The sequence below is a fragment of the Sphingobacterium sp. NGMCC 1.201703 genome, from assembly GCF_047784615.1.
Lineage (GTDB): Bacteria > Bacteroidota > Bacteroidia > Sphingobacteriales > Sphingobacteriaceae > Sphingobacterium.
Genome location: NZ_JBLOHD010000001.1, coordinates 749,731 through 807,401, shown reverse-complemented (window position 1 = coordinate 807,401; position 57,671 = coordinate 749,731). Strand labels below are relative to the sequence as shown.

The window sequence follows — 57,671 nt, the reverse complement described above, 5'->3', positions numbered from 1 at the left end:
GAAACGTGGGTAGCAACAAACTATCCACGTTTTTTTAAATAATAACCTTCAATCTCTGCACATGAATTTTGTCATTATCGTTGCCGCCGGAACGGGAAGTCGTATGAATAGCGATCTACCAAAGCAATTTCTAGATTTAAACGGCTTACCGGTAATTATGCACACTATCAACCATTTTCAAAAGTCATCAGATATTTCAGAAATCATCTTGGTTATCAGCAAAGAAATGGAAAAATTCTGGATGGAATTATGCGCAAAACTGAACTATAATACAGCGGTACATTTAACGTATGGAGGCAGTACTCGTTTTCAGAGTGTAAAGAATGGCATTAAATATATCCAGGAAAATTTTAAAATAGAAACCAACGATTATATTGCTGTCCATGATGGCGCCCGTCCCATCGTGTCCGCTTCATTAATCAACAGGGCATTCCGAGGAGCCTATCAACATCAAGCAATAGTATTGGCACAAAAAAGTGTCGAATCCATACGAATTGGCAACACGATTTCAAATCATGCAACCGACCGGAACCAGATCTGGTTAATCCAGACTCCACAGGTCTTTCAGGCGGAATTATTAATAAGGGCTTACAATCAAAAAGAAGATCCCCTATTTACAGATGATGCATCGGTCGTCGAAAAAATAGGCAATCGCATTTCTATTGTAGAAGGAGATTCCAAAAATATAAAAATCACCTATCCGCAGGATCTACAAATTGCCCATTTTTATCTGAATTTAATGTAATAGTGGATGGATTAGGCGTTACCACGGATTACGCGCAATAACACGACGATAATTGCAATCACCAATAGGATGTGAATGATATTCCCTCCTGCATAACCTCCAAAAAAGCTGATCGCCCAAATGATCACTAAAATAACGGCGATGATGTACAATAAATTTCCCATTTCTTTATAATTTAATAAGTTGTTCTATTTGTGTATAAGTATAACAACGAGAAATGGACTATAGTTTTATATTAAATAGAATTGTCAAGATTGATCTGCAGTCTATCGTACGCTAAATATATGTTTGGAGGTAATTCTTCTGAGACTTCAGCATGTAAGCCCATCCGATGTCCAATATGAGTAAAATAGGTCTTTTCCGCTTGAATATCTTGCGCAAATTCAATGGCTTCCTGCAATGTCAAATGAGAAATATGGGATTCTTTTTGCAAGGCATTGACCACAAGAACTTTAACACCTTCCAGTAATTTCCTCGATTCTGCTGAAATAAACTTAGCATCTGTAATATAAGCAAAATCGTCTATCCGAAATCCAAGCACGGGCATTTTATAATGCAACACTTCAATGGGGATAATCTCCTTCCCAAACAAGAGCAATGGTTCGCCAGCTTTTATTTCCTCAAGATCTAATCGAGGAGCTCCTGGATATTTAATTTCTGTAAATGCATAATAAAATTCGCGCTTTAAAGCTTCGTGAAGCGCATTTGTTCCATAAATCGAGATCGATGAATGCTGTTGGTAATTAAATGCTCTAACATCATCCAAACCGGCTATATGATCTTTATGAGAATGCGTCATTAATACAGCATCAAGGTGCATTACTTTCTCCCGCAGCATCTGATAGCGAAAATCAGGACCTGTATCAATGACGAGCGTGTGATTATTATATTCAACAAGAATGGAAGAACGCAACCGTTTATCACGTTTGTCCTGAGATAGACAGACTTGACATTGGCACGCAATAACTGGCACCCCCTGTGATGTTCCTGTTCCTAAAAATGTTACTCTCAAACTGCTGTTTTTGATTTCAATACCTCTTCATAAATCGGAAGTAGTTTTTCTGAAATAGTTGTTGCATCAATCTCGACATCCAATAGAATATTCCATAAAGACTGGATTTTTATCTCCAGATTCGAAAACTTATTCACAACTACAACCTTTGTTGCCTGTAACATACAGGCCCCGGTACGAAATGAGCCCTTTTCATACCTAACTTTATAGCCTTGTTCTTTAAAAAATTCCTCTATCTTTACTAAACTACTCTGTGTAAACGGCAACAAAATCTCTCCTCCTTTTTAATTTCTTCCTCGGTATTCCAAACTTAGATAAATTTGCTTTTATATACAAATAAAATCACTTTCATACATGATCCCTCTTAACCAAAATCAATCAATCAATCAATCAATCAATCAATCAATCAATCAATCAATCAATCAATCAATAAGCTTAAGAAGTTCATTACAAAAGGTATCCCAACTATATTTTTTCTTCTCATCAATAATATTTGTTCTGAATTGTTTCTCTTTATCATGGTGATAGAAAGACGCAATTCCCGTCGCGATACTATCAACATCGGGGCCTACAACATAGCCCACATAACCATCTTGTACCAGTTCAGGTAGTCCCCCCACATTACTAACAATCATGGGCAAATCAAAGTGATAGGCCACCTGAGTAATACCACTTTGTGTCGCGCTGCGATAGGGCAATACGACGCAGTCAGCTGCCGAAAAATAACGACCAACCTCTTGATTCGGAATAAAATCGGTATGCATATAGATCGACTCCTCCAAATGATATTTTTTAATAAGCGCAAAATAGGGTGCTGGGTCGCCGTAGAACTCTCCCGCCAACAATAGTTTGATATTTAAATCCCGGAGCCTCGCATCTGCTAAGGCCTCCAACAGCATATCCAAACCTTTATATTGTCTGATAAATCCAAAAAATAAAATTACCTTGTCTTTCTGATCAATATGGAGCAATTTACGTGCTTCAGGTTTGCTCAAATGAGCCCCATAATTATCATAAAGGGGATGGGGAGTATAGACTGAAGGCATCTGCGGACTCAGCATTTTTAATTCCGCTAGCACACTTTTACTCATCGTAACGCAGGCATCAACCGATTTTAAGAAATACCGGATTAGCAACTTGTCTCCGAATCTTTGTTCATGAGGAATGATATTATCCGCAATGCAGACAATTTTAGTATGTTTATTTTTTCGTACCTGTCGTTGAATAGTGCCTAAACAAGGACCAAAAAAGGGCATCCAAAAACGAACGATAAGTAGATCGTATCGCGCATTCCGAAGTTCCCTTCCAACCCTAAGCCAATTCAGCGGATTGATCGAATTGACCTTAGTCTTAATATTCAGCCCAGTAGGAGCCGGCTCATCTGAGTATTGGGATTTACCCGGAAAGAGAAAGTTGGGATACTGCAAAGTAAACGAGTAAATATCCACCTCATGCCCCAATTCTTGGAAGTGAGCTGCCAATCGTTCGTTGAAAGAAGCAATTCCCCCACCCCTTAGAGGGTAAGCAGAGCCCAGAATCACAATGCGCATAGTGAATTAAATGACTTTTTCAATTTGATAATCATTTCGCTCCGAACTACTTCTTGAAACCAGTTCAGCTAAAAATCCTGTCAAAAATAATTGGGTCCCTAGAATGATCGCTGTCAATGCAAAGAAAAATAATGGTTGATCAGTGATATCCCTAAATGGAGTACCACTGGCAATACTCATTAGTTTGTGACAGATTAAATAGATGGAGATAAATAAACCGGCCAAAAAGCTAATCACGCCCATGACACCAAAGAAATGCATTGGTCGCTTAGCGAATTTCCCAACAAAAAATATAGACAGCAAGTCTAAAAAACCTTTAACAAAACGTCCCGGTCCAAATTTCGTTGTTCCGTATTTACGCGGATAATGTTGAACAATTTGTTCCTGAATATTTGTAAATCCGGCCCATTTTGCAATCACGGGAATATAGCGGTGCATCTCGCCATAGACCTCTATATTCTTTACTACTTCTTTTTTATAGGCTTTTAGACCGCAGTTAAAATCATGTAAATTATGAATCCCTGACATGGACCGCGTCACACCATTGAATAATTTGGTCGGAATTGTTTTTGTTAATGGATCATAGCGTTTTTGTTTCCAACCCGAGACTAGGTCGGCACCTTTGTTCATAATTCGGTCATATAGTTCCGGGATCTCGTCTGGACTATCCTGCAAATCTGCATCCATTGTGATGACCACATCGCCCTGAGCTGCCGCAAATCCAACATTTAATGCAGCGGATTTCCCATAGTTACGTCTGAATTTGATGGCCGAAATATTGCCATTTTGCAATTTTAATTCTTCAATGATCTTCCAGGAGTTGTCTTTACTCCCATCATCAACCAGAATAATTTCATAAGAGAAATGATTGGCCGTCATTACCCGGTCAATCCAGGCAGTCAATTCGGGTAAAGATTCTTCTTCGTTAAATAACGGAACAACAACAGAAATATCCATGTGAATGTTAATCATGCTAAAAATGTACTATTTTAATACAAACAAAGGTATTACTTTTCTTAGCAATACCTTATGCGCTATACTTTATTTTATAAAAATCTACTTAGTAGGCTGCACTAATACAGGCTTTTCTCTTTTTGAAAGCGCAGATAATAACAATGCAAACACAAATTGGAACAACAATGTAATCGCAAGACCTTTAAAAATCTGGCCCAAAGTTATCTTTCCAATCGCCTCAACCTGTTTTTCTAATTCAGCAATTTTTGAATCAATGACTTCGTCAGGTACATTATTCTTTTCCATATATTCAATGGTCACATTAATAGTATGGGTCACAACTTTCTCTTGCAGAGCAGGATTCACAAAATTAACATACACCTGTGTTCCAATGGTCGAAATAATCGTCGAAATAGCCAACATCATAAAAATGGATTTAAGCGCTATGGAAAAACTCCAGTAGCCTCCATTCGCTTTTCTAAGAGAAAAGGAAAACAATGCAGATATAATAACAAATATACCCGTATTGACAATAAATGACATAGACATAACTCCCCAGAAGGAATTCAGGTCTTTAACGACGAACAAAACGACTAATCCAAGAATAAAAGAAATTATGCCCAGAATGATGCCATAGATAATACTCTTTTTCTTGTCAATTACCGCATCGAATCCGGCATTGCTGGGGTTAATTGAATCTGTCATATTTATTTATTGTAATAAGTACTAAGAACTTTATAGAGAGCCAAATCAAACGCTTTATTGTTTGACGCCGCAGCATACTCCTCAAATTGTTTATCACTAGGTCTCAATTCACTAAAGAAACTCATTACAGGATAAAACAATTCATATACTTCGCTTCTAGGATTAACACTTTTCGCTACTTTGGCTATTTCAGCATATGGACTATCCACTAGAATCTGATTGGCGATAATATCTTCATAGATTTCATGCTCATCCTGAAATTCATCTTCATCAACCAATAAAAACTCCTTTAGGAAATCATCTAATTCCGGCTCTATCTCATCATCTTTACATTCACCTAAGTAAAGGAAAATGTTCAACAATTCAGTCCCACGATCTATCGTCTCATCTTCAATTGCTTCCCATTCTTCCGAATCCAGGTAATCATCTTCAAGCTTGAGCACGTCATTAGAAAAGAAATTCATTAACAGCAAGTCAACATAAACTTCGCGAAGTTCGTCAAACAAAGGATAATCGTCAAAAGACTGATCCAAAAGATCCAACTTCTCCAAATAAGTGGCTTCAGTATTGAATACTTGAATGATTTTTGCCAGAAATTCTGGGGCTGTATCAATCTCGTCAACTTTTCCATAATTTAAAATACCTGCTTCAACAGCAGCTTTTATGTTTGCTTCCATGCTTTAATCGTTTTTAATGATTTGATTATTATTGATGACCAATTCGACAGCCCCCTTTAGTGCCTGTCCGAATAGTGGAGAGTTTTTTGATTTTGATTTATTTGTCTTTTCATCGAAATTCCAGGATTTCGCAAGATCGAACAATACAAGATTTGCCATTGCTCCTATTTTAATTTCCGGAACCGGCAAACCAAGAATTTGTCTTGGTCTAACCGAAAGACTGTTTACAATTTGCTCTTCGTTTAATCCAGCACGAACCAACAAAGGTAATACGGTTTGTAATCCTATAATACCATTTTTTGCGATATGAAATTCAACATTTTTAAATTCTATCTCCTGTGGCGTATGTTGCGATACTACCGCATCTATTACACCATCCTTTACGCCTTTTATAAGCGCTTTGGCATCAGATTTAGTTCTTAACGGCGGGCTAACTTTATAGTTGCTATCAAAACCTAGGATATCTTCATCCGTAAAAACCAACTGATGAGCCGCCACATCACAAGTTACCCGAAGCCCTTTTGCTTTTGCCTTCTTGATTAGATCAACAGCTTCAGGTGTACTGATTGAAGCAAAATGTATTGGAGCTTCCGTGTATTCAGCAAGATATAGATCACGGGACACCATTAATGATTCTGCGAGATTGGGAATTCCTTTCATTCCTAAATAGGTGCTCATCGTTCCCTCATTCATTTTATTTCCGCCTGCCATAGACTCGTCTTCGGCATGTGAAAAGATCAGTCCTTCAAATCCTTTGGCATACAACAACGCTCGGCTCATTAAGCCCGCTTGTTGCACACTTTTATTTCCATCACTGAAAGCTACGGCACCATTCTGTTTCATATCATAGAGCTCGGCCATTTCTTTACCTTCCCGCTTCTTGCTAATTGCACCAATAGGATGTACATCGACAATATTTCCTTTTGCCGCATTGACGACAAGCGCAACTTCAGACCGGCTCTGAATTGCCGGTTCGGTATTAGGCATCACCGCAACGGCAGTAAAACCACCAGCAGCAGCGGCAGCTGTCCCAGTTTGGATATCTTCTTTTGTCTCTAAACCCGGCTCCCCAAAATTGGCATGTAAATCGAAAAATCCGGGCGATAACAGCTTACCCGTTCCATCGATGGTCTCTACGTTTTTATCAGCTACTTTGATGATATTTCCAATCTGTGCAATCTTTCCTTTTTCGATGAATATGTCAACAGTCTGCTGATGATGTTCGTTACCAGGCAAAATTACTTTAACAGAAGTAATCAATAAGCTTTTCATATATGAATGTGATTGAAATTAATAGGATACAAATTGTCTGTTGAAGCATATAGGGTGTTTTGTAATGGCAAACAAAAAAAAGATTTATCACTATAGATTGTATAGCTATAAACAGAGTTTTCGCGTGATGCCTTTGATTGCTTCATTTCGAGAAACAAAGTTACAAAATACAATTTTATTATAGAACACTAAAAATAGATTTCAGCAAACATTCACTAGGAGTTTTCTCCCCATTGATAATGTTTAAAATCAAATCCGGCCAAACTCAAAATTCGATCGACCACTGTCTCAGCCAACTCCTCCAATGTTTTGGGTAAGCTATAGAATGACGGAGAAGCTGGACAAATGACCCCTCCCGCCTCAGTGACAAGTTTCATATTCTGAATATGGATAATACTTAAAGGCGTCTCACGTGTAACCAAAATAAGCTTTCGCCTCTCCTTCAACATGACATCCGCTGCTCGGGTAGTCAGATCTGACGAAGTTCCATAGGCAATTCTTGATAAGGTTCCCATAGAACAGGGACAAACTATCATTGTATCGAAACGCGCTGAACCTGATGCAAAGGGAGCAAAAAAATCATTTTTATCATAGAATTTAAAAGGTACATCCTGATAGCTCTCATCACCCAATTCGGCTCGCCATACATCCTTCGCATTATTTGACATCACAATACCAACCTCTGCGATCTGCGATCTTAGCGAATTCAGTTTTTCCAGCAACAACTTCGCATATATAGAGCCACTCGCTCCAGTAATAGCAACAACAATCTTTCTTTTGGACATTTCTTTTAAATATAAAACAAAGCTATAAAAAAAGGGTCGAAGTGAGAAACACCCGACCCTACATCTACCTATGAAAAACATGCCCTTGGGAGGGGCTTAACAAAAGTACATCTACTTTTTAATTTTCAAAAATAATATATGAATTACTACACATTTGTGTATATAAATTTTAAAAAAATGCCTATTTCAGCAGGATTCGCATGTTGATTATTATTCAATTTTATATCCTCGATACTTTTCCGCCATTCTTTGACCTCCAAATTCAGTAAATAAATTCCTTATCCAAACGATTATTTTTCATTAATAAAACTTATTTTAGTGGAAGAGTTACGCAATTATATTTGAAAAATGAGCCTTTCTGTTTTAGAGCAATATATCGAAGAGGGTAAAAGTCATGACATCGATCTATTATTGATTAAAAACCCCGAATTATTACAAGAGACGACCAGTCATGATATTTCCCCCCTATTATTAGCATGTTATTATAACAAACCACAAATTGTCCGAATCCTGCTACAGCATACCAAAACAATGACTATCCATGAGGCTTGTGCTGCAGGGTTAACGTCATATGTAGAAGCTATTATCCATCAAGCTCCATCCGTTGTCAACGAATGGTCGTCCCATGGTTTTACGCCTTTGTTACTGGCAACTTATTTCAACAAAGCTGATATCGTCCGTCTATTACTGTCCAAAAAAGTAAACCCGAATATAGCCAGTAGAAACGAACAGCTCACCTATCCCTTGCATATTGCCGCATCCAATAATAACGAGGAAATCGGCAAAATGCTTATTGAAGCCGATGCTGATGTCAATGCTATCCAGGCAACAGGTGAAACGGCTTTACATTTTGCCGCCCAGCACGGAAATATTGATTTCATTGTAGCCTTATTGGAATTTGGCGCGGATACCAAAATTGTCAACCTGACAGGACTGGCTCCGGCGGATCTCGCTTCTGAAAAAGGGTATAAAGAAATCGCAGAAATACTGGCGAACTAACCACTTCTCAAAATTTCGGCACCAATCCTACAATGAAGGCATTGCTTCTTGTCGCAATATAATTTCTTCAACTGCAATATAGCCTGGCTTTGAGAAGCATTTTCTGCAACCCATTCAAATGCTTCAAAACGTTTTATGATTGTATTTTTTTCGGCTGGTAGACTCTCCATAAAGTAGATAGCTCTGTCGATATATTTCTCTATCCCATAATACTTCCCATAAGCAAAAAGAAAGAGCACAACTACGTTAATAAGGAGGACATCAATGGTACCTTTTCCTATTTTCCCTGAATGTTCAATGGACGCCTTTCCTCCTAATGAAAAACGATACTTCCAGTATTCATTTAACGGTCCTATACCAAACAACAATCGTGCATCCTCCAAATTCTCCAAACATAAAATCGTTGAAAGACTCAATGATTTCTGACTAAACAATGCGACCAACTGCGCGATGCGAATCTCAGGAAAATTATAAGGTCTCATTCTCAACTTTTTCCATCCTCCATTTACCACGGCAATTTCATGAACACGCTGCTGATAAATAAACTCTCTATAGCGTAAATTCACATATTCGTCATCTCCTTCACCGGGTAAAAACCCCGCCGTTCCAAAAAAAATCGCCTCGATCTTCAATATATCCGAACGATATTTATGTAATAAGGGCAATGGAAGCTTCTCCCCTAGCTCATGAAATGTCTCTGTATTCACCTTTAGGCCCATGCACCTACACATCCAGATCCAGAAAACCTTCTCCCAATCATTTCCATAGTCAGCCAACAAGCCAAAGATCGCCTGAACTTTCATTTCCAAACGCTCATAAGATAAGGCATCCAACCACATCGTTTTCTTTACCGAATCAACGGAACTAAGCTGCGGCTGACAAGGAATCCAGCTGTTGGTATTCATCATCATCGAATACTTATCAAGTAAATGGGGATCTACATATTCCGAAAGCAGCATGGTTGGAATAACAGTTCCATCACTGCGCTGTATGACTTTATCATTTACCCAAACAACATGAAGTATGACATTATTATAAGCAGTATCATCTTGATGATGATGCCGATCCCAGTCCGACGAACGAATATGAATTTCAATATTTCCATACCATACCCTATCTCCCAGTATGATATGAGACATTAAAAAATCAGGTCCTGCATTCAGGTTATGCTGACCAAGGTTTATCACGGTCAACGGCTCTCCATCACTAGATCGCAATCCTATTGGATTGAATAGCCGTAGTTTCCAGATAAACTGCATTAAGTTTTCTGTAACCACCATAGATTGTATACTAAAAAATTAGATCCTGTAGATCAAAGGTTTATAATTTCCTAAATATACAATTTATCGGAATCATTTCACATAAACCACAAGCAAATCATTGGAAATCATCTTTTTTTCAAGAACTCTTGCATTCAATTTTGGAGCTGGTACACCAGTATGCAATTCTGACTCAGATTGAAATACCCGCGCTTCATCCCAGAGACCGGCATCAATAAATGTTTGTAAAGTTTTAGCTCCTCCCTCAATGATAATAGACTGCACATCCATCAGATACAATTGATAAAGGATGCTCTGTGGTAAATATAGGCCATAGTTTTCAAGCTCAATATGCTTAATACGGCCTTGCCAATCTGTTTTTGTACCATTAAACACAATGGTATCGGCTTGTTCATCAAAAATTTTAGCCTCCGGTGAAATGACCAGATCTCGATCTATCAACACACGGATTGGATGTTTACCTTTCCAATGCCTAACGGTCAAACTGGGATTGTCAATCCGGGCAGTATTTGTCCCCACTAAAATTGCATCCTCTTCTGCGCGCCAACGATGAGTCAGTTGCTGACTAGCGGCGTTACTAATCCAAACCTGCTTATCCTCTTGGCCTATTAAGCCATCTTTAGATTGGGCCCATTTTAAAATAACATAGGGGCGGTGTTGGCTAATTCGTGTAAAAAAACGGCGGTTGAGCCAGATCGCCTCTTTCTCCAAAAGCCCAATTTCAACTTCAATACCAGCCTCTTTTAATATTTCAATACCTTTCCCATTGACCTTCGCATAAGGATCCAAACAAGCTACAAAAACTTTCTTTGGTTTTAGATCAGCAATCATATTCGCACAAGGTGGAGTTTTACCATAATGTGCACAGGGCTCAAGGCTCACATAAAATGTACTTGCAGCCAATAATTCCTTTGCCCTATCACCATACCTGTCCAACACCTGACTTACGGCGTTAACTTCAGCATGCGGACCGCCGTAAGGAGAAGTATATCCCTCGCCTAAAATTTGGTCATCATGAACGATAACTGCACCCACCATGGGGTTTGGACTGACAGATCCTGCTCCTAGCTGAGCGAGATCCAAACAGCGTTGCATATATTGCCTGTGCATATTCATAATGCAAATCTATGAAAATCGTACCTTTGACGCATGAGAATACTTCAAGATTTCGAATTATCGTTTCAGCGTGAATTAAAGTCCATATATGACAATGACGAAATAAAATCTATATTTCTACTTGTCGTGGAAGAACTATTGGGTATAAAAAGAATAGCTTACCAGCTGAATAAAGGCGATTCAGTCTCAGAAACGGATTCTGTTCGCTTTCTGGATATTCTACAGGATCTCAAAAAAAGCAGGCCCATACAATATATCTTAAATAGAGCAGATTTTTATGGTGAGTTATTTGAAGTCAATGAATCGGTTTTGATACCAAGACAAGAAACAGAGGAATTAGTTGATTTAATTATAAAAACACATACCGATTCATCTGGGTTGAAGGTTATTGATATCGGAACAGGTTCAGGTTGCATTCCTATTATCCTATCAAAATACTTGAATGAGGCAAAGGTGACCACAGTGGATATTTCCAAAGAAGCCATTCATACGGCTCAAAAAAACGCCCAGCGGCTAGGGCAACCTGTACATTTCATAAATGCAGATATTTTAGAGTGGGATTACATATTTTCAGACCAACAATACGATATTATTGTTTCTAATCCCCCTTATATCACCCCAAAAGAAAAACAGCAGATGCAGCAAAATGTATTAGATTACGAACCTGAACTCGCTTTGTTCATTGAAGAAAGTGCACCATTGATCTTTTATGACGTGATTTCATCTTTTGCATTAAAACATTTAGTCCCTGATGGCGATCTCTATTTCGAAATTAATCAATATTTAGGTTTCGAAACGAAGGATCTTATCGAGAAAAAAGGCTTCCAACAAGTACAACTGATTAAAGATATCCATGGTGCTGACCGGATAATCCATGCGAAGAAAAAAGCCTAAAAAAATTAATCTTTTTATTTATTAGACAGTTAAGATCAATTAAGCAAATTTAAAAGCCAATTATTTGGAGTGTATCGAAAGAAATTCTACCTTTGCATCACTTTCAAAAACAGAAAGGATTCCGTAGCTCAGCTGGTAGAGCAATACACTTTTAATGTATGGGTCCTGGGTTCGAATCCCAGCGGGATCACAAAAGAAAAGCTAATCAAACGATTAGCTTTTCTTGTTTACAACCTCAAAACCTAATTTTACCAGCCCGGATTTTGTAAAAGCTTCCCATTATATAAAGCAACCTCCCTGGTTGGCAAAGGCCGTAAATAATGTTTATCAGGATCAAATTTTCTTGCCGAAGCAGGTTGAACGATCAGAAAACCATTCGCATCAGTTCTGGCTTGAAAGCCTGCGCCATTATATGGCGCAATATTCTGCCATGCCGAGCCTTTGATCTTTATCCCTTTAATATCCTGAATCATTTCACTTTCAGCTGTTTTCCAACGCCTGATATCATCATAGCGAAAGCCCTCTAGCGCGAACTCCACATTCCGCTCCCTTCTTATCTCTGTTCTCATATCCAACCCATTGGCAGTTAAAAATTCATTTTTCAATGCTGGCATGCCCGCTCTGGCACGCAACAGGTTTACTGTTTTGTCAAGTTCAGCATCAGACAGCTTACCATTCTTTTCATATAGCGCCTCTGCATAGCTCAGCAATACTTCCGCATATCGGATAATATGACAGTCATAACCGAAATTATCCCCATTGTTAGTATTCCCATATACATTTTCTGAAAGGTATTTGTAGGTGATGTAACCAGTATTGGCATTACGCTGTGGTGAATTAGGCCAGTTTACAACAGGAACGACCGGGTTGAAAACTTCGATAATAGGAGTACCGGGAATCAGTAAAGTCATGGTCATTCTTGGATCCCGGTTATCAAACTCGGAACTGACCGTCTGGTAGCCGTTAAACTGACCGGATTTTGTTATCGGCAGTCCGTCTTTACACAAATACATATCCGCCAGCTTCTTAGTCGCCAGGTAGCAAACTGTACCTACCACAGAATAAGGATATTGCTGTCCAGAAATATTGACTTCATATCGGCGATCCAATATGCTTTCCTTTGAATCGTCCCCTTCCTCAATAAAAAGATACCGGTAACTCTGGGCTCCTTTACCAGTAAACAATGCATATTCACCACTATTGATGACATGCTCCGCCGCAGTAATAGCCATATTTAGATAATCAAGACCATTACCATTCCTGAATTTCTGCCATGTACCTTCAAATAAAGCAATCCTTGCTTTTAAGGATTCTGCGGTACCTTTAGTAATTCGTCCCACATCCGATACCGAAAGTGCACTCTTGACAGGCAGGTCTGCTACTGCATCGCTAAGATCCTTCAATATAAAATCTACCGTTTCCTTTCGTTCGGATCTTGCAGTATACAGATCGGGATCATTCACATCAAGCACTTTGGTAATCAATGGTACACCGCCATATAGACGAAATAAGAGCCAATAATTGTAAGCCCGAAAAAACTTGGCTTCTGCAACATAGTTTTTAATGCCAGGATCAGTCAATCCTTCACCTTTGGCAATAATATTATTGGCGTTGCGGATATAATAATAAGCATTCGTCCAAGTCGAAGATACATCTGGAGGCAAATAATCACCATCACTGATGGCATTCGCCACATTGAAAGCAATATCAGATTCTGTATCGCTGAAATTAAAACCAACAAGCGAATTGTACAGGCCATTGGCTCCTAGTTTAAAATCTGCGGCAGTTTTATAGAAAGTGACATCGGAAAGCGTGTCCTTTGGCTTTAAGTCCAGTGTCTTTTTACAACTGGTCATGAGCAGGCCACATAGTAATAGTATAGAAAAATGTTTCATGACAATATCTTTTTGAATAGATTCTTAAAATTTAATATTCAGGCCCACAGAACTCACCCTTGTAAAAGGATAAGTTACCTCGTTTGAGTTCTGATAGCCCTCTTCCGGATCAAAAGAACGCCCCCAAGTACCTTTAGAGAAGGTAAACAGATCTTGGCCGCTAACATATAAACGGATACCATTCAGGCGTAGACGTCTACAGAAAACTTCAGGAACGTTATACCCTAGTGTAATCACCTTGACTCTAAGATAAGAGAGGGCATTTACCCGCATGGAAGAGTATTGCCAGTTGTAATTCAGCAAATTGTCAAAACCTACTGAACCCGGAATCAAACGGGGATACTTGGCATCTGTATGCTCTGGGGTCCATGATTTATTATAGAAATATTCCAAAGGTTGAAAGTAAATTGCACTCATAGGAACCGCAAAAGAACCATCCCTTATATTCACCTGTTTCCCAACACCTTGCAGCATCAACGATAGATCAAAATTGGAATAGGCCAGATTAAAATTTAGAGAGAAAGTATATCTTGGCAAAATACTACCTAGATTTACCATATCCCCTTTCGAACCCTTGACCGGATCACCATAAGCAGTGATCTTTCCATCTCCATCCACGTCTTTATACATCATATCGCCCAGTCCAATATTAGAGGGAATACCTCCTAGTTTCTTATATTCAGCCAATTGTTCCGCATTCTGAATAATGCCCACAGCTTCATATCCAAAATAACTATTCAAGGAATAACCCTGGTGCGCAAAGTTCAACCCCTGCTTTAACACGTCATTTCCTTTTAGCTCCACAAGTTTGTTCTTACTATCATTGAGGATACCGGTCACGCTATATCTAAATTTACCGACTTGGTCCTTCCAGCCAAGTGAAAGGTCAAAACCTCGCGTAACCAAGTGCCCAAGATTTTGGCTAGGGGGTGTTCCACCGAGGGTAACCGGCACCTGTACATTCACCAACATATTCCTGTTCTGTTTATCGTAAACATCGAAACTTCCAGTCAAACGGTTATCCATAAAACCAAAATCAAGTCCGAAGTTGGTGGTTTCAATCGTTTCCCATGTCCTGGTCGTTGACGCAATTCCAGAAACTGCCCCTGGTAATTTGGCATTTGGAAGCCCAAGAGGATAGCCCCCGCTAATGGTAACAAGGGGAATATAACCATAGTTCCCAAAAGCACCGATCTCCTGATTACCTGCTTTACCCCAAGATGCCCTGAATTTCAGGTTATCTATAAAACTTAATGACTTAATGAATTTTTCCTGACCTAGATTATAAGCGGCCGAAACGGCCGGAAATACTGCGCTCCATCGCTGGTCTGGTGCGAACTTAGAACTTCCGTCTATGCGGAGAGTAGCATCCAGAAACAATTTATTTTTGAACGTATAACTCAACCTACTGAAATAAGAGTCTAATGCCCTATCGGTATCATAACCACTTAGGCTTGTATAATCAGCTTTGGTTTGATCGGCCAGTCCGAGGGTAAAGATTTCATTTCCTGGAAAGTTGGATGCGCTCACTGACTGGCCTAGATCGGTATACTTTTCAAAAGAAGTACCAGCCATCAAATTGAAATTATGCTCGCCGAAAGTCCTGGCATATTCCAGAAAACCAGTATAAGATCTATAAATATTTCTGTTACTGGTGTAATAGGCTGAATTTAGCGGGTTCCTATACCCCTGCAAACCTCCTTCATAATTGTACTCAGTAAAAGTTCTATAATTGCCATTATCATAGTAATTATTATTGGTCACTCCCACCTGACCCGTCAGCCTCAATCCTTTTAACAGCTCTACATCAGCCTTCACATTAAAAGCAAACCCAGAAGAATTTGTCTGTCGCTTACCGCCTTCTTCTAATTCCTGTGCAGGATTTACATACCCCTGATAAGTATAATACTGTCCAAGAGGATTTCTTAAGGGCACAAAATTGAAAATCCGTGGTATATTATGCATTACATCCGCAATCGAAGAAGGCTCATGGATAATATCATTACTGTAACTGTTTCTGGTCTGTACATTGATTTTGTCCAACAGCTTAAAGTCGTAGTTCATGCGAAGGTTATAACGGTTGGTATAGTTTTTTCCGTAATTGAACACTCCGTTGTCATTCGTATAACCAGCAGAAAACAAATAAGAACTGTTTTCACCTCCTCCGTTCACACTCAGATTATGGTTCTGCTGTATGGCATTTCCATAGACAATTTTATTCCAGTCATTATCTGTATAAAATCCTGGATAGTCCTGTAGGTAAGTTACCCAACCTGTTTTGGGATCAGGGGCCGCACCTTGTTTAATCTTATCCATTACTCCGGCAGGCAGACCGTCTAGTCCCACATTCTTCAGGGATTCATCCGTCATTTCGGCAAACTGTAGGGTTGATGTTACTTTCTTGAGAAAGTCCGGTGTTTTAATTCCAAAATTTCCGGAATAACTCACCTGCGGAATACCTTTTGCGCCTTTTTTCGTAGTAATTAGCACCACTCCATCAGCTGCCCGCGCACCGTAAATAGATGCGGCAGCATCTTTTAATACGGTAACACTTGCGATATCATTTGGGTTCAGACTATAAATATCCCCATTCACCCCATCGATCAGTACCAATGGCTTATTTCCGTTCACAGAAGAAAAACCTCTAATCTGCAGATCGTAACCTTGCCGCCCTGGCTGTCCGCTGCTCCGCACCACAGTTAAACCCGAAATGGCTCCTTGTAGAGCACTAGAGGCATTCACCAAGGGCCGGGACTCAAACGCTTTGCTGTCGATCTGGGAAATGGAACCTGTAACGGAAGCCTTATCCTTGGTCGTATAGCCTACAACAATGACCTCCTTGAGCTTTGAATCATCGGCGGCTAATGTAACATCGATCATGGACCTCCCTCCCACAGCTTCCTCTTTCTCGGTATAGCCTATAAATTTGAAGACCAAAATACCTTCTGTTCTTGGCAGTTTAATAGTATACCGACCTTGTGCATTGGATACTGAACCTATCTTTGTACCTTTTAATAATACGGTGGCTCCCGATAACGGCGTACCTAGATGGTCTGTGATCTTTCCTTGAACAGTGAGGCTGTCTGCGCGCCATTTATCCGCGAAACGGACAGGCCGGTTGACTTCCGCATGTAGGGCGATGGGTGACAGCGGGAATAATAAGACCAAGCCTGATAGCACTTTTAATGGCTTTATCCCAACTGTTCGTTTTGATAGAAAAAAATTCATACGTTTACAAAGTTTGGTTAAAGTTGAACTTAGGTTCGATGTAAAGCTAAAAACAAACGTTTGCGTAAAACATGGACGGATATTTTATAAAGATGGATTATTTTACGATAACCTAATCCCGATGACGGAAAAGAAAAAAGATGGATTTGATGGCCAACGGGCTATAGTACTTCCCCGAACTATTCTTTCTAAGTACTGCAGCCGTAACCCACTCATAGCTGGAGCATACCTGACAGATATCGGCTATTACCCGAAAGCCAAATTCCATTATAGAATGCGTGTGCAAGGAATAAGACCAACATATTCTGATCTATAATATAGAAGGATTTGGCTGGGCCGAGGTGGGAAATAAAAAATTTCTAATTAATCCTGGTGATTTCTTTATCATTCCAGCTGGAGAGGCCAACTGTTATGCTGCGGACGAAAATAATCCATGGTCAATTTACTGGATTCACTTTAAAGGCCAAACTGCCGATGCTTTTATACAGACTTATTTTCAGCGAACTGGAACTTACTTTGGCCGCCTGCCCTATAATGAGCACCGGGTTGATCTTTTTAACGAATTATATAAACACCTAGAGCGGGGCTACAGCCATGACAATCTTAGTTATGTCAATATGCTGTTGTTGCATTTTCTGTCTTCATTTCTCTTTGACTCTATTTTTAATGAAACCTCTTCAGAAGAACATGAAACTGATGTCATTCACCAATCTATCTTGTACATGCAGCAGCATATGTCATCTATACTTTCACTCCAGGATATTTCCGCACATGTACATATTTCCATGTCTCACTATGCTTTTTTGTTCAAAAAGAAAACCGGCTTTTCACCGATAGAGTATTTCAATCATCTCAAGATTCAGAAAGCCTGTCAATACCTACAGTTCACTTCAATGCGAATAAAAGAAATTGCCTATCAGTTAGGTATTGAAGACCCTTATTATTTCTCCCGCTTATTCGCCAAGGTAATGGGCATATCACCGAAGGAATATCGAAATAAATATATCAGCAAAACATAAAATAGTCCATGCCTTTAGAAAAGCAGTGGTCTTTCCATATAATCGAACATACGCTGACTTAATCGGCAAAATGCACCCGCTCCTTTTTATCAAATCACTCTATTGCATGGACAAAAAACGGATTATACCTAGCGATCAGTTCAATTATTATAGCTTACTATTAGCTGCTTCGATCTGACTTTACCACATTCTCTGATTCTCTTATTTTAATTGGAACGCAATCTCAACAATTCGGAGCTGTCCCAAATTAAAAGTTCCGCTCTTACGATCGGCCTCAAGCCCTCATCGCTTTATTTTTGCTGGGCAGCTACCTCTCTCTACTGATGATGTAAAGTGTATATAAACCGAAAAAGCGAACTATTCGCGCGATATTAATATATTGAAAACTATTTACATTTTAAATTGTCGTTATTACATAGAAACAAATAATTAATAGATATATTATGAAAAAAATAGCGCTTTTCTCCTTGATGTCAAGTACACTTTTATTAATGACCAGTTGCTCCGTGATAGAGAGTATTTTTAAAGCGGGTGTTTGGACAGGTATACTCATCGTTGTTGTTGTCGTTGCGCTTGTCATCTGGCTAATCAGTAAGCTTTTCGGCGGATCAAAATAATATACGGAACGGAATCTTTCATGAAAACTGAAAGATTCTAGATCCGCTATTCATTTTACTGCTTTTTCCTTTTTCCTAGCCATTCACTCCAAACACCGGTAAATAAGCTTTTACATGCAATTACTGTCGTTTTTGCAAACTCCATTTGAAAAACTTTTTTTTATCTTATCTTTATAATTTAATAATTCATCATCTGAATACAATTAAACCTGCAAAGCAGCATTCATAAAACATTTTAATCCCTATTTCAATAGCGGATTGCACATGAATAATGAGAAAATAAAAGGAGAGGAAAGAGAACATGAAAAGAGTTACCTTAAAAGAGATTGGAAAGCAATTAAACCTTTCACCGGGAACTATTTCCAAAGCGCTTAATGATAGTCATGAGATCAGTGCGGAAACAAAAAAAATGATTTTAGCCTATACACAGAAAATCAACTACATCCCTAACTTTTCAGCCAAAAGCCTGAAAACGGGGCGTTCAAATACGTTGGCTATTATCGTCCCTTTTATTTCAAGTTCATTTTTCTTTGATTTCTACGAAGAAATCTCCCTTACATTATCCAAAACAAATTACCAGCTCATATTACTCCAGACGTTCAACGATGAAAAAAAAGAAAAAGAGGCCTTAGAACTCTGTGTGCAAAGTAATATTGATGGTATCATCATTTCACCTGTAAAAAATGATTCCAGTTTATCCCTGTTGATGTATATTATGGATCAGATCTGTCCGATTATTATTTTTGACAGGATAAATCATCAACTAGACACCTTTAAAATTGGTATCCAAAATAATAAAGTAATCTATCAGGCTACAGAAGAAATGATAAAAAATGGCCGCAAAAACATTATTTTACTGCTATGTAAAGATATAGGGGGGAATGCGAGCAGAATTAAAGGGTACAGAGATGCACTTTTCAATTGCTCTATTCCCTATAACGAGCAAAATATTGTAGAAATATCGTACTCAAGCCCAAAAGATGACATTGACGAAGAACTCGAAAGAAAAATAAGTGGATTACTAAATAGTTCACAACCTCCAGATGCACTTCTATCGACAACGGACACCTTGTCGCTAAAAGTATTACATATATTAAACAAGCTAGCGGTAAAAATTCCGGAAAATATGAATTTAATCGGCTTCAGCAACACACCCTTTGCAAATAGCTTAAACCCATCGTTGACAACGATCACCCAACCCACACGTCTTATGGCAGATAAATCTGTAGAGCTACTGCTCGAAATGTTAAAAAAGAGAAATAAAAAGAATTATTTCGAATTTGAAACTTATTTTCTAGACTGTAAGATTGAGCATCGAAAATCAACTTCTGTATTTCCCAGATAATCGGTAATCTTTTTTGGATCAATACAAAAAAGATATTACGACCGTCAACAATTTAATACCATTATATTCATTTATAAACATAAATTTCAATATGTCATTCGATTCCGATAACCATTCAGCACAAAACTCAAGGCGATCATTCCTAAAAAAATCTGGCATTATTGCCCTCGGAAGTTCCCTTCCAACTTCCTCCTTGTTATCTTTTACAAGCCAATCAAAAGATCAAATCATTAAGGTCGGACTTATAGGCTGTGGCGGCAGAGGTACAGGTGCTGCCATCCAGGCCTTGCAGGCTGATCCAAACTGTCAGATCACTGCTATGGCAGATGTTTTCCAGGACCGTATGGACGAATCTTATGCCGCTTTGATGGAAGTTCGCCCTAAACAGGTAAAAGTTGACAAAAAAAACAAGTTCTTAGGTTTTGATGCCTTTGAAAAAGTCATTAATAATGATGTAGATGTGGTACTGCTCACCTCTCCACCAGCGTTTAGACCACTGCATTTAAAAGCTGCCGTTAACGCAAAAAAACATATCTTTTGTGAAAAACCCATGGCTGTTGATGTACCGGGACTGCACAGTGTATTGGAATCGGTAAAAAAAGCAAAAGATTTAAACTTATCACTTGTTTCTGGCTTCTGCTTCCGTTACGATCTTCCAAACCGAGCTACATTTACTAAAGTTTTAGAGGGTGCAATAGGCCAAGTAAGATCTGTGAGTACATTTCGCTATGGCGGCGAAGCGACCTATATCGAACCTCGTCCAGAATGGAATAAAATGACCCAACAAATGAGAAACTGGTTTTATTACAATTGGCTTTCAGGTGACTTTATAGTAGAACAGGCCGTTCACAGTTTGGATATGATGTCTTGGGCAATGGGTGACATCATGCCTATTTCAGCGATGGGTACAGGAGGCAGGCAAGTCCGTGTAGATCCAAAATATGGAAATATCTATGACCACTTTGCGATAGAATTTAAATATGCAAATGGAGCTATCGGTACACACTTCTGTCGACAACAAGCTGGAGCCACCCCTAGAAACTCTGTGAGCATGTTAGGTTCAGAAGGTGTGGCTGAAGTTATCATTGGAGGTAAACATACAATAACTGGGAAAACGGACTGGAATTACACCGGAGCAAAAAACAACATGTACCAAACGCAACATGACGAGCTGTTCGCTGCAATCAGAAGCAACAAACCGATCAATGATGGCGATTGGATGACCAATAGTACACTACTCGCTATTTGGGCGCGCATGGCTGGCTATACAGGTCAAAACCTAACCTTTGATCAAGTAATAAATTCGAAAGAAAGTCTTGGCCCTGAGTTATCGTCTTACAACTGGGAGCTCAACATAGATGGACCTCCTATTGCTACACCCGGAAAGACAAAATTTAGCTAAGATCTAAAACCTTATGAAAAGACTTATTTATTGCATTTTCGGCATTTTAGTGCTCAACAATAGTAACCTCCTTGCCCAAGAAAATACTTTATTCAATTTTGGACACGAAGTCCAATGGAATGACTGGATATTAAACAAGAAAAAACCAGAAAAAATTCATTGGATCAATGTCAACACAGACCCTGACACATGGCGCATGGAGAACCGTAATCTTATTTGCAAGGGAAAACCAATTGGTGTGGTGCGTTCTGCAAAACAGTACGAAAACTTTATTATCCATGTTGAATGGAACCATCAATACGCTGGCGGCAATTCAGGAATTTTCGTTTGGTCAGACGCCAAACCTGATCCAGCCGGAAGACTACCTGGAGGAGTAGAAGTGCAAATGCTTGAATTGGACTGGGTAAATCAGAATCATATTGATGGTAAGCAAGCGCCAATTGCCTACGTACACGGCGAATTATTTGGAGTAGGTGGGGTCACGACAATACCAGACACCCCTCGCGGCACACGGAGCAAATCCATAGAAAACAGGGCTAAGGGAAAGGGCGAATGGAACAAATATACAATCGTATGTATTGATGGCACGATCAAATTAGCCGTCAACGGAAAATTTGTCAACGGGATACGCAATTCATCTGTAAAAAAAGGTTATCTCTGTCTCGAATCCGAAGGGTCTGAGATTCATTTCCGTAATTTTAAACTGATTGCACTGGAACCCGGTGTCACAAGTGATCAACAGATCGCAGCGTTGATTACCCCTTAGATCATGATAGACAAAGGAGCTCAAAATTCCAATAAATGGAATTTTGAGCTCCTTACATAGCAAATAATTGTCCACGAGATCTTGGCAATCAATAATCAATACCGAAGACTACTTGATCAGATTACGCAATGCATGGACCGGTAAATCAATTTTTGTATCATTTGACAAACGCCCCTTCAATGTATTCCATTGTAAACTATCAAGCCTAACAGAAGACACACCTTCCGTTTTGATATCTAAAACATCGACTCTAGATTTATCCCCTTTTCTATTAAAATAGACCTCCGAATTCTTAGCTAGAATATCAGCGGTTTTGTAATCCACCCGCGGTAGCCCAAGATTGGTATTTGTGATATCAACGCGTAAATGACTGACAGGCGCAGTATTTTTATCGTCACGGTATCCAAAATCATCTATATGCGAATTTGTCAAAATCAAATTGAGTGTATTGATAGCCGTCTCTCCACTTAAAGAAAAATTTTCAACACTATCACCAATGATTGTGAATTCATCAAGTTTTGCGGAAAACTCGTTTATACCCGCTTTCTTCAATTTTATGCTTTTCAGATCAGGTGCAAAAATATAGACCGACTTATAATACTTATCACCGCCCTCTAAAAAATCCAGCGCGAGCACACCATCCGCATCTATCTTCGTCTTTACAAAATCCGCCTGACTCTTATTTACCTTCACCATAAACTTATCACTTTTCACCACATGTAAATTTATTCCCCTAGCATCTGAACCAAGGATTTGCAATTCATCAAATTTCCCAACAGGAAACGACCGAAAATAAACATCCGCCGCGCCAGGGTTTGACACCTCCTTTTCTACATTTGCATTGTAAACGTTTGCATCTACCCTATTGATCCGAACAAAATATGAGGCTACCAATGTCGGAACAACAAAAAGGATTATAGCGAGCCCTATCAATAATTTAGTACTTAATTTCATGATTCATTTTGATTAAAATTCTGTTCAACAAACTGTCTGTAACGTTGCTCCAATTCAGTTAGACCAATTTCCAATAAATAAATATTCCGAAAGAACAAGGGAAGATCCTCTTCCAAAAAAACCATCTTCCGGTGAGATTTAACGTTCCGGACAGAATCCGCGGTCAAGAAAAAACCAATTCCGCGTTTATTTGTGATAATCTCCTTCTGTTGCAGCATATCATAAGTCCTCATCACTGTATTCGGATTAACCTCCAATTGAACTGCCAGCTCCCGTACCGATGGTAATTTGTCGTTCGTTTTCCAGGTTTCCATTAAAATATGATCACATACATATTCCGCAATCTGTAGATAAATCGCTTTGTTGGCATTAAATTCCATATTAAATCTCCTTCTCTTTTAACCTTAAAAAGGCAATCCCCCAGAATATCAATGTGAGCACTATCCCCGTTACTGTAATTAGTCCGAAGATGTGATTTGAATCTGACCAATAATTGTCATCCATACGGCCCACTGTATTTTCCGTTTGCGTTTTCATGAGATACACAAAAAAAGACATCCAGACCACACAATAAAGCAACAATGAGATTGCGGTCTTAATATATTGATAACCTTTAAAAATAATTCCTCCCATTAAAAATATAGCATTCAATACAAAAGGTAAAAAACAGGCGTAATATGCGCCGCTTGGATAGTCCACACTAAAAAAATATTGCCAGAACTCTACCGTAACCTGCTCACCAAGCTCATTGACCTCCGTTCTAATGGAAGGGCCAAAACTCCTCAAATACGACACAAAGGCTAAATCGATCAGGTAATAAATCAGCAGATACGAACTGATCCCCACGATCATCGTATAAAAAATACCGACCATAAATTTTTCCAACTGCGACGCCGGTATCATCAGTTCAAAAATTGCTCTAGTCTTGCGCCCCAGATCAGCAAAATAACTACTCGAGATTACCGTCACAAAGAACAATCCCAATACACAGAATAAAGGCGATCTAAAATTCAATATCGAATAAGCATGTGCAGAATCATTTTGAAGACGATCATAATCGGTCCCCACGTTGAAAGCGTAAAAACAAAAGATTACACCTGCGATCACACCTATTGACATCAGATATATCCGTCCAAAACCGACCCATTGCCTACGGATCAGTGCAAAAAAACGTGTAGTATTAAACAGGTTTGACATATTCATCGACTTTAATGAGATTTGTAATTTTTTCTTTTTGTTGCAAAACAGCATTGAACAACAACTCCAGATCCAATTTGGAATCTTCCGCTAGTGTATTTGGAAGAATCACATTGAAGCCTCCAAGCGCCTCCTCTGCATGCAGGACATCAAAAGACAGCTCCTTCGTCTTTTTGAAACATAGCTTATCCGTGATCAAATTAACAGATGCGTTCAATGCCACCTTATGTTCATCAAGTAAAATAACTGCATCAATCAGATTATCTAGATCACGCACCTGATGGGTTGAGATGATTACGCAACGGTCATCCGTGATGGCCGAAGCCATAATTTTACGAAACTGCACTTTCGAAGGGATGTCTAAACCATTCGTGGGCTCATCCATAATGATGATTTTCGTATTAGAAGCCAAACCAAACGAAATAATGTATTTCTTTTTCTGCCCATAGCTCATCTCCGCCAATTTTTGTTCTACCGGGATTTCAAACTCCTTAATCAAGCGGTAGAAGTATTCCCGGTCAAAATTGGGATAAAACCCCGCGTTGGCTTTTAAAAATTGCTCAGATTTTACCGCAGGCAAATAAAATTCCTCCGGAATAAAACTGATCTCCCGCAACAAAGAAGGCTCCCGTCGTGCTGGATTGTGTCCCAAGACTTCAACCAGCCCAGAAACTGGATATACCAAGCCGGCAATATTTTTTAGCAAGGTAGACTTACCCGCGCCATTCTTTCCAAGCAATCCATAGATATGCCCTTGCTTCAAGCTGAGGTCCATTTGAAGAAAGAGTGGTCTGGACTTACTATAACTGAAATTTAGATTTTGGATAGCAATCATACTACTGTATTATTTAATTAATACACTAATATAGATACTAATCCTCGATGATTCCAAAAAATATGTAAAAAAAATTAAACTGTTTTTCGCTTTTAAAGGTTAGCTGGTCACCAGCTCGGTAACTGATCGTAATGCTAAAAATCAGAAATAACAACAAACAATAAGTTTATATAAAAGACATATACAACTGATAAAAAGATAATTAAATAAACAAATTATGAAATTCATAATGGAATAAACAAGTCATCATGCATTATTTTTAGTGCATATTTAAAACCATCTCCATTACAAAAAAAACTAAAATCAGCACATTACAGACACTTTTTCGTTGGGATAACAGAAAGACACGGCAGTACTTCAAAAACTCCTCAGATCGTTTAAAAAGCATCAAAAAAACACACATTATGAGACTACATAGTAAAGTCAATTAAAATCGGTATTCATCAGCTCCTTTTTGAGCTGCCTACCACCTACAATCTGGTCAAAAACTGCATCTGTAGCGCTAATAAGCCAATTAACCATAAGTTAATATCAAGCATGTTAAAATCATAAAAAATTAATAATCAGATCTATGATAATATTACATAAACTAAAAAATCACATTAAATTCAAAACGATATTTCTTACATCTTCCAATTCGACGATAGCACTTAGCAATCATTTTTAACCCGACTCTGCTTCGCTGTCGTCACAATAATCAACCGACTGAAGTATTTTTTAATGTATTTTATGTCCATCTTTGTATCGCTATGACTTCTATTTACGCCTTTATTTTAGCATTACATTCCACCTGGCGATGGGTTGTTTTGATCATTTTTATAGTTAGTTTATTCCGTTTTGCTTATCAAAAAAAGAAGAGACTCCCCTTCACCCCTATCGATAATTTCTTAAAAAAGGCGGTCATTATTGCTTTTTATATGCAAGCATTAATGGGTATTATACTCTATACATTAAGTCCGATCACACAATATTTTCTGACACATTTCGACACAGCCGTACACTTACGACAGATCCGTTTTTTCGGAATGGAGCATAGCAGCATGATGATTCTTGCCGCAATCTTTCTGCTTATCGGTAGCCTAAAAAGCAAAAACGCCGATACAGATGATCGACGTTTCAAAATTTTACTCATTTGGTTTGGTCTCGCTTTACTGATCATCTTAAGTTCCATTCCCTGGGAATTTTCTCCATTGACCAGTAGACCAAGCTTCCGTTCTTTTTGATTAGTTATTCTTCCACTCCCCTTTTCGTTTATCGCGCATTGCCGCCATCCCTTCTTTGAAGTCAGCTGTCTGACGAAGTTTAGCAAGCTCATCCAAAAGAAATGGATATTTATCCGTTAATGCACCATCTTTTAATCTACGAAGCGCGCCAAAGCCCCTTGAGATAGCCAGAGGCGCATTCGCTACAATTGTTCTTTTCAATGCATCCAATTTAACCTCCTCTGGCTCTAAAATTGCATAAAGCAACTCCTTTTCCAGCGCCTCTTCCGCAGAGAAAGACCTACCTTGAATACAAAGATCCATTGCTTTCCGTTCGGGCATATATTCCAGAAGCAAGGCCAATACTTGAAAAGGAAAAAGGCCGATCTTGACTTCCGGCAATGAAAATCGCACCTGTGGCGTAGCTAACAAATAAGTACAGGATAAGGCAATTAGAAAGCCACCTGCAATCACATCGCCTCGAACAACACATATTGACGGCTTATTTAAATCAGCAAACAATTCGGCAAGCGATTTTTCGACTTTGGGAATCCGAGGATTAATTTCGTCAACCGAAGGATCTTCAAAAGCTTTCAGATCCATTCCGGCACAAAATACCGGTCCTTCCGCTTCAACCTGTATCAGACGAACCTCCGGATCCGCATCGGCTATTGCCAAAGCATAAGCAATCTCACTCACCATGGCAGGACTAAAAGCATTCCTTTTCTCCGATCGCGCCAGCGTCAATATAAACACATGCTGTTCGCGTTGTACCTTTATGAAATTCAATTTTTCCATTTATTCTATCTACAAGATCATCTGTCTAAAGCTCTCCTCCAAGGTCATCTTTTCCGCCAAACTCCCCCTACCGAAAAAATCCAGCAAAACTTCCGATGGAATATTTCCGACCAAATCATCTTTGGCAAATGGACATCCACCATAGCCCAATAATGCACCTTCAAACTTACGGCAACCTGCATCGTAGGCAGCCTGAACCTTTGCTAGGCTATCCTCTCGCCTTGCATGAAAATGCGCCCCGATAGCGAGCTGCGGATAACGTACCTGTACAAGACCGAAGAGCTCAGCAATCTGTCCGACATTTGCCTCTGAAGTTGTATCCGCCAGAGAAAATTCAACCACACCAAGCTGCATTAGCCGATCGATCCATTCTTCGACTAGATCTACCGACCAGGGGTCACCATAAGGATTACCAAAAGCCATGCTAAGATACACCACTAATGTCTTACCATAGCTATCAGCCAGGGTTTTCATTTCCTTCAATTGCTGATAAGAATCATCCAGTCCCCTATTCGTATTGCGCAACTGAAAGGTTTCTGATATAGAAAATGGATAACCTATAAAATCTATTTTCTCCAACTGAACAGCTTCTTGAACACCCCTCAGATTGGCGACAATTGCCAATAACTTTACCCGATCATTCTTCAAAATACCATTCAGGACTTCTTTTGTGTCTGCCAATTGCGGAACCGCCTTTGGAGAAACAAAAGAACCAAAGTCAATCACATCAAATAAACCACTTGCTATCAACGTATTGATATGCTTAACCTTCTTATCTGTTGAAATAAAATTATGCAGCCCTTGAATGGCATCTCGTGGACAATCGACCAATACAACCTGATCTCTCATATTATACTATAAAATATCTTTTTCAATTTCGCGGGCAATCACCATCTTCTGTATACTGGAGGTTCCCTCACCTATTGTACATAATTTGGCATCACGAAAGAACTTTTCCGCAGGATAGTCTTTTGTAAAGCCATATCCACCAAAAATCTGCACAGATTCATTTGAAACACTTACAGCCGCTTCAGAAGCATACAGTTTGGCCATTGCGCCAATTTTGGACACGCGCTCACCATGATCTTTGAGATAACCCGCCTGACGAGTCAATAGCTCACTCGCCTCCACTTGGGTAGCCATATCTGCCAAGGCAAATGAAACCGCCTGAAAATCATAAATCTTCTTCCCAAACTGTTCTCTTTCATGCGCGTATTTTAGTGCACATTCATAAGCGCCGCGCGCAATTCCCAAAGAAAGGGCCGCAATGGAGATTCTTCCGCCATCCAAAAGCTTTAGGGCCTGTACAAATCCTTGACCTTCCTCCCCAATGAGCTGGTCACGATGAATCCTACAGTTATCAAAAAATAAACATGCCGTCTCCGAAGCACGCATACCCAGTTTATTTTCTTTTTTTCCTGCAGTAAATCCCGGTGTACCTTTTTCAACGATAAAAGCAGACATTCCTTTTTTATCACCCTTTTGCCCCGTCCGAGCGATCACAACAGCGACACTCGAACTAATGGCATGTGTAATAAAATTCTTCGAACCATTCAGTACATAATAATCCCCATCCCTTTCAGCAAAGGTGGTCATACCACCGGCATCCGAGCCTGAGCCAGTCTCCGTGAGGCCCCAAGCACCAATCCATTCCGCAGTAGCCAGTTTCGGAAGATAGCGTTTCTTCTGTTCTTCATTAGCAAAACTCAAAATATGATTGGTACATAATGAGTTATGTGCCGCCACCGAAAGTCCGATCGATCCACAAACTTTGGAGATTTCATCCAGAACGGTGATATACTCCTGATAACCCAGGCCCGAACCTCCGTATTCCTCGGGAACGATAACGCCCATGAAACCATGTTCACCTAATTTTTTAAAAACTTCTATTGGAAATATTTGGGCTTCATCCCATTCCATCACATAAGGTTTGATATGATACTGTGCAAAATCTCGTGCACTCTGTCTAATCATATCCATTTGTTGTTTATTTTCAATAAACATAAGCATGAATATTAAATTTACAATCGGTAATACAATTCAAATATATCAAAATATTTAGGAATAAAATTGCAAATATTTTAAAATTTTATTTTAAATTTATCTAAAAATAAGAAATTCTTAATTACATCGCTTTTTAAACCAGAATTATAAACTATGAAGGAGCTGCTCGCATTACTTCGCCAAAAAAGAGAAAATTTAAAACTCGGTGGTGGCATCGATAAAATCAAAAAACTAAAGGAGAAAGGTAAACTGTCGGCATGGGAAAGAATAACGTACTTACTGGATCCAGATCGGGAGTACCTCGAAATAGGCATGTTTGCAGGAGAGGGCATGTATACAGAACATGGAGGCTGTACCAATGCAGGCTGCGCAGCTGTTTTAGGTTATGTCAAATCTAAACTTTGCGTTATTGTTTCGAACGATGCCACCGTAAAAGCTGGAGCTTGGTTCCCGATCTCGGCCAAGAAAAATCTGCGTGCACAGGAGATCGCCATGGAAAACAACCTTCCGATCATATATCTAGTGGATTCTGCAGGTGTTTTCCTACCAATGCAAGACGAAATTTTCCCCGACAAAGAACACTTTGGACGAATATTCCGTAATAATGCGCGCATGTCCTCCATGGGCATTCCACAGATTTCCGCAATCATGGGCAGCTGTGTTGCGGGCGGCGCCTACTTACCCATTATGTCGGACTATGCTTTCATTGTCGAAGGCACTGGATCTGTATTCCTGGCAGGACCATATTTGGTTAAATCAGCTATTGGAGAAATTGTAGATGCCGAAACACTCGGGGGCGCCGCCACACATTCCGAAATATCAGGTGTTACGGACAATAAATTCCCCGACGACCAAAGTTGCCTTACCGCCATTAAAAACGTAATTGATAAAATCGGCGGACATGCAAAAGCTAATTTCAATCGGAAGGAAAGCCTGCCTCCAAAAACAGACCCCGAAAAAATTATAGAAATCCTTCCGGAGGACCGAACCAAACCTTACCGAATGCAAGATATCCTCGAAGCGATTGTTGATGCAGAAACACTGGAGGAGTATAAACCCCATTATGGCAAAACCATTGTATGCGCACTTGCACGTGTAGATGGCTGGGCTGTGGGCATCGTCGCCAACCAACGGGAAATCATTAAAGCAAAGAAGCCCGGAAATGCAATGGAAATGCAAATGGGTGGGGTTATCTACAGCGACTCCGCGGACAAAGCTGCTCGCTTTATTATGAACTGCAACCAACAAAACATTCCGCTCGTCTTCTTTCAGGATGTCACTGGGTTTATGGTCGGCAGCCGATCGGAACAAGGTGGAATCATTAAAGATGGTGCCAAAATGGTCAATGCAATGGCAAATTCCGTCGTACCCAAATTTACATTCATTGTAGGCAACAGCTATGGAGCGGGAAATTACGCGATGTGTGGCAAGGCTTATGATCCGCGGTTGATCTATGCTTGGCCAAGCGCCCAAATGGCCGTCATGAGCGGCGCCGCTGCCGGCAAAACGCTATTCCAAATCCAGGAATCCGCATTGAAGGCCAAAGGGAAGGAAATCAATGAAGAAGAAAAGAATATACTATTGAAATCTATTGAAGACCGATATAATGAACAATTAAGCCCTTATTATGCCGCTGCCCGACTCTGGGTCGATGGAATTATTGCCCCTGCGGAAACCAGAAAAGTTATCAGCATGGGAATAGAAGCCGCTAACGAAAAACCTATTGTTGAGCGATACAATGTGGGGGTAATTCAGGTATAAGTAGCCATATAATAGGAAAAATGAGCAGACAACAATAGCTCAAGTAATAAAAAGCCCGCCTGTACCTATGATGCAGGCGGGCTTTTTTAAAGGGCTCAACAAATCTGATGCTGTTTACAACGTACGCCAGGTTTTGCTGATAACTTCAAACCCATCTACAGCCTCCGGATTTCGCATGACATCTTTTGAAACAGCTTTATCAACAGCTATACCTGAGAAGATCTTTTTAATAGGTAGTTCCAGCTTTTTCCCGCTCCAGGTATAAGGAATAGCAGAAACCTCAAAAATTTCATCCGGCACATGCCGGGGACTATATTCCCTTCGAAGAGACCTCTTTATTTTATCCTTGAGTTCATCATCCAGCACACCATTTTTGATCTGTACAAAAAGCAACATATCAGAAGAACCGTTTTCATGATCAACACAGATGACCAAGCTATCCTGAACCTCATCCGTTGCATTCAACACATTATAAATTTCAGCTGTTCCGATACGCACTCCACCACGGTTCAGTGTCGCATCAGAACGTCCATACATGATGATACCATCATTTGGTGTGATCTTAATCCAGTCGCCATGGCTCCAAATACCAGGATACTTATCAAAGTAACTATCATAATATTTCTCATTGGAATAATCATTCCAAAAGTAGATTGGCATACAGGGCATCGGCTCCAAGATAACCAGCTCGCCCACCTCATCGTACACAGCTATTCCCTCCGCATTAAAAGCAGCTATCTTAGCCCCCAATGTACGGCATTGTATTTCGCCGGCATACACATCAAGCAATGTACAGCCCGAAAGAAATGCGCTACAAACATCTGTACCACCACTTAGTGAAATAATCTGAGCTTGCGGAAATTGCTGTTGTATCCATTCAAAGACAGCAGGCGGCAGCGGAGACCCCGTAGATCCAATTGTTTTTGGGGTATAATTCAATGTTTTCAGATCTTGATCCTGACAGGAGATTAAGTAGGCAGCACCTGCACCAAAATGATCCACAGCAGTTTCTTTTGCAAACCGCCATAGGCTCAATTTATCCGGATAGTTCGTTGCTCCGTCATAAATGCACAGTGTATTTCCCATTAATAATGCCGAAAGAGCGTAATTCCACATCATCCAGCCTGTTGTGGAATACCACATAAACCTTTCCCCCTGCTGCACATTCTGATGCAGCCCCAGTGCTTTCATATGTTCCAACAACATCCCCCCAGCCCCATGTGTTATTGCTTTAGGTTTTCCCGTCGTCCCCGAAGAATATAAGATCCATATGGGATCTTCAAAAGCTACTGCAGTAAACTTAAGCTCATGTTGTGAAACGTCCGAATCCATGATCATTTGCCAGGTTTTATCATCGATAAAAACATAGGCTGTCAAAGACGGCAATTGTCCAGCAAGCTTACGTATGCTATCTTCCTTGTCAAAAAGACGCCCATTGTAATAGTAATCTGCATTTGCAAAAAGCACCTTAGGCTCGATCTGCTCAAAACGGTCCTGAATACTTGCTTCGCCAAAATCTGGAGAACAGCATGACCAAACCGCCCCAATTGAATTCGTAGCTAAAAACAACGCGATAGCTTCCACTCCATTGATCAGCACCCCAGCAACCCGGTCCCCTTTCCTAACCCCTTGATTTTGTAGGTAAATTTGTAATCTGAGCACCATGACCTTTAGCTCTTTCCAGGAGATCTCGCGCAAAGGCTGCTGTTCCGACTGAAAAATAAGAGCCGGTCGGGCATCTGTTTCGCAACGAAATACATGCTCCGCATAGTTTACCGTTGCTCCACTAAACCACTTTGCTCCAAAAAAGTCATCCCTGTTCGCCGGAAGAGCTAATACACTGGTAAAATCTGAATGAAATTTTAAATTAAAGTAAGTTGCAATATCCTGCCAAAAATCAGCAACATGTGCAGTTGACCATGCCCATAGATCATGATAAGACGCAAAGGATAATTGATATCGCTGTTCGATATACTGTTTGAATTTATTGATCTCAGATCGAGATTTTTGTTCTTCTGTCGGGCTCCAGAGTAATTTTCCCATAATAGTTGGATATAAAAACGGTTATACCCAAACTTAGTTAAATTTGCTTTGATATGCAATTTTTATTGGCGCCAAAACAGAACAAACAAATAAAATCAATTATATTATTGAAATATTATTCTGAAATACCTACAATTCATCAAATAAACAAGATAAACCCAGGCTTTTTTTAAAGCACTTCGATTTCGGTTCCCTCGACCACCGGATGACCGGTACACAATAATATCCGTCCATTCTCCATTTCACGATCGGTTAATACTTCATTGTAGTCCATTCTTACTTTTCCTTTAGAACATTGCGCAATGCATGTACTACACATTCCGGATTTACAGGAATAGGGTAATTTGATTTTATGTTCCAGCCCCACATCCAGAATAGATTTATTATACGGGACCTCCAGATCATAGCTTTTGCCCTGAAAATGTAACCTGATTTGATACGATGTTGTATCGATCGCTTTCTCGGATTCATCGTCATCATCCTCTTCATTTTCGGGCAATAAAAATGTTTCTCTTTTTATCTGGTCGGTATCAAAGCCCATCCCCAAAAGTGTAAAACGACATAAATCCATGTAAATCACTGGGCCACATGTGTAAAATAAAGCGTCCTCTTTTTTCCCGACAAGATGATCCTTGACAATGGAAAGAATATAATCCCGATTCAGCCTGGCTTTCATTAGATACTTACTGTTGGAATAAATCCAGATAATCGTTAAACGGTCCGGGAATTGCATGGCCCATCCCTCCAACTCCTCACGGAATGGTGTCTGATCCGCAGATCGATTACTATAAACCAACACAACCTTGGACTCCTTCTCCGTAAGAAGCGCCGTTTTAAGAATGGAATACAAAGGCGTTATACCAATCCCCGCAGCAAATAGAAATAAAGTTCTGACCTTATATTTCTCAGGCTCATAGGTAAATAATCCCTGCGGTTCCATAGCCTGAACGATATCCCCTTCGGCAATCGTATGATGAAGCAATCGCGAGATTTCCCCATTTTCCACACGTTTTACAGTGATACTTAATGGTTCATCATAATCCGGAGAGCTATTAAAAGAATAGGAACGACGAACCTCCCGATCACCGAACATAAATGAAAGTGTAATAAACTGTCCAGCTTTATATCTAGGGTACTTACCATCAAGAGGTTCCAACTGAAAAGTGATATTATTATTGGGTTGAGGAATTATCTTTGCTATTCGTAATGCATACATAGTTCAAATATACTGTCGAATTTTGGCTTACACAAATGTAAAAACCGGAATAGAAATAGCGTTCACACGGACAATTTATAACAATTTTGTTGTATTACAATTGACAGACAATTCTCGTACAATATTTGTGGAATTTCACGTTATATTTATATCGAAACTTATTATAATAAGATTATATGCAAACACGCAGAAACTTCCTTCAAAATGCAGCAAAAGCCACATTGGGTATTGCTGTATCTGGATCAATATTACAAGATATTGCTTCCGCGAAAGCAACTGAATTAAATGCCGCTACCTTAAAATTTTCTCAAGTAAAGTTACCTTTCAGTTATGCAGCATTGGAGCCCAATATTGATGCCCTGACGATGGAAATCCATTATACAAAGCACCATGTGGCCTATATCAATGCTGTCAACGAAGCCATTGTTGCCGAAGCTATCAAGGAAACTTCAGAAGAGCAGCTTTTAGCTAATATATCCAAATATTCGCCAAAAGCCAGAAATAATGCCGGTGGCGCATGGAACCACAATTTCTTTTGGGAAAGCCTGTCCGACAAAGCAAGTCAACCCTCAGAAAAAGTGTTAACGATGATCAATAAGGCCTTTGGCTCATTGGACAAATTTAAGGAGCAATTTGCTGCTGCTGCAACGAGCCGTTTCGGTTCAGGCTGGGCCTGGCTGATTCTTGACGATTCGGGTAACCTGAAAATAACTTCTACGCCAAATCAGGATAATCCATTAATGGATGTTGCAGAAGTAAAAGGCATCCCTGTTTTGGGGCTTGACGTCTGGGAACACGCTTATTACCTGCATTATCAAAACAAGAGGTCAGACTACATCAAAAACTGGTGGAATGTCGTCAATTGGAAAAAAGTAAATGAACGAATCGCATAACATAAAAAAGCCCGATCTAACGATCGGGCTTTTTTATGTTATGCTCCGCAATACAACTTGCTATCCCAGTACAGTTTTCAGCTTGTTCACCTGAAAGTCAATCAGTTTCTGAAGCGGTCCTGCAGCGATCATTTTCATCATCATATTCAGATCCGCATCGATAATAAATGTAGCCTTTGTTACCGTATCAGATAATGCCTGCAGTTCCCATCGCAATGTTACCTCAAAAGGAGCTTTTTCAGATGGAATCAATTTAATCACTTGATTTTCTACACGCTCATCAACTTTCAGCGCCAATTTTGCCATATTTTGAATGGTAAACCGTGCTTCGTCTGCTGTGGAAGACCAATTATAGATATTCTCGGGCATTAACTGCTCATGATTATTGAGATCAGTTAGAAAAGCAAATACCTCGCTGACATTTCTGCTGATTTCTGTCGTGTTCTGAATAGTAGTCATAACGGTTATTATTTCTTTATTGAAAATTCTCACCCCATCCCGCAGGATTCAATCGCCATTTTTTCAAAATTTCAACATCCTCTTCCAATACGTAACTATTTTCAGCGGCAACTTGAATCAATGCATCGTAGTTACACAAGCTGAAGTAAGGACATTTCGCATCAGCAAAATTATCAGTTGCCTGTTGTAATCCGTAGGTAAATATGGAAACCAATCCGACAACATTACAACCTGCTTCGCGCAATGCTTTGACTGCGATCAGGCTGCTTTTGCCCGTCGAAATTAAATCTTCAACCACAACTACACGTTGACCACTAACGACCTCACCTTCAATCATATTCTGACGACCATGATCTTTAGCTGAGCTTCTAACATAAGAAAATGGTAAGCCCAAATCCTGCGCAACCAACACGCCCTGTGGAATACCCGCCGTAGCAACTCCAGAAATCATATCCACGGATCCAAACTCTTCTTGAATAAGCTTAGAAAGCTTCTGACGAATATACGTACGTATCGCTGGATGAGATAAAGTGATACGGTTATCACAGTAAATTGGAGACTTCCAACCCGATGCCCATGTAAAAGGACTTTTAGGTTGCAATTTTATTGCTTTAATTTGCAATAAGGATTCAGCAACTTTTTGTTCAACCTCATTTAAATTATTCATGGCGCAAATTTATAAAATTTATATGAACGAAACCGTGCTAATTTTAGCCGATTTCGTTCCTTCGAAAACAAAAAACACGCAAACAATTAGTATTCAAGACATTGAACTTCAAAAACTTTTCAAACAATCTGAAATTGATAAAGTTCCAAAGACCTATCTCTACGTCAATAAGGATTTCGAAACCGTATTTCAAAATTTAAAAAGTAAGTTGAAAATCATCAAGGCAGCTGGCGGATTGGTTAAAAACGGTGACGGAGATTACCTTTTTATCTACCGCTTGGGTAAATGGGATCTCCCAAAAGGCAAAGTAGAAGACAATGAAAAAATGAAAGAGGCTGCCGTACGTGAAGTAGAAGAAGAATGTGGCATTAAAATCAACTATCTGGGAAAAAAGATCGTAACATCTTACCACACCTATTATTTACGTAATGGAGAATTTGTATTAAAGGCAACCAACTGGTATGAAATGGGCGTTAATAAAGTTCCCAAACTCATACCACAAACCGCTGAAGACATTACAAAGGCAGAATGGCGTTCTATAGAGCAATTTGACGAAGTAAGGGCCAACACCTATCCGATTATAGAAAACATCATCAAAAAGCTCAAATAAGCCTTCTTTTGAGGTTCATTTGACAGTAATCCAGGAGATCATTCTTATTTTTATACGATGGAAAATATAACAGGAAAAAGGGCCTTAGTGACCGGTGGAGCAAAAGGGCTTGGGAAAGCCATCGCTGTTGCATTGGCTAAAGAAGGCGTGCATGTTGCAATTACAGGAAGAAACGAAATAGCATTAAAACAGACTGCTGCCGAATTGACCGCTTTAGGTACAGAAGTTACATATGCCGTATTTGATGTGTCAGATAACGAGGCGGTACAGCAGGGAATTAAAAACCTCAATGAAACCTTTGGCAACTTTGATATTCTTGTCAACAATGCGGGCATATCTTCCTTCGCCTCTGTCATGGAGATGGACGTGCAAGACTGGACTGCGATAATCAATGTTAATCTAATGGGAACCTATTTTGTTACAAAAGCAGTGCTGCCTCAACTAATTGAAAAAAATCAGGGCGATATTATCATGGTATCTTCTACTGCCGGATTAAATGGGGCCGCTACCACATCAGCCTATAGCGCGTCAAAATTTGGTGTCATTGGATTTGCCGATTCATTGATGCGTGAAGTACGTAAAAATAACATTCGGGTTTGTACCCTGACACCAAGTACCATTGCATCCGATATGTCCATAGACCTTGGTCTAACTGACGGTGATCCAGAAAAAGTATTACAACCGGAGGATTTCGCTGAATTGGTTATTGCCAATTTAAAATTACCTAAAAGAGCGATGTTAAAATCAGCCTCTTTATGGTCGACAAATCCATAAGGTTATTATTGTGGGGCTTTAAACATACCAAACCCCACAATAAAATTATTTCTGATCATTACTACCGTCCCCAGAAGGAAGTTCACCAATTCATGTTTACAATAAACAAAAAAATATGAGTCAACTATTTTCACCCCTAAACATCGGTTCCCTGCATCTGAAAAATCGCTTAGTCGTCTCCCCCATGTGCCAATATTCTGCTGAAGAGGGATTTGCAAACAACTGGCATCTTGTCCACCTTGGTCAATTTGCAATTGGTGGCGCAGCAGCAGTCATACAGGAAGCAACAGCCGTAGCGCCCGAAGGCCGAATCAGCTATGGAGATCTTGGGATATGGGATGACCAGCATATTGACAAACTCAAAGAAATAACAGCTTTTATCAAAGCAAATGATGCTATCCCCGGCATTCAGCTCGCGCATGCGGGCCGCAAAGCCAGTAGCAACAAGCCCTGGCTTGGCCGTGGCCAATTTGCCCCTTCAGAAGCCCTAGGATGGCAGACCGTTGCTCCATCTGCATTGGCATTCCATTCGGCAGATCACGTCCCCAGAGAGCTTAAAACAAATGAGATCGAAGAAATCATCGAACAGTTTGGACAAGCTACCCAAAGAGCGATTCAAGCTGGTTATGAAATCATCGAACTCCACGCAGCACACGGCTACCTCATCCACCAATTTCTCTCTCCTTTGTGCAACCTGAGAACAGACAAATTTGGTGGTACATTTGAAAACAGGATACGTTTCTTGCTGGAGATCATCAAAAGGGTAAAACAGGAAATAACAACACAAAGCTTATGGGTACGTATTTCTGCGACAGACTGGGCCCCGGGTGGCTGGGACCTGGATCAATCCATCGCACTGTCAAAGCTCTTGGTAGAACAGGGTGTCGCTATCGTCGACGTATCAAGTGGTGGAGCTGTTTCACATCAAAAAATTGATGTTGGCCCCGCCTATCAACTGCCTTTTGCTGTAGCGATCAAAGAAAAAACCGGAACGAAGACCGCTACTGTCGGACTTATTAAAACAGCTACTCAGGCCGCCGATATTATTGAGAAAGATCAGGCAGATTTAATTATGATTGCCCGGGGCTTTTTGGATGATCCCCATCTTCCGTTACACTTCGCAAAAGAATTATCAGTAGACATCCCTTGGCCAAAACAATACGAAAGAGCAAAATGAAATTAAGCTTAAACAAAATACACCATATCGCGATTATATGCAGTGACTATCAACGATCGAAAAAATTCTACACCGAGGTCCTCGGACTTGAAATCTGGCAGGAACATTATCGGACAGAGCGGGATTCCTACAAACTGGATTTAAAACTCAACGAAACTTACGTCATTGAATTGTTTTCCTTTCCCTCCCCTCCTAGCAGACCGAGTTTTCCTGAAGCCGCCGGTTTGAGGCATTTAGCCTTTGAGGTCGATAACCTCGATGTGGAAATACATAAATTAGAACAGGCGGGTATCGCACATGAAGGGATAAGGATCGACGAGCTAACACAAAAAAGATTTATGTTCTTTGCCGATCCGGATCAGCTTCCGATAGAATTATATGAGCGTTAGAAACAAAACTTTCATACTCTTATACGCAGCAGCAGCTATGAAAATCAGCTGAAGGTTTTATCTCCACGCTGTTAAACAGACTCTTCAAAACAAAAAAAGCGTTGACTTTCATCAACGCTTTTTTATCTTATCGTAAATCGGGATATTACAATTTACGTTTAACTTCTACCTGTTCGTAAGCTTCTACGATATCACCTACCTGGATGTCGTTGAATCGGTCGATATTCAAACCACACTCGTAACCTTGTGCAACCTCTTTCACGTCGTCTTTAAAACGTTTAAGGGAAGCCAGTCGACCTGTATGGATAACGACACCATCTCTGATGATTCGGATATCATTATTTCTATTGATCTTACCTTCTCTAACCATACATCCCGCAATAGTACCCACTTTAGAGATTTTAAATGTTTCTCTGATTTCAACTTCAGCAACAATTTTCTCTTCAAATTTCGGAGCCAACATACCTTCCATCGCAGATTTAATCTCTTCGATAGCATCGTAGATGATCGAGTATAAACGAACGTCGATTTGCTCATTCTCAGCCAATTTACGTGCGTTTTGTGTCGGACGTACTTGGAAACCAATGATGATCGCGTCAGAGGCAGAGGCCAACAATACATCGGATTCAGAGATCGCCCCTACGGATTTATGGATAATATTCACCTGGATCTCATCTGTTGACAATTTCAATAATGAATCTGATAATGCTTCGATAGAACCATCCACATCACCTTTCACGATAATATTAAGTTCCTTAAAGTTACCGATAGCCAAACGACGGCCGATCTCATCCAAGGTAATGTGTTTTGTTGCACGCATGCCCTGCTCACGTTGTAACTGAAGACGTTTGTTTGCAACCGTTCTCGCTTCGGACTCACTTTCAAGAACATAAAGCTTATCTCCAGCTGTCGGTGCACCAGCCATACCTAATATCTGTACAGGCACAGAAGGTCCAGCTTCTTTAACACGTTCACCTCTTTCATTGGTTAAAGCTTTCACTTTACCGGAATGTGAACCTGCCAAGATTGGATCTCCAACACGAAGAGTACCACCTTGGATCAATACTGTAGTCACGATACCACGACCCTTGTCCAAAGCTGCTTCGATCACTGAACCGACAGCACGCTTTTTCGGATCAGCTTTCAGATCCAACATTTCAGCTTCCAAAAGAACTTTTTCTAAAAGAAGATCAACATTCTCACCGGTTTTTGCAGAAATTTCCTGTGCCTGGAATTTACCACCCCAGTCCTCAACCAAGATATTCATTGCAGAAAGCTGCTCGCGGATACGATCTGGATTCGCTCCTGGTTTATCTACTTTCGTAAATGCAAATACAATCGGTACTCCAGCTGCTTGCGCGTGATTGATCGCTTCTTTTGTTTGCGGCATGACTGCATCATCCGCTGCAATAACGATAATAACGATATCTGTTACTTTGGCCCCACGCGCACGCATCGCCGTAAAGGCTTCGTGACCCGGTGTATCCAAAAATGTAATTTTGCGATCGTCATCTAATTTCACGGCATATGCACCAATATGTTGTGTGATACCACCGGCTTCACCAGAAGTAACGTTTGCCTTACGGATATAATCCAACAAAGATGTCTTACCGTGGTCAACGTGTCCCATGACGGTCACGATTGGAGCTCTGGACACCAAATTTGCTTCAGTATCTGGCTCTTCCAGTTCCGCAGTTTCCTCATCTTCAGGTTTAATAAATTCAACTTGATAACCAAACTCATCTGCTACAATAGCCAAAGTTTCCGCATCCAGACGTTGGTTGATAGACACAAACATACCTAAACTCATACAAGTTGCGATAATCTGTGTGACCTGAACGTCCATCAAATTTGCCAGCTCGTTTGCCGTAACAAATTCTGTAACACGCAATACCTTTGCCATTAATTCTTGCTCCATTGCAGCTTCTTCCGCATGTTGAGCGACATCATCACGTTTTTGGCGTCTTAATTTCGCACGTTGAGCAAATTTACCAGATTTACCTGCCCCACTTAAACGAGCAAGTGTTGCCTTGATTTGGTCTTGGATTTCCTTTTCAGAAGGCTCCTCTTTATTTTCAACAGGTCTTCCTTTTCCTCTATTGTCAAAACGACCATGTTGTGGTCTCGCTCCACCTTGTCCCGGTCTACCTTGATGCTGGTTATTTCCACCTTGCCCAGGTCTGCCAGAATGCTGGTTGTTTTGTCCCGGACGGTTGTTCGGATTATTGTTGTTACCTTGACCAGCACTTCTGTTTCCTTGTTGGTCGCGGTTTTGGTTATTATTTCCATCACGAGGACCTCGGTTTTGGTTGTTATGTCCCTGACCTTGTCCCGCATTCGGATTTACTGGACCATTTGGATTGGTGCGTTTACGCTTACGTTTCTCATTATTGTTTCCAGCATTTGAAGATGATGCTACAGGTTTGTGCGAAGGTCTAGCTGAAGGTAATTCAATCTTACCAATTACTTTAGGACCCGTCAATCTTTCTGCACGGGCAGAAATAATATCATCGCCATCTTTTTTCACAGGCTCCACTGTTGGAGTTACTGGTACAGCAGCTCTTGCTGCTGTTTCGTCTTTTTTCTTTTCTTCTACCTTCACAGGTTCGGTTTTTGTCTCTACAACCGGAGTTGCTTTTACTTCAGTTTTATCTACTTCAGGTTTTGGAGCTTCTACCTGAGGTGCCACCACTTCAGCTTTTTGCTCTATAACCTTTGGTTCTTCTTTTTTCACTTCAATGACCGGTGTTTTGACTTCCGCTTCTTTCTGCTCTATTACTTTCTCTACGGGTTTAGTCTCCTCCGGTAGGTCTTGCGCCAATTTAGGTTCTTCCTTTGAAGACTCCTCTTTTTTAGCCTTGTTACCACCTCTATTCAGGGCATCAAGATCTATTTTGCCAACCACTTTCATACCTCCTTGATGAACAGCTTCCTCAGGTTTGGCAGGAGCAGATTCTTTGGCTGACGGGATTTCTACAGTATTTTTAACCAAGATCTCTTTTGGTTCCTCATGTTCTTCGAAATCCTCATTTCTAGACGATTCTTTAGGAGAAGTGGACGGTGACTCCTCACGACGAATTTTGCCAATAACAATTTGTTTAGCTTCATCTTTCAGTGATTTGTCTCCCTGAAACTCTTTTAACAGCACACCATACATCTCTCCGCTCAATTTAGTGTTAGGCTTTGCTTCTACATCATAACCCTTTTTCACTAAACATTCCACGGCAGTATGTATCCCGATGTTGAGTTCTTTTGCTGCTTTAAGCAAGTTTGTTCCTTTTCCTTCAGTCATCTATAATATAAACTATTTTAATATAATTACAAAAATATGTTTTTTTCCATCCATAACCAATTTATTCCGAATGTTAGATGGAAAAAATTTAACAAGCTGAATTTTATTCAAATTCAGCCTGCAATATACGTACAATCTCACGGATGGTATCTTCCTCCAAATCGGTACGTCTCACCAGTTCTTCTTCGCTAAGTGACAACACAGATTTTGCAGAGTCTAAACCAACACGCTTCAACTCATCGATAACCCAGCTTTCAATTTCGTCGCTGAATTCTTCGATATCCACATCCTCATCAAATTCATCATTCTCACGATAAACATCGATCTCGTAACCAGTCAATTTACCAGCCAATTTAATATTATGTCCACCACGACCAATTGCCAAGGATACCTGATCTGATTTTAAGTATACAGCAGCAGTTTTATTTTCTTCGTCAATCTTAATTGAGCTGATCCGGGCAGGACTCAATGCACGAGCGATGTATAAAGAATGGTTTGTTGTGAAATTGATCACATCAATATTCTCATTACGCAATTCGCGAACAATACCGTGAATACGAGATCCTTTCATACCCACACAGGCTCCAACCGGATCAATACGGTCATCATAAGATTCAACCGCCACTTTAGCACGCTCCCCTGGTTCACGGACAATTTTCTTGATTGTAATCAGACCATCAAAAATCTCCGGTACCTCAAGTTCAAACAAACGTTGCAAAAACGCAGGCGCCGTACGTGAGATAATGATTTTCGGATTATTGTTCATCATATCCACTTTATGTACTACCGCACGGATACCGTCACCTTTTTTGAAATAATCAGCAGGGATTTGTTCCGACTTAGGTAAAATCAATTCATTGCCATCTTCATCCAACACCAAGATCTCTTTCTTCCAGATCTGATAAACCTCACCGATGACCAATTCTCCTTCTCTATCTTTATATTTCTTGAAAACCTCATCTTTCTCAAGTTCTAACACTTTAGAAACAAGCGTTTGACGAGCCGCCAAAATAGCACGGCGTCCAAAGCTTTCCAATGTGATCTGTTCGATAAAATCATCGCCCACTTCAAGATCCTCATCGTGTTTTCTTGCTTCTGCCAACTCAATTTCAAGATCATCATCCTCAGAAAATTCATCTTCAACAACGACGCGCGTTCTCCAAATCTCCAAATCCCCGTTATCTGGATTCACGATAACATCCACATTTTCATCCGTACCAAAACGACGACGGATCATACTACGAAAAACCTCTTCTAATACTGTTATGACCGTAGGTCTATCGATATTCTTAAACTCTTTAAACTCCTGAAAAGAGTCTATCAGATTGATGTTGCTGTTACTCATTATTTTTTAAAATGAAATTACCACTTTTGTTGCTTTTATTTGATCAAAAGGAAGTTCTTTTTCCACCTCTTGCGCTTTTTTACCTTTTTCCTTTACTTTTTGAAGAATTTTAATCTTTGTCTCGTCAACCGATAATAAGGTTCCTTCAATTTTAGTGTTATCACCCAACTTAACCTGTACGGTGCGACCGATATTTTTTTGATATTGCCGATTATTGACAAAATTTGAATCAATACCCGGTGAGGAAACCTCCAAACGATAGGCATTATCGATGACATTTTCTTCCTCCAAATGAAAACCGACATGGCGGCTCACCTGCGCACAGTCATCAATATTAACGCCATTGTCTCCATCTAAGAGAATTTCCAAAATCTTATTCGGACGCATCTTTACACTAACAATAAACAAATCCTCGCGATCTGCTATTTTTTCCGTTATGAGTTCAATAACTCTTTTTTCTACATCTTGCATTGTTCTACTGCCTAGAATGCTAAATTAATTGTATTAAAAAAAGGGGGCAATACGAGCCCCCTTCCTTTCAGATATGCAAATATAGTATTTTATAAAATAAAAAACAAATCCCCAAACAACTGCGAAAGTATTTTTTCTATTATTTCGAATTGTCAACAACTGCATTAATTGTTTTCTGCATTTGTGCCATCATACTGGTCAATGTTTCCATCGTCGGCTCAGGAGTTGGCTCCGGCAGCTGCGTGCTAATAAAAGCCTTTGCCTTCCAGACTTCAAGAATATCGGGAGTCTCAACCCAGTAAGGTTCATATGTCTTATTATCAGATACGAGCTTTAAGCCTTTATCCTCCTTAAATTTAAACGCGATACGCTTATAGACGACACCCTCCTCCCGAGATACAACTACATAGGTATGCCCAGGTTTGATATCGTGCCAATTCTCAACATATTCCGCCACAATAATCGAACCCGAAGGCAGAGGCAACATCGAATCTCCTTTAATCTCAAAAGCCCGAAAAGTCCCCTGTCCAAACATGGGCAACGAAAATTTCGGAAGCTCAGCGACATATTCCGGATCACCATAGCCGTTTAAGTAACCAGCACTCGCTTTAACGGGCACAAGCTCAATATTTTCACGATCGTTACCATCGACAGTCACACTTAATACCCTAAGATTTGACGCATTACTTTTAGGCACTGGCTTCCACTTCTCATCAATCACATCATTCGCCAATTCATCCATGGTTAACCCATAAAACTCGGCAATTTTTTTCAGCAATTCGTATTTAGGCTCCGCCCGATCTTCTTCATATGCACCGACCGAAGCTCTTTTAATCTCCATGATATCAGCAAATTGCTGCTGTGTAAGTTTCTTTCCTTTTCGAAGGAATTTCAAGTTGGATGAAATATTTGCCATATTATTTTTTCAAAAATATTTTACAAAAACTAATTTTATTAGTATTATTGTGCCAATAAAATTAGTAAATAAAAATTAAACATCCAAATAATTTAGTATTATGGGCAATTTTATCGTATATATCTTAACAGACAACAACAGAAGGTACTTTGAGATCGATTTCACATCCAATATATTTAGCACAGTAATGGAGCTTCAACAAGCCAATAATTTTATTCTTCAACAGGGCACTCATTTGAATAGAATAATCTATTCCGAAGAGTTTTCCCAATTAGCATACGCAAAAAAGAGAATGAGTGAATTACAAAACTTCACACGCATGCAAATAGAACGTGTTATCCGCAAAAATAATCCAAACTGGAATAACCTATACCCACAACAACAGCAAGCTTATGCAAAAAGAAACACCAATTTCGCGGCCTAGTAATACATAATAGAAATAAAAAAGCCGCCCAATTTTCATTAGGCAGCTCGCTATTTGTTATACTATGCTAGATTCGAAAGAGGATAAACGTTTTTACTAAATTTAGGTTGACGTGGTATTCTCCAGCACACCCGTATTTGCACCGGAACCACCTTCATTGTTATTACGCTCAGTAACTCCACCCTCTGTAGACTCTTCTTCAGGTCCAATAAAACCCTCGTCCGTTTGCTCATCAACTTGTGTCGAATCACTTTGTACTGGCTCCGGCTCACTATAACGCGGCGTCTCACATTTATAGGATTTCGTGATTTCAACCGTAGATTCAGGGAATTTACCCTGCGTATAGCCCAATTGCTTATCTTTATAAACAGATTCTAAAAACACACCAAATATAGGCAATGCCGTCCGGGAACCTTCACCGGTATGCGAATTCTTAAAGTGTATACTTCTTTCATCACATCCAACCCAGATTCCAGTAACCAAATCCTTCGTCACTCCCATATACCAACCATCAACATATTCCGAAGAAGTACCGGTCTTACCCCCAATTTCATTTTCTTTATCAAATAGATCCCATTCCCACAAGCCCTGCGATGTACCTCTTGGCTCTTCCATCCCACCACGCAACATATAAGTCATCAACCAAGCATCTTGTTTATCGACCACCTGTTTGCGCTCTGCCTGAAAAGTGGCAATCACATTTCCATCGTGATCTTCAATTTTAGAAACAAGTACCGGTGTTACCCGCTCACCATGGTTCATCATCGTCGAATAACCGTTGACCATCTCAAATACCGACACATCATTAGGCCCTAAACCGACGGATGCCACCGGATTAAGTTTACTCGTGATACCACAACGTTGCGCAGCATCTACAACTTTCGCTGGGGTAACCATATCTGTCAACTGAACCGTCACTGAATTAATAGATCGAGCCATCGCATGGCGCAAAGACATCTCCCGATAAGAAAAATTCCAATCTGCATTTTTTGGTTCCCATACTTCGACGGAATCTCCTTTGTCAATCTTTATGGTAACAGGTTTATCTGTGATCTTATCACAAGGCGACATCCCCGACTCCAAAGCTGCCAGATAAACAAAAGGTTTAAATGTAGACCCCGCCTGCCGTTTCGCCTGCATCACATGATCATATTTGAAATACTGATGGTTTATCCCGCCTACCCAAGCTTTAATTTCACCGGAATAGGGATCCATAGACATCATGCCCGCATTCAACATCATGGCATAATATTTCAGGGAGTCCATCGTAGACATTTCCTTTTCGACCTTCCCCCCATCCTTCCAATTGTACACTTCCATCTTTTTCTTCTTATTTAAGAAGAAATAGATACTATCGGGACTATTGGCATATTTTTTACTCAGGAACTCGTAATAAGGTGTCTTCTTCGCTAAATTCTCCAAAAAGTTTGGAATCACTTTTCCTGAAAGATCCCGCCAGGGCTCCTGCCCCTCCCAAGTATTATTCAAACGCTGTTGTAACTCGGCCATCTGTTTAGCCACTGCTTCTTCAGCATGCTTTTGCAACTTGGAATTGATCGTTGTATAGATCTTTAAACCATCCGTATAGATATCGTAATTATTCTCTTCTGACCACTTCTCCAGCCATTTAGCAACAGCTGTACGCAGATATGAATCCCCCCCCGCATTTACATCTTGATTATTGGTATTTAGGACGATCTTCTCTTTGACCAATGCATCAAACTCGTCCTTTTTTAGAAAGCCACCTTTGTGCATCTGGCTCAACACCGTATTTTTACGGTCAAATGCGTTTTCCGGATTCCTAATCGGATTATATAAGGTTGTCCCCTTTAACATGCCAATCAATACTGCCGCTTCGTTTTGATTCAGTTGATTTGCTCCTTTTGAAAAATAACGTTTTGCAGCGGTTTCTATACCATAGGCATTATTGCTGAAAGAAACCGTATTGAGATACATTTCTAAAATCTGGTTTTTTGTATACCGTTGTTCCAGCTTATAAGCGGTCATCCATTCTTTGAATTTGGTAATCACCAAACCCGCTACAGGCAAACGGGTCAATAAACCTCCGGCCTTATTATAGCGCGTGCGATAAAGGTTCTTGGCCAGCTGTTGCGTAATTGTACTCGCACCACGTTTATCACCTTTTAAAGTTGAAATAATACCCGAGCCCAGGCCCAAAAAGTCAACCCCGTTGTGCTGATAAAAACGCACATCTTCAGTTGCTATCAGCGCATTAACAACAGTTTTAGGAATACTGTCAAAAGGGATTGGATTTCTATCCTCGTCAAAATATCGACCGATCAATACACTATCAGCAGTATACAATTCTGTCGAAATGTTGACACTGGGCATAATGATGTCTTTTTTTGTGGGTGAGTAGCCAAAAAGCCACAAAAAATTAAGTTGTATAGCACAGACCAAAACTATAACGAAATATATTGCAATAACGAGATAACGAAGAATCCGATTCTTAATACGTCTAAACATAAATGGAAATTTATCTTATATTCAACATATTGAATCAACAAAGGTTTTATTTCCCACTCAATATGCGTCTATATCTGTTTCAGGGGCTAAATATACAACTAAATAAATGTCCGTAATCAACTATTTACATTTTTTAACAATAAAGGACGAGCGCTCATTGCAATAATGTCCATCGGCAAAAAAAGTCTCATAATAGCCTCATTATTTCAGATCCATGAAATTAAAGCAACACAAGAAAATGTAAGAAGACGCTGTTTAGATCAGCAGGTTAGTTGAGGTGTTCCGCAAATATTATACCTACTTTTGATTTATTATCTATTTTATTTTAAAATAATAATGATATTTGTTTAAATTTAGATGTAAACTAGTCAACGATTAGCATGTTAAAACAGACATTACAACAAAAGCTATTACAAAAACTGTCTCCACAACAAATTCAATTTATTAAATTGTTGCAGGTACCAACAGTTTCATTAGATGCCCGAATAAAAGAAGAATTAGAAGAAAACCCTGCGTTAGAAGATGGTAGCTTGACTAATATGACGGATCCAATAGAAGAATATCCGGATAAAGATCCGGATGACAACTTCGACAACGAAGAAGGATTCGACTCAGATGACTTCAGTTTGGAAGATTATATACAAGAGGACGACTACAAAGATTATGGTAATGGATATGACTATGGTGATGATGATGATGAACGGAAAGAAATGCCCGTGGCCATCCAACATTCATTCTATGAACAGTTACAACAACAGTTAGACCTCCTCGCCTTAGATGATAAGCACTTTTTAATTGGTCAGCAGATTATCGGCAGCCTGGATGACGACGGCTACTTACGTCGTCCGATCATCAATCTGGTAGATGACCTAGCCTTCGGTCAAAATGTAATGACCGAAGAGCACGAAGTATTAGAAATGCTAAAAGTGATCCAAGATTTTGAGCCTGCGGGAATTGGCGCTAGAGACTTACAGGAATGTCTTTTGATACAATTGCAAAAGAAAGACGCGAACAATCCAACGATTAAGCTCGCAATCAAGGTCGTGGCCAATTATCTGGATGAGTTCACTAAAAAGCACTATGACAAACTAGAGAAATCATTAGGAGTATCCTCTGAAGACTTGAAAAACGTCGTAAATGAAATCCTAAAACTTAATCCCAAACCAGGCGATTCGGGAGCAGTAGCGGGTAAACAACTTCATATCATTCCCGATTTCCACATTAGCAATAACGACGGCACCCTCCATCTTACGCTAAACGGGCGTAATGCACCTGAACTCCGCATCAGCAGGGATTATCAGCATATGTTCGAGCACTACGAGAAGTCCGATCAGAAGGACAAGAAGATGAAAGAAGCAGTACAGTTCGTCAAGCAAAAGCTCGATTCGGCAAAATGGTTCATTGATGCCATCAAGCAACGCCAACAAACCTTACTTAAAACCATGAATGCCATCATGGAATATCAATACGATTATTTTCTTACCGGAGATGACCGTAAATTAAAACCCATGATCTTAAAGGACATCGCAGATAAGATCGATATGGATATCTCGACCGTCTCCCGCGTGGCAAATTCAAAATATGTGCAAACCGAATTCGGAACATTTTTGTTAAAATCATTTTTCTCCGAAGCTATCCAAACAGACTCTGGGGAAGAGGTCTCAAATAAGGAAGTCAAGAAAATACTGGAGGAATGCATCGCCAAAGAAAATAAGCGCAAGCCGCTTGCCGACGAGAAGCTAACGGAAATACTGAAAGAAAAAGGCTACAATATCGCCCGCCGAACGGTAGCCAAATACCGTGAAGCATTAAACATACCAGTCGCAAGATTAAGAAAAGAGCTCTAAGAGCTCTTTTTTGTTTTTCGGGTGACAATCAAATCTAAATTAAGAATAGTATCTTTGTGCTCGAATTAAACAAGCATTAAGGAATGAGCAAAGTAAAAGTTGGAGTTGTACAGATGAGCTGTACCGCAAACAAACAAGAGAATCTCGAAAAAGCAATCGCTAAAGTAAAAGAAGCCGCTGCAAAAGGTGCGCAAATTGTGTGTCTGCAAGAACTCTTTACCTCTTTATATTTCTGCGATGTAGAAGATTATGACAATTTCGCGCTGGCTGAATCTATCCCGGGACCATCTACCGATGCCCTGTCTGCTGTTGCGAAAGAAGCCGGAGTCGTTATTATCGCTTCATTATTTGAAAAAAGAGCTGAAGGTCTTTATCATAATACCACCGCTGTATTAGATGCTGATGGCTCTTATTTGGGTAAATACCGCAAAATGCACATCCCCGATGATCCGGCTTTTTACGAGAAATTTTATTTTACACCTGGTGACCTGGGTTATAAAGTGTTTAAAACAAAATTCGGTAAAATCGGCATATTGATCTGTTGGGACCAATGGTATCCGGAAGCATCAAGAATCACAGCCCTAATGGGTGCTGAAATTCTATTCTACCCTACAGCGATCGGCTGGGCCACGGATCAGGATGAAGAAACCAACAGAGATCAATACAATGCATGGCAAACCATTCAGCGCTCGCATGCGGTAGCAAACGGTGTGCCTGTGGTAGCTGTTAACCGTGTTGGATTTGAACAGGATGGCGCCATGAAATTTTGGGGCGGCAGCTTTGTTACAAATGGACAAGGTAAACTGTTGTACCTCGCTTCTCACGATAAAGAAGAAATTGAAGTAGTTGAACTAGATCTAGCTGAATCCGACTATTTCAGAAAACATTGGCCATTCTTGAGAGATCGTAGAATTGAGACATATTCTCCAATCACCAAACGTTTTATCGACGAAGACTAATATCAAATCATATTGGCCATTTTAATTTGTAATTCATACCAAAGAAAAACAGATTAAAATGGCTTTTTACATTTTAACGCATGGAACAAGAAAGCACTTTCACACAGGCATATTTTGATAACTCACCCAAAAAACAAGGTTTTTCATTTCCCGCAGAATGGGCAAAACAAGAAGCGATGTGGTTGAGCTGGCCGCATAAAGAAGAATCTTGGCCTGGAAAAATTGATACCATATACCAGCCTTATTGTGAATTTATTAAAGCTGTTGCTGCTGGACAGAAAGTCCGAATCAATGTAGCTGACGAAGACATGAAAGCATTCGCCATCACAGCATTGAAAAAAGTAACTGCTGATTTTAGCAATATTGAATTTTATTTCAATCCAACCAATGACGCCTGGTGCAGAGATCATGGTCCCGCTTTCCTGATCAATCAAACTACAAACGCAAAAGCAGTTGTTGATTGGGGATATAATGCATGGGGCGGGAAATATCCGCCTTTCGACCTGGATGATGTTGTTCCCACACGTATAGCGAAAGCGTTCAACCTGCCTTTATTTACCCCCAATATCGTTATGGAAGGCGGTTCTGTTGAATTCAACGGCGCCGGAACTGTAATGACAACAACAGCATGTCTGCTCAATGAAAACAGAAACCCTGATTATACAAAAGAACAGATTGAGACTTACCTCAAAGAATTCTATGGACAAGATCAGGTATTATGGTTAGGCGACGGAATTATTGGCGATGACACTGATGGTCATATTGATGACATCACGCGTTTTGTGAATGAAAACACGGTGTTAACTGTTGTTGAAGAAAATCCGGAAGATGAAAATTATGCCATCCTCCAGGAGAATCTAGAAACACTTCGTTCCTTCAGATTACTCAACGGAGAAGCACTTAATATCGTCGAACTACCGATGCCCGCACCGGTAATCTATGAAGACACCAGACTTCCGGCATCATATGCCAACTTCTATATCGCAAATGATGTTGTCGTTGTTCCGATTTTCAACGATGCCAATGACCAGAGAGCATTGGATATTATTCAGGGATGCTTTCCGACACGGAAAGTTATCGGAATCAATTCGGTAGATATTATCTGGGGATTGGGTAGTTTTCATTGCCTGAGCCAGCAAGAGCCTGCACTCAGCTAAGCATAAATTGCTCCATAAACAGAAAGGTTTCTTAATCGATTAAGAAACCTTTCTGTTTATATAAGCTACTGATTACAAACACTATTAAATTAGATCTTTTCTGTAACACACTTTTACTGCTTACGCTCGACAATACCGATGTCAGCTTATCGCAATAATCTGAAGCGTACCGACAGCCCCCTAGACAACGACCACATGCACACCGGACTTCTCCAACGATTCAACAAATCCGGCATTCACTTTATCATCTGTAATCAATATATCAATTTTTTCAAAGCCACAAATCCGTCCAAAGCTGCGTCTTCCAAATTTGGACGAATCAGCTAGGACAACTACCTTTTGGGCCGTATCGATCATGATACGATTCAATTGAGCTTCCTGTGCACTGGATGTTGACACACCATACTCCAGATCTATTCCGTCTACCCCTAAAAACAATTTACTACAATAAAAGTCATGCAGTAAATTTTCAGCATATTTTCCAGTGACTGAGGTGGAAGTTTTTCGTAATGTCCCTCCCATCTGCATAATTTCAACTGATGGGTATTTAATTAACTCCATGGCAACGTTCAGCGCCGAAGTGACCACAGTAATATTTCCCTTAGGTACAATCTGCCTGGCCAACGATTGCATGGTGGTCCCGGAAGCAATAATAATTGAATCATTTTCTTCAATCATCTCAGCAGCCTTCTTCCCGATTCTACTTTTATCGTCCGAGCGAAGTTTCTCCTTTTCAAATACCGTCCGGTCCGTCGTATACGGATTGTACTGTGTCGCTCCGCCATGCGTCCGAAAAAGCAGACCACTCTCTTCTAAAAGCGTGAGATCCTTGCGGATGGTAACAGAAGATACACCCAGTTCCTCGCATAGGTCAATCACTTGGACTATACCTACCTCTTTTAATTGTTTTAAAATATATTGATGTCGCTCTACGTTTGTCATGGTTCTTTTATATGCGCTAAAATATTAAATCTACCAGTTGTTTATCTATACAGATACATTAAGAAAATATAAAATATCAATGAAAACCATTACTGGATCGTAGCTTCAGATATTCTATACCAATTTCCCTAGTAGAACTGACGTTAAAATAACGAATTTATTTAATTATTTATACTCTGTACAAAGAGAATTATACTTTATTCTAAAAAGATAACGTTTTTGGGTTTCAACAAATTCAAAACTCCAAGGGATTGGGCCAAATATACTGGTAATCAAGCTCCTTTTGAAGCAGGCTTCCACTCACTACTTTTTGAAAATGATCCCCTGGTTCAAATCGCAATGGCAGATCGAAACCATACTTTTGTGCAGAGGCCAGGATCACATCCTTTTTCTTTGGGTGCATTGGGGCCACAACATTATAAACGGCATGTCTTAGGTCCTTGACAGAAGCCAAACTAATCAACCGCACAACATCATCCAGATGGACAAAATTAGCGAGCTGTTCACCCGTTGTGCAGATACGATTGGCAAAATACTTGGCAAAAACGCGATTTTTACCAAATAAGCCCCCAAGTCGATAGACACAGGTGTTGGGCAGCGCTAGCATCTGCTGCTCAGCCAAAAAAAGTTTTTCGGAAAATTCTATGCCAGATGAATCCAATTCATGATAGACAACATCTTTATCCGGGTATATTCCAACGGAACTTAGAAACAACTGTTTGGTCCATTGGATATTGTCAAGAAATCTCGAAATATTGGAAAAACGCACCTCTAAAGCAGAAAGGCTGTTTTTTTGGCTAGCAGGAACACTATTTAACACAAAGTCGAATTGGCTTGGAAAAAGCATATCCGGTAACGTATTACTGTTGTCAAAGTCGGCAATAAATGAAAAAATACCATCAGTTTTAAGCCGATGGTATTTTTCATATTGTGTTGTACTTGCCCAGACCTCATGTCCCTGATGCTTCATATCCATGGCAAATGATTCTGCCAGCCATCCACATCCTAAAATGAGTATCCGCATAAGTCAAATATTAATAAGCTTTTGCAAATAAAACGCGACGGCGAGAAGGTTTACCCGTGAAGATACAAACACCATCCTCCTCTTTGGCATCCAAAGGAATACAACGGATTGTAGCCTTTGTTTCCTCTTTCACACGTTTTTCTGTTTCTGTCGTTCCATCCCAATGACAAGAGATAAATCCACCTTTACCTTCCAGCACTTCTTTAAACTCATCATAAGAATTCACCTCGGTAAAATGGGATGCTCTGAAATCCAATGCTTTTTGGTAAATATTTTCCTGTATTGCCTGCAACAGCTTTTCGATATTGCCTGCCAATCCCTCTTGCGCTACCGTTTCTTTAGTTTGGGTATCACGACGTGCTAGTTCTACAGTTCCATTTTGCATATCTCTCGCACCAACAGCAACACGTACAGGCACCCCTTTCAATTCCCATTCCGCGAATTTGAAGCCCGGACGCTGTGTATCACGATCATCGTATTTCACCGAAATATCCTTGGTCTTCAATTCGCTCATTAACTGATCCACAAATGTGTCAATCTGCGCTTTTTCTTCTTCCGTTTTAAAGATCGGAACAATAACAACCTGAATTGGAGCCAATTTTGGCGGCAATACCAAGCCTTGATCGTCGGAGTGCGCCATAATCAATGCGCCCATCAAACGGGTAGAAACACCCCATGATGTCGCCCATACATGTTCAAGTTTCCCCTCTTTAGACGTGAATTTTACATCAAAAGCTTTTGCAAAGTTTTGTCCAAGAAAATGTGATGTACCAGCTTGCAACGCCTTTCCATCCTGCATAAGCGCTTCGATACAGTAGGTATCCAAGGCGCCGGCGAAGCGTTCATTTTCCGTTTTCCGGCCACGTACAACCGGTACAGCTAAAATATTTTCAGCAAATTCTGCATAGACATCAAGCATACGTTCGGTCTCCTCAATAGCCTCTTCCCTCGTAGCGTGTGCCGTGTGACCCTCCTGCCATAAAAACTCCGCTGTACGCAAGAAAAGACGCGTACGCATTTCCCAACGGACCACATTTGCCCATTGGTTAACCAAAATTGGCAGGTCACGATAAGATTCGATCCAACCACGGTACGTATTCCATATAATCGTTTCAGATGTCGGACGTACGATTAACTCTTCCTCCAATTTTGCATCTTCATCCACCACAATCTTACCGGTACCATCGTTTTTTAATCTATAATGTGTGACTACCGCACATTCAGTCGCAAAACCCTCTACATGGGCTGCTTCTTTAGAAAAAAACGACTTGGGGATGAATAAAGGAAAATAAGCATTGCTATGGCCTGTTTCTTTAAATCTCTTGTCTAAGATCGCTTGCATTCTTTCCCAGATAGCATATCCGTATGGTTTGATCACCATACAGCCCCGTACAGCTGAATTTTCAGCCAGATCAGCTTTGATCACAAGTTCATTGTACCATTGCGAATAATCTTCTGCACGACTTGTTATTCCTTTACTCATATGAAATTGATAAATTATTGTAACATTATTACGTTAAATCTCGTCTGTATTTCCAATACAAAAAGCGTTCAATAAAAAATATTTGTATTTTTGATTACTTCGATTAAACCCCCTCGAGAAATTTGCGTCTAAGATAGTAAATAAGGCTGTATAATCGAAAATAACGATTTAGGATATTATGAAAAAAAATAGATTATTTATCGGAGCACTTGCCATGACAGGAGCATTTATGTTAGGTTCCTGCGGTACGAGTAGGCAAATCTATAGCGACGATGTCTATGGCAATAATGGACAGGCTAGACAGAAAGTCTATCAAAGTCCGGATTACTATTACACAGATGCAGATCAGGTTCAACAAGGAGGACAAGCTCAGGGCGGTTACTATGATGATGAATATTCAGACCAGGATTATAACAATGATTCCTACGAAGATCTAGAATATGCAAACCGTATAAATAGGTTTTATTATGCGAGCCCAGGGATGACCTATTTTGATCCCTTCTTCGATCCATGGTATGGCTATGGATTTGGTGGAATGTACGGATATGGTCCTTCCTTCGGCTTAGGTTGGGGTTGGAATTCGGGTTGGGGTTCTTCATGGTCTCTTGGTTTTGGCTGGGGCTGGGGTTCCGGTTGGGGCTGGGGATCTCCTTGGTACGGTGGTTACCACCCTTGGGGCGGCTGGTATGGCGGTTACTGGGGATCTGGTTGGTATGGCAACGGCTATTGGGGCGGTGGCTACTGGGGCAGTTCAAGACCCTATTATGCTTCATCCCGATCAAGTTATAGAGACAACTACAATGTACGGACCTCTTCTTCCCGCACCAGAAGTTCGGGAAATTATGACCGCACGGGGGTAGCACGCGATTCCAGAGGACGTATTACTTCAGTAGCTAGTACACGATCAAGTGCCGGTGGTCGGACAAGATCATCTGACGGTTCTATATCACGTAGTTCTTCTGCCTATGACAGATCAAATGGCAGAACCAGATCTACGGACGGTATCTCAACTAGAGGCGGATATACAGATGGTGGCAGAACACGCAGCTCTGATAGATCCAATGGAACTTATCCAAATATGCGCAGCTCAAATGGGACTTCCAGAACCCGTACAGGTTATGGTGATGTTTCCCGTCCGATGAGCCGTTCCATGGAAACTCGTTCAAGCAATCCAGGTTCAACATCAAGGCCATCTTACACACCTCCAACAAGAAGTTATGATGGTGGATCTACACGCTCAAGTGGCGGTTTTTCCGGTGGTGGTAGCACTAGATCCAGTGGCGGATTCTCTGGCGGTGGCGGTGTTGGTAGCACCAGATCCAGCGGTGGACGTACACGCTAGTAATAAAAATAGCTTACAGTAGCATGCAGCACCCTGTGTGCTACTGCTTATTATAGACGATATTTTAGCTTATGACAATCAAAAAATTACTTTTTGGAACTGCATTTTTAATCGGTGCAGCAGGGACCGCTCAGGCGCAATACACGAAAGATGTGCTTCTATTTTCCCAAGGGGACAATGGCGGTACCGCTCGTTTCAAGGCCATGGGAAATGCTTCGACCGCTCTGGGTGGTGATATTAGTTCAATTACAGGCAACCCGGCTGGTTTAGGATATTTTAATCAATCAGACATCTCTGTAACAGGTAGATACCTTAATAATAAAAATAAAACCGATTATTTTGGACAGAATACCATTAGCAGCAAAAATAATTTCAACCTGGATAACGCTGGAATTGTTTTTCATTTGCCAACTTACCGGAATGGAGGAAACCTCGAAACAGGTTGGTTGAACTTTAATGTTGGTATTGCTTACAACCGTAATTATGTTTACAATAATCTATTGCAATATAGCGGAATAAACACAGATAACTCCATTTCCCACGCATATGCTGATCAACTGAATTCCCCAAATGGAATGAATGGCTGGGGACAAGAGATTTACAACAATTCATATCTATTTGATTTTGATAAAGCTTATCAAAACCCATATAATCCGATCGTTGCGGGGGCAAATTTTGATGGAAGAAACGGGCTGAAGCAGGTAAATTCTATTCTGGAAAAAGGCAGCAAATCCGAATCTGT

The 57,671-nt window shown here is 40.1% G+C and carries 54 protein-coding genes and 1 tRNA gene (1 of these 55 running past the window's edge); 23 read left to right on the top strand and 32 right to left on the bottom strand.

Going from position 1 to position 57,671, the window contains the following annotated elements; all coding sequences use genetic code 11:
- Positions 1-61: 61 nt before the first annotated feature.
- Positions 62-745, top strand: coding sequence for a 2-C-methyl-D-erythritol 4-phosphate cytidylyltransferase (locus ACK8HY_RS03265; protein ID WP_077435392.1), 684 nt, complete (start codon positions 62-64; stop codon positions 743-745).
- Positions 746-756: 11 nt separating this feature from the next.
- Here ACK8HY_RS03265 and ACK8HY_RS03260 read toward each other — a convergent pair whose 3' ends face one another.
- The 9 genes from ACK8HY_RS03260 to ACK8HY_RS03220 all read right to left on the bottom strand — a co-directional run bounded on the left by ACK8HY_RS03260 (position 757) and on the right by ACK8HY_RS03220 (position 7,700).
- A complete protein-coding gene (locus ACK8HY_RS03260) occupies positions 757-909 on the bottom strand; it encodes a lmo0937 family membrane protein (protein ID WP_138097065.1) in 153 nt (50 codons plus the stop codon).
- A 71-nt stretch (positions 910-980) separates the two neighbouring features.
- Positions 981-1,757, bottom strand: a complete 777-nt coding sequence (locus tag ACK8HY_RS03255; RefSeq protein ID WP_077435394.1) for an MBL fold metallo-hydrolase — start codon at positions 1,755-1,757, stop codon at positions 981-983.
- Positions 1,754-1,921, bottom strand: a complete 168-nt coding sequence (locus ACK8HY_RS03250) for a hypothetical protein (RefSeq protein WP_254846203.1) — start codon at positions 1,919-1,921, stop codon at positions 1,754-1,756. Before ACK8HY_RS03250 ends, ACK8HY_RS03255 begins: the two co-directional genes overlap by 4 nt.
- Before the next feature lie 258 nt (positions 1,922-2,179).
- Positions 2,180-3,307: a glycosyltransferase family 4 protein gene (locus ACK8HY_RS03245; protein ID WP_416132766.1), complete on the bottom strand. Its 1,128-nt coding sequence runs from the start codon at positions 3,305-3,307 to the stop codon at positions 2,180-2,182.
- Between the two features lie 6 nt (positions 3,308-3,313).
- Positions 3,314-4,264: a glycosyltransferase family 2 protein gene (locus ACK8HY_RS03240; RefSeq protein WP_077435940.1), complete on the bottom strand. Its 951-nt coding sequence runs from the start codon at positions 4,262-4,264 to the stop codon at positions 3,314-3,316.
- Between the two features lie 99 nt (positions 4,265-4,363).
- Positions 4,364-4,966 carry a DUF4199 domain-containing protein gene (locus ACK8HY_RS03235; protein ID WP_077435400.1) on the bottom strand — a complete coding sequence of 201 codons (603 nt, stop codon included), beginning with the start codon at positions 4,964-4,966 and terminating at the stop codon, positions 4,364-4,366.
- Between the two features lie 2 nt (positions 4,967-4,968).
- A complete protein-coding gene (locus ACK8HY_RS03230; protein ID WP_416132765.1) occupies positions 4,969-5,643 on the bottom strand; it encodes a hypothetical protein in 675 nt (224 codons plus the stop codon).
- A gap of 3 nt (positions 5,644-5,646) precedes the next feature.
- Complete coding sequence (locus ACK8HY_RS03225) at positions 5,647-6,915, bottom strand: dihydroorotase (RefSeq protein ID WP_416132764.1); 1,269 nt, start codon at positions 6,913-6,915, stop codon at positions 5,647-5,649.
- A 215-nt stretch (positions 6,916-7,130) separates the two neighbouring features.
- Positions 7,131-7,700, bottom strand: coding sequence for a UbiX family flavin prenyltransferase (locus tag ACK8HY_RS03220; protein ID WP_077435406.1), 570 nt, complete (start codon positions 7,698-7,700; stop codon positions 7,131-7,133).
- Between the two features lie 348 nt (positions 7,701-8,048).
- On the opposite strand from ACK8HY_RS03220, the gene ACK8HY_RS03215 reads away from it, so the two are divergent.
- A complete protein-coding gene (locus ACK8HY_RS03215; RefSeq protein ID WP_416132763.1) occupies positions 8,049-8,699 on the top strand; it encodes an ankyrin repeat domain-containing protein in 651 nt (216 codons plus the stop codon).
- Here the strand turns inward: ACK8HY_RS03215 and ACK8HY_RS03210 are convergent.
- Both ACK8HY_RS03210 and ribD read right to left on the bottom strand, forming a co-directional pair.
- Positions 8,696-9,979 carry a DUF2851 family protein gene (locus ACK8HY_RS03210; protein ID WP_077435410.1) on the bottom strand — a complete coding sequence of 428 codons (1,284 nt, stop codon included), beginning with the start codon at positions 9,977-9,979 and terminating at the stop codon, positions 8,696-8,698. The genes ACK8HY_RS03215 and ACK8HY_RS03210 overlap by 4 nt on opposite strands.
- A 72-nt stretch (positions 9,980-10,051) precedes the next feature.
- Positions 10,052-11,095, bottom strand: a complete 1,044-nt coding sequence (gene ribD, locus ACK8HY_RS03205) for a bifunctional diaminohydroxyphosphoribosylaminopyrimidine deaminase/5-amino-6-(5-phosphoribosylamino)uracil reductase RibD (protein ID WP_416132762.1) — start codon at positions 11,093-11,095, stop codon at positions 10,052-10,054.
- Between the two features lie 33 nt (positions 11,096-11,128).
- Here ribD and prmC point away from each other — a divergent pair, with 33 nt between their 5' ends.
- Both prmC and ACK8HY_RS03195 read left to right on the top strand, forming a co-directional pair.
- Complete coding sequence (gene prmC, locus ACK8HY_RS03200) at positions 11,129-11,989, top strand: peptide chain release factor N(5)-glutamine methyltransferase (protein WP_416132761.1); 861 nt, start codon at positions 11,129-11,131, stop codon at positions 11,987-11,989.
- 117 nt (positions 11,990-12,106) lie between these two features.
- Positions 12,107-12,179: transfer RNA gene (locus tag ACK8HY_RS03195), tRNA-Lys, on the top strand.
- Between the two features lie 58 nt (positions 12,180-12,237).
- Here ACK8HY_RS03195 and ACK8HY_RS03190 read toward each other — a convergent pair.
- Positions 12,238-13,884: a RagB/SusD family nutrient uptake outer membrane protein gene (locus ACK8HY_RS03190; protein ID WP_077435416.1), complete on the bottom strand. Its 1,647-nt coding sequence runs from the start codon at positions 13,882-13,884 to the stop codon at positions 12,238-12,240.
- 24 nt (positions 13,885-13,908) lie between these two features.
- Complete coding sequence (locus ACK8HY_RS03185; protein ID WP_416132760.1) at positions 13,909-17,112, bottom strand: SusC/RagA family TonB-linked outer membrane protein; 3,204 nt, start codon at positions 17,110-17,112, stop codon at positions 13,909-13,911.
- A 121-nt stretch (positions 17,113-17,233) separates the two neighbouring features.
- Here ACK8HY_RS03185 and ACK8HY_RS03180 point away from each other — a divergent pair, with 121 nt between their 5' ends.
- From ACK8HY_RS03180 to ACK8HY_RS03155, 6 genes are all read left to right on the top strand, one after another.
- On the top strand, positions 17,234-17,428 hold the full coding sequence (locus ACK8HY_RS03180) for a hypothetical protein (protein WP_416132759.1): 195 nt from the start codon (positions 17,234-17,236) through the stop codon (positions 17,426-17,428).
- A 25-nt stretch (positions 17,429-17,453) separates the two neighbouring features.
- Positions 17,454-18,131: a helix-turn-helix domain-containing protein gene (locus ACK8HY_RS03175; RefSeq protein WP_416132758.1), complete on the top strand. Its 678-nt coding sequence runs from the start codon at positions 17,454-17,456 to the stop codon at positions 18,129-18,131.
- 443 nt (positions 18,132-18,574) lie between these two features.
- Positions 18,575-18,748 carry a hypothetical protein gene (locus tag ACK8HY_RS03170; RefSeq protein WP_175992006.1) on the top strand — a complete coding sequence of 58 codons (174 nt, stop codon included), beginning with the start codon at positions 18,575-18,577 and terminating at the stop codon, positions 18,746-18,748.
- A 301-nt stretch (positions 18,749-19,049) separates the two neighbouring features.
- Positions 19,050-20,093 (top strand): LacI family DNA-binding transcriptional regulator, encoded by a 1,044-nt coding sequence (locus tag ACK8HY_RS03165; protein WP_416132757.1) that lies wholly within the window; start codon positions 19,050-19,052, stop codon positions 20,091-20,093.
- A gap of 91 nt (positions 20,094-20,184) precedes the next feature.
- Positions 20,185-21,495: a Gfo/Idh/MocA family protein gene (locus ACK8HY_RS03160; RefSeq protein ID WP_416132756.1), complete on the top strand. Its 1,311-nt coding sequence runs from the start codon at positions 20,185-20,187 to the stop codon at positions 21,493-21,495.
- Between the two features lie 13 nt (positions 21,496-21,508).
- Positions 21,509-22,261 carry a DUF1080 domain-containing protein gene (locus ACK8HY_RS03155; RefSeq protein WP_416132755.1) on the top strand — a complete coding sequence of 251 codons (753 nt, stop codon included), beginning with the start codon at positions 21,509-21,511 and terminating at the stop codon, positions 22,259-22,261.
- A 108-nt stretch (positions 22,262-22,369) separates the two neighbouring features.
- Here the strand turns inward: ACK8HY_RS03155 and ACK8HY_RS03150 are convergent, their stop codons facing one another.
- Genes ACK8HY_RS03150 through ACK8HY_RS03135 form a run of 4 tightly spaced genes read right to left on the bottom strand, consistent with a single transcriptional unit; the run spans position 22,370 to position 25,247 of the window.
- A complete protein-coding gene (locus tag ACK8HY_RS03150; protein ID WP_416132754.1) occupies positions 22,370-23,215 on the bottom strand; it encodes a hypothetical protein in 846 nt (281 codons plus the stop codon).
- On the bottom strand, positions 23,212-23,595 hold the full coding sequence (locus tag ACK8HY_RS03145; RefSeq protein ID WP_416132753.1) for a GntR family transcriptional regulator: 384 nt from the start codon (positions 23,593-23,595) through the stop codon (positions 23,212-23,214). The genes ACK8HY_RS03150 and ACK8HY_RS03145 overlap by 4 nt, the downstream gene beginning before the upstream one ends.
- Before the next feature lies 1 nt (position 23,596).
- On the bottom strand, positions 23,597-24,412 hold the full coding sequence (locus ACK8HY_RS03140; RefSeq protein WP_416132752.1) for a hypothetical protein: 816 nt from the start codon (positions 24,410-24,412) through the stop codon (positions 23,597-23,599).
- Positions 24,396-25,247, bottom strand: coding sequence for an ATP-binding cassette domain-containing protein (locus tag ACK8HY_RS03135; protein ID WP_416132751.1), 852 nt, complete (start codon positions 25,245-25,247; stop codon positions 24,396-24,398). Before ACK8HY_RS03135 ends, ACK8HY_RS03140 begins: the two co-directional genes overlap by 17 nt.
- Positions 25,248-25,996: 749 nt before the next feature.
- Here ACK8HY_RS03135 and ACK8HY_RS03130 point away from each other — a divergent pair.
- The gene (locus ACK8HY_RS03130) at positions 25,997-26,470 is read left to right on the top strand and encodes a hypothetical protein (protein WP_416132750.1); all 474 of its coding nucleotides are present in this window, start codon (positions 25,997-25,999) and stop codon (positions 26,468-26,470) included.
- Here the strand turns inward: ACK8HY_RS03130 and ACK8HY_RS03125 are convergent, their stop codons facing one another.
- The 3 genes from ACK8HY_RS03125 to ACK8HY_RS03115 are packed head-to-tail and all read right to left on the bottom strand — an operon-like array spanning position 26,471 to position 29,251.
- Complete coding sequence (locus ACK8HY_RS03125; RefSeq protein WP_416132749.1) at positions 26,471-27,247, bottom strand: enoyl-CoA hydratase/isomerase family protein; 777 nt, start codon at positions 27,245-27,247, stop codon at positions 26,471-26,473.
- Positions 27,248-27,256: 9 nt separating this feature from the next.
- Entirely contained in the window at positions 27,257-28,096 is an 840-nt protein-coding gene (locus ACK8HY_RS03120) for a hydroxymethylglutaryl-CoA lyase (protein WP_416132748.1), read from the bottom strand.
- Between the two features lie 6 nt (positions 28,097-28,102).
- Positions 28,103-29,251 carry an acyl-CoA dehydrogenase family protein gene (locus ACK8HY_RS03115; RefSeq protein ID WP_077435440.1) on the bottom strand — a complete coding sequence of 383 codons (1,149 nt, stop codon included), beginning with the start codon at positions 29,249-29,251 and terminating at the stop codon, positions 28,103-28,105.
- A gap of 153 nt (positions 29,252-29,404) precedes the next feature.
- On the opposite strand from ACK8HY_RS03115, the gene ACK8HY_RS03110 reads away from it, so the two are divergent.
- Positions 29,405-31,012, top strand: coding sequence for an acyl-CoA carboxylase subunit beta (locus tag ACK8HY_RS03110; protein ID WP_416132747.1), 1,608 nt, complete (start codon positions 29,405-29,407; stop codon positions 31,010-31,012).
- Positions 31,013-31,126: 114 nt separating this feature from the next.
- On the opposite strand, the gene ACK8HY_RS03105 is transcribed toward ACK8HY_RS03110, so the two are convergent.
- Both ACK8HY_RS03105 and ACK8HY_RS03100 read right to left on the bottom strand, forming a co-directional pair.
- Positions 31,127-33,055 (bottom strand): acetoacetate--CoA ligase, encoded by a 1,929-nt coding sequence (locus ACK8HY_RS03105; protein WP_077435444.1) that lies wholly within the window; start codon positions 33,053-33,055, stop codon positions 31,127-31,129.
- Positions 33,056-33,224: 169 nt separating this feature from the next.
- Complete coding sequence (locus tag ACK8HY_RS03100) at positions 33,225-34,271, bottom strand: ferredoxin--NADP reductase (RefSeq protein ID WP_077435446.1); 1,047 nt, start codon at positions 34,269-34,271, stop codon at positions 33,225-33,227.
- A 176-nt stretch (positions 34,272-34,447) separates the two neighbouring features.
- Between ACK8HY_RS03100 and ACK8HY_RS03095 the strand changes: the two genes are divergently transcribed.
- Positions 34,448-35,164 carry a superoxide dismutase gene (locus ACK8HY_RS03095; protein ID WP_416132746.1) on the top strand — a complete coding sequence of 239 codons (717 nt, stop codon included), beginning with the start codon at positions 34,448-34,450 and terminating at the stop codon, positions 35,162-35,164.
- Positions 35,165-35,224: 60 nt separating this feature from the next.
- Here the strand turns inward: ACK8HY_RS03095 and ACK8HY_RS03090 are convergent, their stop codons facing one another.
- Together ACK8HY_RS03090 and pyrE are read right to left on the bottom strand one after the other, a co-directional pair.
- Positions 35,225-35,623, bottom strand: coding sequence for an SRPBCC family protein (locus tag ACK8HY_RS03090; protein WP_077435450.1), 399 nt, complete (start codon positions 35,621-35,623; stop codon positions 35,225-35,227).
- 16 nt (positions 35,624-35,639) lie between these two features.
- Positions 35,640-36,290, bottom strand: coding sequence for an orotate phosphoribosyltransferase (gene pyrE / locus ACK8HY_RS03085; protein ID WP_077435452.1), 651 nt, complete (start codon positions 36,288-36,290; stop codon positions 35,640-35,642).
- A gap of 22 nt (positions 36,291-36,312) precedes the next feature.
- Between pyrE and ACK8HY_RS03080 the strand changes: the two genes are divergently transcribed.
- The 4 genes from ACK8HY_RS03080 to ACK8HY_RS03065 all read left to right on the top strand — a co-directional run bounded on the left by ACK8HY_RS03080 (position 36,313) and on the right by ACK8HY_RS03065 (position 39,240).
- Complete coding sequence (locus ACK8HY_RS03080; protein ID WP_254846204.1) at positions 36,313-36,900, top strand: NUDIX domain-containing protein; 588 nt, start codon at positions 36,313-36,315, stop codon at positions 36,898-36,900.
- A 57-nt stretch (positions 36,901-36,957) separates the two neighbouring features.
- Positions 36,958-37,674, top strand: coding sequence for a 3-ketoacyl-ACP reductase (locus tag ACK8HY_RS03075; RefSeq protein ID WP_077435456.1), 717 nt, complete (start codon positions 36,958-36,960; stop codon positions 37,672-37,674).
- 115 nt (positions 37,675-37,789) lie between these two features.
- Entirely contained in the window at positions 37,790-38,851 is a 1,062-nt protein-coding gene (locus ACK8HY_RS03070; RefSeq protein ID WP_416132745.1) for an NADH:flavin oxidoreductase/NADH oxidase, read from the top strand.
- Positions 38,848-39,240: a VOC family protein gene (locus ACK8HY_RS03065; protein WP_416132744.1), complete on the top strand. Its 393-nt coding sequence runs from the start codon at positions 38,848-38,850 to the stop codon at positions 39,238-39,240. Before ACK8HY_RS03070 ends, ACK8HY_RS03065 begins: the two co-directional genes overlap by 4 nt.
- Before the next feature lie 145 nt (positions 39,241-39,385).
- Here the strand turns inward: ACK8HY_RS03065 and infB are convergent, their stop codons facing one another.
- The 4 genes from infB to ACK8HY_RS03045 form a co-directional block, all read right to left on the bottom strand.
- The gene (gene infB, locus ACK8HY_RS03060) at positions 39,386-42,532 is read right to left on the bottom strand and encodes a translation initiation factor IF-2 (RefSeq protein ID WP_416132743.1); all 3,147 of its coding nucleotides are present in this window, start codon (positions 42,530-42,532) and stop codon (positions 39,386-39,388) included.
- A gap of 103 nt (positions 42,533-42,635) precedes the next feature.
- Positions 42,636-43,877: a transcription termination factor NusA gene (nusA, locus tag ACK8HY_RS03055; protein ID WP_046675481.1), complete on the bottom strand. Its 1,242-nt coding sequence runs from the start codon at positions 43,875-43,877 to the stop codon at positions 42,636-42,638.
- A gap of 6 nt (positions 43,878-43,883) precedes the next feature.
- Entirely contained in the window at positions 43,884-44,348 is a 465-nt protein-coding gene (gene rimP, locus ACK8HY_RS03050) for a ribosome assembly cofactor RimP (RefSeq protein ID WP_416132742.1), read from the bottom strand.
- Positions 44,349-44,487: 139 nt separating this feature from the next.
- Positions 44,488-45,264 (bottom strand): XRE family transcriptional regulator, encoded by a 777-nt coding sequence (locus ACK8HY_RS03045; protein ID WP_416132741.1) that lies wholly within the window; start codon positions 45,262-45,264, stop codon positions 44,488-44,490.
- Between the two features lie 100 nt (positions 45,265-45,364).
- Here ACK8HY_RS03045 and ACK8HY_RS03040 point away from each other — a divergent pair, with 100 nt between their 5' ends.
- Positions 45,365-45,688: a hypothetical protein gene (locus tag ACK8HY_RS03040; RefSeq protein ID WP_416132740.1), complete on the top strand. Its 324-nt coding sequence runs from the start codon at positions 45,365-45,367 to the stop codon at positions 45,686-45,688.
- 102 nt (positions 45,689-45,790) lie between these two features.
- On the opposite strand, the gene ACK8HY_RS03035 is transcribed toward ACK8HY_RS03040, so the two are convergent.
- Entirely contained in the window at positions 45,791-48,040 is a 2,250-nt protein-coding gene (locus ACK8HY_RS03035) for a penicillin-binding protein 1A (RefSeq protein ID WP_416132739.1), read from the bottom strand.
- A gap of 515 nt (positions 48,041-48,555) precedes the next feature.
- Between ACK8HY_RS03035 and rpoN the strand changes: the two genes are divergently transcribed.
- The 3 genes from rpoN to ACK8HY_RS03020 all read left to right on the top strand — a co-directional run bounded on the left by rpoN (position 48,556) and on the right by ACK8HY_RS03020 (position 52,138).
- A complete protein-coding gene (gene rpoN, locus ACK8HY_RS03030; RefSeq protein ID WP_077435470.1) occupies positions 48,556-50,022 on the top strand; it encodes an RNA polymerase factor sigma-54 in 1,467 nt (488 codons plus the stop codon).
- Positions 50,023-50,105: 83 nt separating this feature from the next.
- Positions 50,106-50,981: a carbon-nitrogen hydrolase gene (locus tag ACK8HY_RS03025; RefSeq protein WP_343559930.1), complete on the top strand. Its 876-nt coding sequence runs from the start codon at positions 50,106-50,108 to the stop codon at positions 50,979-50,981.
- An 80-nt stretch (positions 50,982-51,061) separates the two neighbouring features.
- Positions 51,062-52,138 (top strand): agmatine deiminase family protein, encoded by a 1,077-nt coding sequence (locus ACK8HY_RS03020; RefSeq protein ID WP_416132738.1) that lies wholly within the window; start codon positions 51,062-51,064, stop codon positions 52,136-52,138.
- 180 nt (positions 52,139-52,318) lie between these two features.
- Here the strand turns inward: ACK8HY_RS03020 and agaR are convergent, their stop codons facing one another.
- The 3 genes from agaR to proS form a co-directional block, all read right to left on the bottom strand.
- Positions 52,319-53,080 carry a transcriptional repressor AgaR gene (agaR, locus tag ACK8HY_RS03015; protein WP_077435476.1) on the bottom strand — a complete coding sequence of 254 codons (762 nt, stop codon included), beginning with the start codon at positions 53,078-53,080 and terminating at the stop codon, positions 52,319-52,321.
- Positions 53,081-53,315: 235 nt separating this feature from the next.
- Positions 53,316-54,104, bottom strand: coding sequence for a GDP-L-fucose synthase (locus ACK8HY_RS03010; protein ID WP_416132737.1), 789 nt, complete (start codon positions 54,102-54,104; stop codon positions 53,316-53,318).
- 10 nt (positions 54,105-54,114) lie between these two features.
- The gene (proS, locus tag ACK8HY_RS03005) at positions 54,115-55,587 is read right to left on the bottom strand and encodes a proline--tRNA ligase (protein WP_416132736.1); all 1,473 of its coding nucleotides are present in this window, start codon (positions 55,585-55,587) and stop codon (positions 54,115-54,117) included.
- Between the two features lie 178 nt (positions 55,588-55,765).
- On the opposite strand from proS, the gene ACK8HY_RS03000 reads away from it, so the two are divergent.
- On the top strand, positions 55,766-56,929 hold the full coding sequence (locus ACK8HY_RS03000) for a hypothetical protein (protein WP_416132735.1): 1,164 nt from the start codon (positions 55,766-55,768) through the stop codon (positions 56,927-56,929).
- 71 nt (positions 56,930-57,000) lie between these two features.
- Positions 57,001-57,671: the beginning of an OmpP1/FadL family transporter gene (locus tag ACK8HY_RS02995; RefSeq protein ID WP_077435484.1), read on the top strand. It continues 928 nt past the right edge of the window; only the first 671 of its 1,599 coding nucleotides appear in the window; the start codon lies at positions 57,001-57,003; its stop codon lies beyond the right edge, outside the window.

Bases quoted from the DNA above. Each gene is read 5' to 3' on its own strand.
- ACK8HY_RS03265 (WP_077435392.1), top strand. From the start codon at position 62: ATGAATTTTGTCATTATCGTTGCCGCCGGAACGGGAAGTCGTATGAAT.
- ACK8HY_RS03260 (WP_138097065.1), bottom strand. From the start codon at position 909: ATGGGAAATTTATTGTACATCATCGCCGTTATTTTAGTGATCATTTGG.
- ACK8HY_RS03250 (WP_254846203.1), bottom strand. From the start codon at position 1,921: ATGTTACAGGCAACAAAGGTTGTAGTTGTGAATAAGTTTTCGAATCTG.
- ACK8HY_RS03245 (WP_416132766.1), bottom strand. From the start codon at position 3,307: ATGCGCATTGTGATTCTGGGCTCTGCTTACCCTCTAAGGGGTGGGGGA.
- ACK8HY_RS03240 (WP_077435940.1), bottom strand. From the start codon at position 4,264: ATGGATATTTCTGTTGTTGTTCCGTTATTTAACGAAGAAGAATCTTTA.
- ACK8HY_RS03235 (WP_077435400.1), bottom strand. From the start codon at position 4,966: ATGACAGATTCAATTAACCCCAGCAATGCCGGATTCGATGCGGTAATT.
- ACK8HY_RS03230 (WP_416132765.1), bottom strand. From the start codon at position 5,643: ATGGAAGCAAACATAAAAGCTGCTGTTGAAGCAGGTATTTTAAATTAT.
- ACK8HY_RS03225 (WP_416132764.1), bottom strand. From the start codon at position 6,915: ATGAAAAGCTTATTGATTACTTCTGTTAAAGTAATTTTGCCTGGTAAC.
- ACK8HY_RS03220 (WP_077435406.1), bottom strand. From the start codon at position 7,700: ATGTCCAAAAGAAAGATTGTTGTTGCTATTACTGGAGCGAGTGGCTCT.
- ACK8HY_RS03215 (WP_416132763.1), top strand. From the start codon at position 8,049: ATGAGCCTTTCTGTTTTAGAGCAATATATCGAAGAGGGTAAAAGTCAT.
- ACK8HY_RS03210 (WP_077435410.1), bottom strand. From the start codon at position 9,979: ATGGTGGTTACAGAAAACTTAATGCAGTTTATCTGGAAACTACGGCTA.
- ribD (WP_416132762.1), bottom strand. From the start codon at position 11,095: ATGAATATGCACAGGCAATATATGCAACGCTGTTTGGATCTCGCTCAG.
- prmC (WP_416132761.1), top strand. From the start codon at position 11,129: ATGAGAATACTTCAAGATTTCGAATTATCGTTTCAGCGTGAATTAAAG.
- ACK8HY_RS03190 (WP_077435416.1), bottom strand. From the start codon at position 13,884: ATGAAACATTTTTCTATACTATTACTATGTGGCCTGCTCATGACCAGT.
- ACK8HY_RS03185 (WP_416132760.1), bottom strand. From the start codon at position 17,112: ATGAATTTTTTTCTATCAAAACGAACAGTTGGGATAAAGCCATTAAAA.
- ACK8HY_RS03180 (WP_416132759.1), top strand. From the start codon at position 17,234: ATGACGGAAAAGAAAAAAGATGGATTTGATGGCCAACGGGCTATAGTA.
- ACK8HY_RS03170 (WP_175992006.1), top strand. From the start codon at position 18,575: ATGAAAAAAATAGCGCTTTTCTCCTTGATGTCAAGTACACTTTTATTA.
- ACK8HY_RS03165 (WP_416132757.1), top strand. From the start codon at position 19,050: ATGAAAAGAGTTACCTTAAAAGAGATTGGAAAGCAATTAAACCTTTCA.
- ACK8HY_RS03160 (WP_416132756.1), top strand. From the start codon at position 20,185: ATGTCATTCGATTCCGATAACCATTCAGCACAAAACTCAAGGCGATCA.
- ACK8HY_RS03155 (WP_416132755.1), top strand. From the start codon at position 21,509: ATGAAAAGACTTATTTATTGCATTTTCGGCATTTTAGTGCTCAACAAT.
- ACK8HY_RS03150 (WP_416132754.1), bottom strand. From the start codon at position 23,215: ATGAAATTAAGTACTAAATTATTGATAGGGCTCGCTATAATCCTTTTT.
- ACK8HY_RS03145 (WP_416132753.1), bottom strand. From the start codon at position 23,595: ATGGAATTTAATGCCAACAAAGCGATTTATCTACAGATTGCGGAATAT.
- ACK8HY_RS03140 (WP_416132752.1), bottom strand. From the start codon at position 24,412: ATGTCAAACCTGTTTAATACTACACGTTTTTTTGCACTGATCCGTAGG.
- ACK8HY_RS03135 (WP_416132751.1), bottom strand. From the start codon at position 25,247: ATGATTGCTATCCAAAATCTAAATTTCAGTTATAGTAAGTCCAGACCA.
- ACK8HY_RS03130 (WP_416132750.1), top strand. From the start codon at position 25,997: ATGACTTCTATTTACGCCTTTATTTTAGCATTACATTCCACCTGGCGA.
- ACK8HY_RS03125 (WP_416132749.1), bottom strand. From the start codon at position 27,247: ATGGAAAAATTGAATTTCATAAAGGTACAACGCGAACAGCATGTGTTT.
- ACK8HY_RS03120 (WP_416132748.1), bottom strand. From the start codon at position 28,096: ATGAGAGATCAGGTTGTATTGGTCGATTGTCCACGAGATGCCATTCAA.
- ACK8HY_RS03115 (WP_077435440.1), bottom strand. From the start codon at position 29,251: ATGTTTATTGAAAATAAACAACAAATGGATATGATTAGACAGAGTGCA.
- ACK8HY_RS03110 (WP_416132747.1), top strand. From the start codon at position 29,405: ATGAAGGAGCTGCTCGCATTACTTCGCCAAAAAAGAGAAAATTTAAAA.
- ACK8HY_RS03105 (WP_077435444.1), bottom strand. From the start codon at position 33,055: ATGGGAAAATTACTCTGGAGCCCGACAGAAGAACAAAAATCTCGATCT.
- ACK8HY_RS03100 (WP_077435446.1), bottom strand. From the start codon at position 34,271: ATGTATGCATTACGAATAGCAAAGATAATTCCTCAACCCAATAATAAT.
- ACK8HY_RS03095 (WP_416132746.1), top strand. From the start codon at position 34,448: ATGCAAACACGCAGAAACTTCCTTCAAAATGCAGCAAAAGCCACATTG.
- ACK8HY_RS03090 (WP_077435450.1), bottom strand. From the start codon at position 35,623: ATGACTACTATTCAGAACACGACAGAAATCAGCAGAAATGTCAGCGAG.
- pyrE (WP_077435452.1), bottom strand. From the start codon at position 36,290: ATGAATAATTTAAATGAGGTTGAACAAAAAGTTGCTGAATCCTTATTG.
- ACK8HY_RS03080 (WP_254846204.1), top strand. From the start codon at position 36,313: ATGAACGAAACCGTGCTAATTTTAGCCGATTTCGTTCCTTCGAAAACA.
- ACK8HY_RS03075 (WP_077435456.1), top strand. From the start codon at position 36,958: ATGGAAAATATAACAGGAAAAAGGGCCTTAGTGACCGGTGGAGCAAAA.
- ACK8HY_RS03070 (WP_416132745.1), top strand. From the start codon at position 37,790: ATGAGTCAACTATTTTCACCCCTAAACATCGGTTCCCTGCATCTGAAA.
- ACK8HY_RS03065 (WP_416132744.1), top strand. From the start codon at position 38,848: ATGAAATTAAGCTTAAACAAAATACACCATATCGCGATTATATGCAGT.
- infB (WP_416132743.1), bottom strand. From the start codon at position 42,532: ATGACTGAAGGAAAAGGAACAAACTTGCTTAAAGCAGCAAAAGAACTC.
- nusA (WP_046675481.1), bottom strand. From the start codon at position 43,877: ATGAGTAACAGCAACATCAATCTGATAGACTCTTTTCAGGAGTTTAAA.
- rimP (WP_416132742.1), bottom strand. From the start codon at position 44,348: ATGCAAGATGTAGAAAAAAGAGTTATTGAACTCATAACGGAAAAAATA.
- ACK8HY_RS03045 (WP_416132741.1), bottom strand. From the start codon at position 45,264: ATGGCAAATATTTCATCCAACTTGAAATTCCTTCGAAAAGGAAAGAAA.
- ACK8HY_RS03040 (WP_416132740.1), top strand. From the start codon at position 45,365: ATGGGCAATTTTATCGTATATATCTTAACAGACAACAACAGAAGGTAC.
- ACK8HY_RS03035 (WP_416132739.1), bottom strand. From the start codon at position 48,040: ATGCCCAGTGTCAACATTTCGACAGAATTGTATACTGCTGATAGTGTA.
- rpoN (WP_077435470.1), top strand. From the start codon at position 48,556: ATGTTAAAACAGACATTACAACAAAAGCTATTACAAAAACTGTCTCCA.
- ACK8HY_RS03025 (WP_343559930.1), top strand. From the start codon at position 50,106: ATGAGCAAAGTAAAAGTTGGAGTTGTACAGATGAGCTGTACCGCAAAC.
- ACK8HY_RS03020 (WP_416132738.1), top strand. From the start codon at position 51,062: ATGGAACAAGAAAGCACTTTCACACAGGCATATTTTGATAACTCACCC.
- agaR (WP_077435476.1), bottom strand. From the start codon at position 53,080: ATGACAAACGTAGAGCGACATCAATATATTTTAAAACAATTAAAAGAG.
- ACK8HY_RS03010 (WP_416132737.1), bottom strand. From the start codon at position 54,104: ATGCGGATACTCATTTTAGGATGTGGATGGCTGGCAGAATCATTTGCC.
- proS (WP_416132736.1), bottom strand. From the start codon at position 55,587: ATGAGTAAAGGAATAACAAGTCGTGCAGAAGATTATTCGCAATGGTAC.
- ACK8HY_RS03000 (WP_416132735.1), top strand. From the start codon at position 55,766: ATGAAAAAAAATAGATTATTTATCGGAGCACTTGCCATGACAGGAGCA.